The following is a 43,326-nucleotide window of genomic DNA, read 5'->3' as shown; positions in this document are numbered from 1 at the left end:
TCAAATTAGCTGTCGATGTTCCGGTATTCAAATTAGCTGTCGATGTTCCGGTATTCAAATTAGCTGTCGATGTTCCGGTATTCAAATTAGCTGTCGATGTTCCGTTACCGCCACTGTTCGACGATGATCCGGTGTCACCACTGCGGGGGGTCAAAGTGACAGTATTGCCAGAAGAAGTGCTGACCTGTAAGCTGTAATCAGCAGAGGAAGCTAATGCAGTTTTACTGCTGACACGGATTCTGTATTCAGTATTTGCTTGGTACGGGACAGAAAGCAGCGCATTCTTACCACCGCCACCGTCATCATTGAAGTCAACAACTTCCCCAGTATTAGCGTTGACAACTTCCACATAAGGGTCAAAGCCATTTGTCGTGCTGCTGAGGGAAATTTTGATCGGTTCGCCCACCGAGGATATTTTTACTTGAAATTCATCCGCAAGTGTGTTGCCAATACTGGGAGCCTTGACCGGAAAAGTAAAGTCTTTGGCGCTCTCCAATTTACCAGCGAAGGTAATAGAGTTGCCCGTTAGAGGGCTGCTGCTGAAGTTGCTACCTCTCGCAACTAAACTAACATTACCATTAGGAACGCTGGCCCGCAAACTGTAGGGATAAGTAGACGACGAGCTGGTAAATGAATTCACGCTGGTGACGCGGACTTTGTACTTGGCGCTGCCGTCAATTGTCAAAGAATTAGGAATTGTCGGATCGTCAACTAAATCAATATTTCCTGCAGGCTGACCGGCTTCAATCAATGAGTTTAGACTCTCTGAAGATCCATCGTCTGAATCAGCAACCACCCGACCCGTATTGACATCTATAACTTGCAGAAACGGATCATATTTGCTGTTTGGATCTGTAGTTGTAAGAGCAAGCTTGAGTGCTTCCCCGATCGCATCTGTATTCAAGTCATATTCATCAGCCCGCGTGAAGCCACTAAGCTCAGGGGGAACTGGAAAAATAATGTCATTGTTATCCAATTGACCAGATTTTATATCAGAAGTAGCCATGGTAGTTTACCTCAAGAATTAAAATTTGTTGAAATGAATGATGTTGGAATTTCTGTAACTCAACATCAATATCGACTAAAGAAACCGGGTTTTTTACTGAATCTGTGGCCTTCAACGAAGTATTTTCGTAAAAAACCAAGTTTCTAGGACTTTATGCGTAAGTCAGATCGAAATTAGTGGGCTAATTTCTCTCAGAGAAGGCCAGAAATCCTTGCAGGGGAATAAATTTTCTGATCTTGACTCAATAGTGATCTTACAATTGACTCAAATAAGGAATTACCTCCCGCATAGAATCCAATAAGGAATGATGCGATGTCAGAGATTTAACAAGCTTACTCATATCCTCCTTGCATTCCTTAGTTTTAAGGAATTCTTCTGCTATCTCAACCAATAAATAGAGATTATCTGGATCGGCACTAAAAGCCTTAACATTCTCTGTCAGAAGCGGTTGAAAGCGGAAGTATTCGCTCTCTCCGTCAAGTAATTCTTTGGCAACATAATCATTGGCATCATTTGAACCATCAAACAATACATCTAGCATCGGGATACCTTTGACTATGCTTACCCAATTCAAGCTACCCCACTCTTTCGCTTCTTCAACTGTAATCCGATTCAAAGCCATACCAGAACCAAAAGAAGCGACTACAGAAGGAAAATCTTTAAATTGTTTGCGTCCTTCGGCGATTGCACAAAGTACAGGGTTATTGGCAACAACACCGCCATCAATTAAAGGGATACCTTCATCCGGGATTTTTATAGTTGTCTCTTTCCCTGCTTTTGTAGCTGTTTTTGCCTTTACTTTAAGAGATTTAAGAAATTCCTTATTCTGGGTAACGTGAGCTGGAAAAGCCATAGGTGCAGCGCACGATGCTCTACAAACCTCCCACACTGGCATTGTTTTATACTCTTCTCGATAGTTCTTGAAGATTACAGCATCGTGATTATAGACATCGTAGCTTGGGATGACTACTAATTTTGGCAATTGACCAAATTCCTGACAGCCAAATACACTTTTGATTACCTCCTCCAGACCTTGGCCATCGGAGAAAGGTTGAAGCATAAATTTCTTGTCATTCTTATCGTCTTGACAAAATAGATGTAAAGGATCTAATTTGCTGAAGTCAATATTTTCCTGAATCACCTCACCCAACCAAACTTTCAAAGTCTCTTTGAAATTAGGAAAAATTTTCATGCCATTTTCTAGGTAAAATCCCTTCAGTTGTTTGGCGGAAAGTCCACTAGCTATTCCGCAAGCAATCAGGCTACCTGTGGAAGTTCCGGCAATGATATCAAAGTAATCTTTTAATTCCTTTTCGGGATTCTTTTCCTGTAGATCTTCTTCTAGCTTTTCTAGCAAAACCGCCGTTAAAAGACCACGAATTACGCCACCGTCAAAAGAAAGAATATTGTATGGAGATTTTGGATGTTTATGGGTGAACATTTCAGTTCCTCTCTGAATGATAGGTTGTTAATTTAGTGACTCGATACTAATTTCCAAAGTTTTCGTGATAAGAGAAGGTGTTACATCGTTGGCAATTTACAGATTTTTTTCATACTTACCTTATGCTCACGAGTCCTTTAGTTCGTAGTTACACAATAACCTTCTCACCTCAGCCCTCACAGTGGGAAAAAGTCAGAAAAGGCCAGAATTTTATATGAAGATTTAATAACTAAAGTAAAAAAAAGTAACAAGAGTCAGAAAAAGTGATAGTCTATAAGAGTAATTACTTAGTCACTGTTTTACAGTCACAGCTAATGACTCTCGAAGAAGCCTTAGCAATTTTAGACACCCTACTCAAACCAGGCCACTTAAACGACGTTCAAGACCTAGTATTCCGCCAATCTTGGCAAGGACAGTCTTATCAAAACATGGCGGATACATCAGGATACGATGCCGACTACTTAAAAGATATCGGTTCCCAATTATGGCGAACAATTTCTCTGGCATTGGGAACTCAAGTCACAAAACGCAATATTCACTCAATCCTTGAATCATGTACACGCCCGTCTCCAGATAAAACACCGAAAACCACATCACCAAATTTGCCCGATTGTTGGGCTAATTGTCACCTTTGGGAAGCTTTGGGCTTAAAACGTTATCCAGAGGAACAAGCGATCGCCTTCCCAAATCCTTCCCTAATAACAAAAACCCACCACAATTTATCAGAGGCGATCGACGTTTCTATTTTCTACGGGCGTACTCAAGAATTAGCTACCCTTAAACATTGGATTTTACAAGATCGTTGCCGCTTAATTACCCTGATCGGTATGGGCGGAATTGGCAAAACTGCTTTATCGGTAAAGTTAGCAGAAGAAATTCAAGGTGAATTTGAATTTGTCATCTGGAAAAGCCTGCAAGATAGTTCACCTTTACCCGAAGAATTAGCTAAAATTATCCAATTTTTATCACAGGATCAAACTACCGATTTACCCCAGGTTGTAGGCGAACGCATCTCTCTTCTTATCAAGTATTTACAGCAGCATCGGTGTCTGATTATCCTTGATGATTTAGACTTCCTTTGCCAGAGTGGTAGCTATGCAGGCACTTACCGCGACGGATTCTCTAACTACAGCCAACTTCTGAGACAAATTGCTGAAACCAATCACCAAAGTTGCGTGCTAATTGTCAGCAGAGAAAAAGCGAGAGAAATTGCATCTTTAACCGGAGCAACTTTACCCGTCCGATTCTTGCAACTGCAAGGTTTAGCACCAGTCGCAGCCAAGGAAATCCTCAAACTTAAGTCTTTAATAGGAACCCCTGCTGAAGAAGCGGAACTAATAAAATGCTACCAAGGTAATCCTATAGCTTTAAAAATAGCAGCGAGTTCCATCCAAGATTTATTTGCGGGGAATATTCGAGATTTCTTAGAACAAGAAGAAACTATTTTTAATGGGATTCGCCTTTGGTTAGATGAACTATTTAATCGCTTATCTCCGATAGAAAAACAAATTTTTTACTGGTTAGCGATTAACCGAGAACCAGTTTTGCCGACAGAACTTCTAAATGATATCGTCCCGCCAGTTTTCCAGGCAGAATTATTAGAAAGCTTAGAATCTCTCCAGTGGCGCTCTCTCATTGAACAAGCCGCAATTCAAGTCCCGGAAAAAAGTATTTTTGGCTTCACTCAGCAGCCATTAATCAGAGATTATATCACAGAAAAAATAATTGAGCAACTCTACCAAGAAATTACTAGAGAAGAGTGCAATAGTTCTACATCCTCTTGTTCCTTGTTTCCTTTTCTTCAAAACTATGCTCTGATTAAAGCTACAGCCGAAGAGTCGGTCAGAAAAAATCAAATTAGCGCCATTGTTACGCCTTTAATTTCCCGACTCCTAGTTACGTACAACACCACCGAAAAGTTAGCGGAAAAACTAAATTACATTTTAATCAAATTAGCAGAGCAGGGTGTAGCACCCGGATATGGGGCTGGTAATATCTTCAATTTATTATGTCAACTTCAACTAGATTTAACGGGCGCTGATTTTTCTGATATCACTATTTGGCAAGCAGATATGAGGGGTATTAATCTGTACCAAGTCAACTTTTCTGGATCTAATTTAGCCAAATCGGTTTTTAGTAGACCAAGAGAAAATAGTCATAATTTAGTTAGAGATGGCCGCGAACAAACGATTGAATGTTCAACGGTTGAAATGCAGAAGTATGGAAAAAATCTCTCCCCTTCAAGAATTTATGAAGGCATGAATATCAAGGGCGTTACAGGTTTAACTCAAGGGCAAAAATCCTTGCTAAAAGCTTTAGGTGCTGTCGAGTAAGCTGTCAAATTATTTAATTTGGCAACTAAAAAGTCCCGATGTTCCGATGTTTATCGTTTAGTTGGTGGGTGATGCTGTGGGGCTAGACCGCCCTAAAGCCCTTGTGACAGTTCCTAAGTCTTGCGGGTTCGTAACCGTTTGTGATAAACCTAGTTAAATCTATAGGATTTAACCTAAAATGATTACAGGTAAAGCCACCGCAAACGCCAAATCGTAAAACGCCCAATCGTAAGCAGTTCTTTACCGAATATGACAGCCAAGACAACATTTTTGTTGAATCATTGAGGCGGATTTTGATTGACCGAGAAAATGGGATGCAAGCCCCGTCCTTTTAGGACGGCTTTATGCTATAGTTTAATTGGTTGAAATCCCCACCTAAGATTGCAGCGATATATACTCATCTTGAGTTGAAACCGGGACTGATCCAGTAATAGGGAAAGACCCAAGGGCAATGGTTAAAATCCAACCTGGAAGCAAAACAAAGTATTGTTAATGTTTTTCAAACAAAACGATACATATAGTCGGGATAGGGCATTGCCACGACTTAAAATGAACATGGAGGCGCTCGTAAGACTACTTCGGTAGCATTGGTCGATGAAGTGTTAAGAATCCTCTCGCCTTTAGGCAGGGGAGTATGTCAAAAAAGTAATTCCCCACTAGGTTGAGGGAATAGGGGGCTTGCCGTTTAGCCTCTGGGTGCTAAATTCACTCAAAATGTCGATCGCTAGCAATCTCTAGTTTTTAACCAGCGGTTTCTCACTCATTTTCATGCTCAGCAATTGCCCTGAGCTCCGAAACCCGGATTCTCTCATACTTGATTGAGAGAGAAACCCGGTTGCTCAATCATTTTCCGGCTTTGAGCAATTGCCCTGAGCTCCGAAACCCGGATTCTCTCATACTTGATTGAGAGAGAAACCCGGTTGCTCAATCATTTTCCGGCTTTGAGCAATTGCCCTGAGCTCCGAAACCCAGTTTATCTATTGCCTTGCCCGTCAGAACTACCAACTTACTCAAAACTTAAAATTCGCTCTTGCTATTGTAAAGATTTCCCTTTATAATCATCATCAGCGGTAAAGAAACGTAAATTATACTCACAATCCACTCATTTTATGCTACAGCAGAGCTATGAGGTGGGAAGTTGTGACTAGAACAACGTCCGTTGTAATTATATCCATTTGGAGATTTCCGTAAATGACAATCGCAGTCGGACGCGCCCAGACCGAAAGAGGCATATTTGATGTACTCGACGACTGGCTCAAACGCGATCGCTTCGTCTTCGTAGGCTGGTCTGGCATCCTGCTATTCCCCTGCGCCTACCTAGCCATCGGTGGCTGGTTAACAGGCACCACCTTCGTCACATCCTGGTACACCCACGGTTTGGCAAGCTCCTACCTCGAAGGAGCCAACTTCCTTACCGTAGCAGTCTCCACCCCAGCCAACAGCCTCGGACACTCCCTGCTGTTCCTGTGGGGCCCCGAAGCACAGTGGGACTTCACCCGCTGGTTCCAACTCGGTGGGCTGTGGACATTCGTCGCCCTCCACGGCGCCTTCGCACTGATCGGCTTTTGCCTGCGTCAGATTGAAATCGCCCGTTTGGTCGGCATCCGTCCCTACAACGCCCTAGCATTCACCGGCCCCATCGCCGTGTTTGTTTCGGTGTTCCTGCTTTACCCATTGGGTCAATCAGGCTGGTTCTTCGCCCCCAGTTTCGGCGTCGCAGCAATTTTCCGCTTTTTGTTATTCCTGCAAGGCTTCCACAACTGGACGCTCAACCCCTTCCACATGATGGGCGTTGCAGGCATCTTGGGCGGTGCGCTGTTGTGCGCTATCCACGGTGCAACCGTAGAAAACACCTTGTTTGAAGACGGCGAAGGCTCAAACACCTTCCGCGCCTTCAACCCAACTCAGTCAGAAGAAACCTACTCGATGGTTACAGCTAACCGCTTTTGGTCGCAAATCTTCGGAATTGCCTTCTCCAACAAGCGCTGGTTGCACTTCTTCATGCTGTTCGTACCTGTCACAGGCTTGTGGATGAGTTCCATTGGCATTGTCGGTTTAGCATTAAACCTGCGCGCCTATGACTTCGTATCACAAGAATTACGCGCTGCTGAAGATCCTGAGTTTGAAACGTTCTACACTAAGAACATTCTGCTTAACGAAGGCATTCGTGCTTGGATGGCTCCGACAGACCAACCTCACGAAAACTTCATCTTCCCTGAAGAAGTTCTGCCTCGCGGTAACGCTCTGTAATCTGGGCGAAATATCAAAAATTCCAACATTTTAAAAGGGTAAGATAAAGCAGTTTAGGCTTTACCCTTAATGCTTAAAAAGCTCCTGCCTGGTGGCGGGAGCTTTTTGTTTCCAGGATTCGATCGAATTAGCGCCCTAAAAAAAGTTGATTTTGTACAAAAACAAACTCTGCCTGCAGCTAGAACAACTCGTGTCTCTATATCTGGTGAACTCTCCATCTGGCTAGAAATCGATCGGCCTTTCCCCGCAGCCTCAGTTGCCATGCACCTGATAGCCGCACAGCGCGGATTCTGAAGAACATATCCGCAAATGGCTGAAACAGCGATCGCCCGCTTGCTGTAGAGATCGATCAAAGAGCTTGCAGCAGCAGTAATTTCCGCCGATCTTGCAAAATTCTCAATTTGCCTCCCCCACTTCTAATTTCTTGTGTTATTCTGATAATTGTGACTACTGGAATGATACTCAGAACGCAAGTTCTTTCGGTAACGCTGGCAATGGCTAGCGCACAAATCATCACCTTAAATCTTGTATTTAGGTGATGTGCGTTCCAATATTAAGCCATTTAGCTAAACCTGGAGGTGATGCCCATGATAGAAAGTAGTAAACGCATGGGTCATCAGATTGGAAACTACCGGCTGTGCGCCGGGGCCGCTCACTAGCAGTCAGCCGTCGTCTCCAACGGGAAACGACTTCCACGGGGAACCAGGCTGAGCTAGGGATTCTCCCGGCAGTCAGGTTCTAATCTGAAGACCCGCTAGACCGCTCTCACCTCAAATAGTGTTAAATCTTGAGTAGGAAAACTTGAGACTAAACGCTATTGGTGAGAGCGGATAGTTTTTGGTCCGGGTTTCTACAGGTGGGCAGTTAATCTGCCATTGCTAATCCCAAAGAAAAAAATTATGGCTGAGCTACTTAACAATACTGAAATTCAAGAGCGCGCCAGTCAATTGTCAGGCTGGACGGTTGAAGGCAAACAACTGCGCTCTACCCGTGTATTTAAAGATTTTATAGAAGCGATCGCCTTTGTAAATAAGTTGGTCGCCCCCTCAGAAGCCGCAGCACATCACCCCGATATAGAAATTTCCTATAATAAAGTTACACTTAACTTGACAACTCACGATGCCGGAGGCTTAACTGAGAAAGACTTTGCGCTAGCCCAAGAGATTTCTACGCTAGATTAAAAGAGTGTCCGTTGGCGCAACAACAGGCCCCGCTCGCGGAAAGCTGGCCAATAAAAAATCGACTGGGGGTGAGAATCGGGTGCTAAAAAGTCGAGAGGCCAAACGTTCAATGTATAAAAGGCTATTCCCCATCATCCGACCATGATCGTATTTGAAAAGCCAGAGTTCAAGAACGAGTCTGCTGCGGCAGAAAAAACCCATCTGATAGAAAAGCTTTTAGATATTGGCGCGGCTCTGTCGAGCGCCCAAGATTTGGGCGACTTGTTAAACTTAATTTTATCCAAAAGTAGAGAAATCACCTACAGCGATGCTGGCAGTGTTTACTTAGTAGATCACAGCGACGAAACACCTAAGCTGCTGTTCAAGGTAGCGCAAAACGGTTCTAAACCAAGCCTGTCGTTTAAGGAGTTTGCTCTGCCACTGACAGACAAAAGCTTGGCGGGATACGTGGCAATTACAGGTCAAAGTTTGAACCTGTCTGATGCCTACGACTTACCCCCCGGCGTACCCTACCGGCTAGATACCAGTTTTGACAGGGATATTAATTACCGCACTTGCTCGGTAATGGTACTGCCGATGCAAAACCGACAGGGGGAGACAATAGGTGTACTGCAACTGATCAACCGCAAAACAAAGGCAGATACGGTGCTGACAGCAGACAATGCCTGGGAAGCGACGCAGCAGTATTCGGAGTGGGAAGAAAGGATAGTTCGATCGCTCGCTTCTCAAGCAGCCATCTCGATCGAGCGCAATCAACTTCAAGACAGCATAGAACATTTGTTCGAGGGCTTCGTCAAAGCCTCGGTGCAAGTCATAGAAGCCAGAGACCCCTGTACCTACGGCCATTCAGAACGAGTAGCAGCCCTGACAGTACGCCTTTCAGAAGAAGTAAACACCGTCAGCAGCGGAGGACTGCGCTCTATTTACTTTAACAACCGCCAAATTCAAGAACTTCGCTACGCCGCCCTGCTGCACGATTTTGGCAAAATTGGAGTGCCCGAAGCAGTTTTGACCAAACAGAAAAAGCTCTACCCCGCACAGCTAGAAATCATTCGCCACCGCTTTGGCTTAGCTCAACGGACGATGGAAATGGAATGCGTCCAGTCTAAATATAAATACTTGCTGGAGCATTCAGCCTACCGAAAACACCCAAGCCAGGAGCCAGAGTGCGCTCAATGCCAGGAAATCGAACAGCTAGACACTAAGCTAGCAGAGGCGAAAACCCGATTAGCAGAATACTGGGAAGTGCTGCTAGAGGCAAACGAGCCTCACATTTTGGCAGCAGAACCCCTAGCTCAACTGCGAGAGATTGCTCGACAAACTTACAGAGATATAGATGGGGCAAGGAAACCCCTGCTGAACCCAGACGAGATATTGCAATTGATGGTGTCAAGGGGCAACCTGACGCCGGAAGAACGATCGTCAATAGAATTTCACGTAACTCACACTTACGAGTTTCTGAAACAAATTCCTTGGACAAAGGATTTAAAAAATATTCCAGACATTGCCTACGGACATCACGAAAAACTCGATGGCACAGGCTATCCGCGAGGTTTAAACAAGTCAGAAATTCCAATTCAAGCGCAATTGATGACGATCGCCGATATTTACGATGCCCTGACAGCAGGCGATCGCCCCTACAAGCGAGCTCTGCGAACAGAGGCAGCGATGAAAATTTTGCGGCAAGAAGCAGCTCACAATAAAATCAACGCCGATTTGTTGGAACTATTCGATCACCGCCAAGTCTTTAGCGTTCTAGGACACAGCTTGGATGTTAAAGTCGAATCAGCCTAGACGAGTCGGGCGTGCTGTGCTAAAAAGTAAAGAGGCGATCGGGCGCTATCTAGTGTCAGCAGTCAAATCAATCCACAGCCCAAGCCTGGTATGGTTTTGACGCCGTTGAGTACAGGTAAAAAAACAGGCTCTGTGCAGCCGTCAGTCACATCTATATACTCGGTCAGCCCGAAAGAATCAAAAGAAAAAGTGAATTTTAGGTCTCTTTTTAGAGTATGCTAGTTGAGCAACGACTGACCACATAGAAGACTAAAAAAGTTTCTCTGTAATCGGTGTGAGGATGAGAGTGAATATGTCGAAATTTTTGTGGAGTTACTTACTAATCAGCCCAGCAGTCTTAGGAGCTACCCTAGTAGTTTCTTCGAGCGCGATGGCAGCAGACGCTCAGCAGGCTGCTGATGCGCTCAATCCCGCTGCCGCCAAAGCTGAAACCGCTGAAACCTCCGAAGCGAAACTAAATGCTTTAGCTGCTGTTTCCGAAACAACTGCAGCCTCCGAGCCAGTAGAAGAAATTTCCCAAGTCGCTGGCAGCGAAACCCAGGCAGCGATGGCAGATGTGGCCACGCCTGCAACTGAAAGTGCGCTCGTCGGATCCAACACAGCCCCTGCTGAGGAAGATCCCCAAGCGGCATCACAACCTACAAGTGAATCTTTAGCCGCAGTTGAGCCAGCAGTCGCTCAACCAGTAGAAAATTCGGCCCCGGCAGCCCAACTAGAAATTCCAGCCCCAGCAGCTACCGCTCTCCCAGAGCAAATCGGTGCAGTTCAATTAGAAACTCCAGCCCCGGCAGTGGCAGAGTCGGCAGAACCAAGTTTGCCAAAACCGGCTGAATCTTTAGCCCAAACTGCAGCACCACAAGAGCAAAACCCAGCCGCCACATTAGAACAGCTCAACCAGTACACCACCGAAGGTGCTGCCGGCAGCGAAACTGAAGGTCAAGTTACCTCAGTATCTCAACTTTCCGACGTGCGGCCCACAGACTGGGCTTTCCAAGCACTCCAATCCCTAGTCGAGCGCTACGGCTGTATTGCCGGTTATCCCGACGGCACATTCCGCGGCAACCGGGCAATGACCCGCTACGAATTCGCAGCCGGTTTAAATGCTTGCTTAGACAAGGTGAGCGAGCTCATTAGAGCAGGCAGTGGCAACTTCGCTACGAGAGATGACTTGGCAGCCCTCCAACGGCTCCAAGAAGAATTTGCAGCGGAACTGGCAACCCTGCGCGGCCGCGTCGATGCTTTGGAAGCTCGGACAGCCGAACTCGAAGCCAACCAATTCTCAACTACTACCAAGCTGACCGGGGAAGCAATTTTTGCCCTCACCGACGACTTTAGGGACTTTAGTGCCTTGACTGGCGGTGTTAACGTTCTGGGCTCAAAGCGCAGAAGAGGCAGCAACAACAACGAAGCTGTCTTCCAACAGCGGGTACGTCTGAATTTAAACACTAGCTTCACCGGCAGAGACTTGCTGCTGACGAGGCTTCAGGTAGGCAACGGTCAACCCTTGAACTTAGGGTTGACCAGCGAAGGCACTCAAACTTGGAATGTCGTCGGCAGAACCGACAACGTTGTTGCCCTCGACACCTTGCTATACAAGTTCCCCGTCGGTCAGCGACTGAACGTTAGCCTGATAGCCAACGCTGGCGTTTGGGACGACATTATGCCGACTGTCAACCCTTACTTTGAAGACTTTGACGGCGGTAACGGGTCATTGAGCGCCTTTGGACAGCGGAACCCGATTTATCGCTTGGGCGGTGGCTCAGGTATCGGCTTTGACTACGCCTTCGGCGGCAGGGGCTTGCTGGGTGGCGTGTTCGGCCCGACTTCTCTGTCCTTCGGTTATTTGGCGTCAAATGCAGCCAATCCTAGCAAGGGTGCAGGCTTGACGAATGGCGACTACGCGGCGATGGGTCAGTTGACTTTTACCCCCGGACGCAACTTGCAAGTTGCTTTCAACTACAACCACGGTTACTTTGGCAGGGGTAACTTTGGGTTTGACAACGGTTCCGGGGCCAGCGTCCCCGGCGGTTTCACCGGTACCAACGAGGCTAATTCTCTCGGCTTTTTGAGTGACGGCTTTACCTACGAGGATGGCACCTCCTTCCGCGCTCGCAAAGTGGTCAGCAACTCCTACGGTGCTCAGGCTTCGTTGCGGCTGAGCCCGAGGTTTATCATTGGCGGCTGGGCTGGTTTAACCCATGCTCGCATTCTCGGCATCGGCGATGCGAAAATTTGGAATTACGCTGTCACCTTGGCTTTGCCAGATTTCGGGAAAGAAGGCAACTTGCTAGGGTTCGTGGTAGGTCGCGAGCCTTACTTGGATAAACTTAAGGTTCCGAGCGATTTGCGGGGCTTCACAAATGACCAGTCGTGGCACTTTGAAGGGTTCTACAAATTCAAGCTCTCGGACAACATTTCTGTTACTCCGGGCGTGATTTGGGTGACGAATCCCGATCAAAATCGCCGTAATGATGACACCATCATTGGTACCCTGAGAACTACTTTCACGTTCTAAGAGCGGGTTAGAGGAGGCAGGGGGGTCATATCCTCTCTGTCTGCTAATAACTCTAAACTTTGAAATTAGCCCTGCCAAAGGCAGGGCTTTTCTGTGTGGCGGACAAATGCAGCTCATCTTATTTAAAATCCCTTTTCCCCACCTTCCTCTTCCACCAGCACCCCAAGCCAAAAGCTAAACCAACACCTGCGATCGTAGTAGGTTCCGGCACAGTTTCCGACTCAGACTCGTACTCATAGGCGAGAGTAAGTGTTGAATCAGCCGCGACTGTACCCGCATAAGTTCCAGTTGCAGGCGTTCCTAAAACTTTAACAGTACCCATTGCCGCAATGCTAGCAGCAATTAAATCCCCCGCACACCCACTAAACATATTTAGAGACTGCGGCGAACTGTAACTCCTTGAAACTCGTACCATCGCACTCCCACCTCTAGCCCCTGCAGCCCCCGATTCAATACTCATTTCCGGCGGATTTGCAAACAAACTCAGAACCAAATTGGGGTCAGCTTTTAAACTCGGTAAATTCACAGCAATCTGAGCACTCGTTACCGCCGTACCAGTAAAATTGCTAGCAGGAACAATACTGATATCGCTGTTAACCGTTGACTGAACTGTAACATAAGCCTTTAACAGCGTCCCCAACAGCGAATTAAACTTAGGAAACACCCCATTCAGCGTACTATTAACTGGCTGCTGCTTCAAATTTACCGTATAAGTTTGCGTGAGAACAGCAGCTTGTACAGGAATTGCCAACTCATTGAAAGCCAAGCTAAGAACCCCATAAACAACCGCTATTCCTAACTTTTGATATCCATTCATTGCGACACACTCCTAAATAATCACTCTTCTTTCCAATCGGGAAAAGTGTCTGCCGCTTTCCGCTTTTTTTAAAGGCCAGACTGCAGGTAAAACTTAGAAAAATCGATAAACCTCGGCATATTTTCCACCACCAAATGAACAACAGCAGAGAACAGATAACCTAAAACCCAGACCGTATAAGCTATGCTAAAAGGAGCATAAGCAGCCAAAGTCCAGCAGTCTGAAGGTTCTTCCCAAATGTGTTCTCGCCGCAGCCAACGAGCGTAAAATTGAAAAGACCTCGATCGCAAATTGTTAAGCCCAGTCAAAGCAACCAGCAAATAATAGCCATCAAACTTATTCAAAGGGTTGAGATTAAAAACTACAGTCACCAGCGTTGCTACCATCAGCAAATAGCTAGCAAAATGCCATCCAGAGTTAGACTTAGAAAAAACCCAAACCCAAACCGAAAAAGCCCAGATAGCCACCTGCACCAACACGCCTGCTGCTACTACAAAAACGCGCTGCTTCCGCCTCACTAAACTGTACTGATCTGTAGTATCTGTATAGCATCCCGGTATCAAGCACAAAAACAACAGCCCCATTTCTGGGACAACACCGCCGTAGTGCTTCAAAGTAAAAGCGTGACCTAATTCGTGCAGACCAACTACTACCATAATCAGTAGCACAAATGTTACCAGAGTTGTAATTTCCCCAGTTGCCCAAACCTGTTGATTGGAAGCAGAAACCTCGTCAGCCAAAGCCAGCCATATAGCCAGAGAAGCACCGATCAAAACACACAGAAAAAAGCTCAATTGCCACGTCCAAATCCAGCGGAGTTTACCTGTGTGTTTGGTTAGCCAAGCATCGGGATTGAACAGGGGAATTTGGAAAGACAATAATTGCTGAATGTTGAATTTGTTTGGGGGTGGTTTTTGAGGTTGGGTTCCCTCTAACATTCCCGTTTCTGCTAGCATCCGCAGCAAGTATTGCAAATCCTCCAAAGTAATGTCATATTCCGATGCGATATCGCTGATTGGCTTCAAGCCCAACTTTTCCATTACCTCTTTGTCAGAATTGTCAACTTGCAAGCAAGTAACGCCTTCTGAATTGCGGAGTATCCAATAGCCGTCTGGGTGCGGTATCCACTGTACCGTTGATTTGAGTTTTGGGCCATAAAGAATCGTTGGAGAATCTTCACTCGGATTTTGAGATATAGATTTCTCCTCTTCCTTAGTTAAGTCGGGGCACAATTTTTCTTGACCTTCGATGCGTGCAAATTTTTCACGACTTTGCATGATGTTGGGAGTTATAAATTGTAGGCTGCACAGAAAAACATTGGCAATGTCAGCAATTTGTATCTTGCTATACAGAAAGGTTGCAATTTCAGTCCTGGACGCATGGGGGTCGAGAAACCGGGTTTTTTACCGAATCTGCCGTCTACAATGCGTCTTTTCGTAAAAAACCCGGTTTCTCAACACTCGCGCAATTCCTGTATTAATTAATACAATAAATTCCCTAATGTTTACAAGTTGCGATCGCTGCATGATTTACATGGTAGTGTTTAATTAGCTAATTTGCAAATCTACGTAGTTAATTAATATACTCAATTAACTGCCTGGGTTTTCCAGGTCACTACTAAACGGGGGCTTAAGTGTATGGGTTGGCATTCAAAAGGCTTTCAAGTCCGCAAGAATAAAGGGGTTGAGAATTCTCCCCCAAAAACTCGCCGCCCGCGAAAGACATTCATCCTGGAACGAATTATCACCCCCAGCGCCCTAGTTCCCGGTGGTGTGGATGACCCTGACGCGCAGCACCAACTCCTCAACTCTCTATCGCTGCTCAGTTTTGACTTTTCCGACTGGGCCCAAAAATTTAATCACGCGACCAATTTACATTTATTTGCAGATAGCGGTGCGGGTACTTGCCCAACTTCCCCCACCCCCGATGGCGACTTGCCGCCGATTATTGACTTTGACCCATTGGGCTTGTACTCTCCACCAACACCGACACCAGGGCCTAACATTCAAGGGGCTTTTAATACGCTGCCACCCCCAATTATATTGCCCATAGATCCGCCTGGAAGCAATAATAAAGTACCTACTGATTTAGGTGGCGCTTACACATTTACAGCCAAAACAGCATCAGGTAATAACAATGCAGGTTCAGCGAACCAATACACCTTTAGCATTACTAATTCCGAACTCAATTCCACAGATTCAGACACCGTACTTGTGGGAGTTTCAGTAGCCTCAAAAGATAATCAAGGGTCACCTGAACTACCAGAAGTAGATAAACTCACACCAATTCTCACATCAACCGATACAAATAGTACCTATTCCCTATTTTCCATCAATCGTTCTGGCTTAAACCTGCTTAATATCAACAGCGCATCGAGTGGCGCGTACACTCTAAAACTGAACGTAGCAGGCGATATCAACAGCGACGGCCGAGTTGATACAACAGACAGACAACTCCTAAATAACGCTCTAGGCAGCACAGCAACAGACCCCAATTATACAATTAACCTAGACCTCAACCGCGATGGAATCATCAACTCAGTAGACCAAACTCTCCTCAACAACAACTTCGGCTTCATCACCAACAAACCACCAGTCACCTCCCCATTCTCAACCAACACCCATGCAGAATTGGAAACAATTATACCCTTAATCGGTAAAGCAACAGACCCCGAAAACGACCCCATCTCCTACAACACGCTCAACCCAATTAACGGTACTGTAAAATTCGATCCCATTACCAAAACAGCCACCTTCAAACCCACACCCGGATTCTCAGGCATCGCCAGCTTTGACTTCATAGCCAGCGACAGCTATAACAGTGGAATACCAGCAAAAGTAACAGTCAACGTCAGCGGATCCCCCCTACTTTCCTTAGACTTCGCCAATCGCAACCCTCAACTATATCCAGGAGACAACACAGAATTAGTTGTGCTCGGAGACTTCGCCGACCAAAAAGGCGTAGTGCTGCCAGATTCTTACTTAACATACACATCATTAAATCCCGGAGTAGCACCCATTGACCCCTTCGGAAAAGTCACAGGATTAGCCAACGGAACCTCAATTTTTACAGCCTCTCACAACAACATTCAAGCCGTGACTGCGGCACGAGTAGGCGAAATGCCAATTCCTGCCAACGATGACGAGTGGAATGCGCTACTAGCAGAGATTTACGGTTTGGATGTTTACCCGCAAGCGGTGACTTTAACAACAGGAGTAAAGCGCTCATTACTGGTAGGAATTTCCGGCCTTACTGACTCTCCAGACCTAAAATTTGGCTCTGTCGGCACTCGCTACTTCGTCAGCAACCCCAATGTATTGCAGGTGAATTCAGACGGCGTAATTACTGCTGTAGGTGAAGGAATTGCCAGCGTCACCGTCATTGACGGAGCAGCAGAAAAGGTGGTTCCAGTGCGGGTAAAAACGCCTTTGATGGACCCGGCGGTTTTGGGAGTTGATGGCGGAGTCGTGCAAGGCAGCGACGGCTCAGTAGTAATGGTAGCTCCTAGTGCCTTAACTCATGATACAACGGTTAACCTGACACCACTTAGCAGCGAGGGCTTGCCACTGCCATTCCCCGACAGCATGGAGTTTGCTGGGGGGTTCAATTTGGACTTGGGGAACACCCCCTTGAATATACCCGTCCAGTTGGCAATTCCCGCCCCAGTTGGCGTACCAGTCGGCACCGAAGTTTTATTTATGCGGAAGGGGTCGCTGCCAGGTGAAGCTGATAGCTGGAACCAAACTTGGCTGATACAGGAATCAGGGGTAGTGGGTGCAGACGGAATGATCCGCACCACTTCGCCACCTTTTCCAGGCGTGACACAAAGCGGTACTTATACTATTGGGTTATTGCCCGCAGGAATGCCATCAGTTAGTTCAATTGTGAACGCGAGTACAGAGGAAAATGCTGGACTCATCAACCTTTCGACTAACCTCTACTTTGAGAATAGCTATTTAGGAGCGCAAACGGGTGGAATTGGTGCAGTCTCTGCCACAGAGAATCAATTCGAGGCGACAACCTCACTATTAGCTTACTTGGCGCAATCTTCAAACAAGCCGCTGGAAATGATCGGAATTCCCAAAGTTGGGGAACCCGTTATTACAACAGCTCAGGTAGAACTGAATACAGAAGGAGTTCCTACAGTCTCGGCAGTTCTCTCTGGACCTGACACTGGGTTAGCAGTTCCCCTTGAACCGCCGTCGCTGGAGTCAGCCGAACTAGAGTTCTCGAACAGCGAACCTGTGGTGTTCTTGACAGGTAGCAATTTCCTAAATGGTCTCAACGGCAATCTGGGCGATAGTTTCGGGGATTTGAAGGTTGACTTCTCAGTGGGAGGTAAGAGTTACTCTGGCACTGTCATGCCAGAACTCAGCAGCTCACTCGGAGACAACCGCTATAAGGTGGCGGTCAAAGCTCCTATCAGCGTACCTCTGGGCGAGTCGGAAATTACACTGTCGCGGCCGCAGAATGAGCGTTTTGGCCCTGGGCAGCTTGATTCTGATGTGGTCAAGCGTTCGAGTTTTGAAGACCTCCAGTTAGAACCTGTATTTTCTGATTTGGTGTTGGTGGCACAGCGGTCTAGTGACAAAATTAGGGTAATTGACGCTCTCAGTTCAGTTTCGACTCCGCCGAGCCCGCAACAGCAGCCTCCCAAGGATTTGTCGGTGGGAATGCCAAGCGTGACAGACCGTCCCGGACAGCTAGCTGTCACCAGTAATGCGACTCGCGCCTATGTACCTTTGGAGAGGTCGGGGCGGGTGGCAATGGTTGATTTGCTGGCGCGGCGGGAGGTGGATGCTGATGCTTCTACGACGGCTGTCGATGATATTAATTTGCCAAATGGTGCATCCCCTGGGGCGATATCTATTGACCCTTGGGATAATTATGCCTACATCGCGGACTCGGGGCGGGGCAGCATCTATGTTCTGGATGTCAATCCAGACTCGGCAAGCTATAACCAGGTTGTCCAGACTCTCTCAGTTAATGCGAAGTCAGGACTGCGCCAGATTGCGATTAGCAGTGACGGGCGCAAGCTGTTTGCTACTGCGGCAGATGGTTATATTTACGCTGTGAATATCGACCCAGAAGACAAACCTAGCGAACCGAATTCTAACCCTCGTAAGTGGCGCGAACAGATTGGAAAAGTATTGACTCCTACAGGGGCTTGGGGGTTGGCTGCAACTCCTGACCCGCTCAAAATGGTTTTTACCAATGGTAACCCGAACACAGACGGAAGCGGTTTTGGGGTGCTGACGGTGAGTGATGACCCGATCAATTTGGCTCCTACAACTCGCTACACGAATTTAACGCTTTCGGCACAAACCAATGAGGGCAATGTCTTTGAGGTGAATGAGGGAGTGGCTGTAACGGTGACGAAGGACGGGCGGTATGCGTTTGTGGCGGGTCGTAACTTCAGGGGAAATACGGGAAGTTATCCGCTGGCGGGGGGGAATATTGGCATTATTAAAGATCCCCTGGGGCCTAATCCCAAATTAGTTGCCGCGACTCAACCGGTGCCGGGGAGTTTAACTAATAATGTGGCTCTTTCTAGTGATGGGAAGTATCTAATTGGTTCTTATCCTACTCTGGGTGGTGGTGGAAATGCTTACGTCTTTGATGTGGAGGAAATTATTAAGACTGTTGAAAATCCTGCTTATGCTTTGACAACGCAGGGTGTTGAGAAGTTTAATCCGAATATAATACCAAAAGGTGCTATTCCGGCTGTGATTGCGATCGGTGGTAATCCTTTGGGTGTGGCTGCTACTAAAATTGATATTGCCCCTGCGGCCATTCGCTACAATAACGATAAAGGTTACAGCGCGGCTGGTATTAAGTTGATTCAACAGGTAGTAGGTGCAGGTCAGACGGGAATTTTTGGAGCAGACACTGTGAAAAAGATCGTTGACTGGCAATCCACTCACGGTCTTAAGCGCGATGGTAAGGTAGACTCCAAAACCCTCTGGTCAATTATTACTGAACTACGCATGAGAAATCAGCTCTTGGATGCGTTGCTACTCACGGCGCTATTCACTGCGAAAGTAAAAACCCATCAATATCTCACAGATAGTGGAAAAACGATAACAATTGGATATGGATCTTCTGGATCTTCGCGTCGCATGTCTAGTGGTTTTAACGAAAAAACTTTTCTTGAAAGCGTTAAGATGTCTGACAAGGTGAAAAAACTTTCTGATATCACCACCGAATATGATTGCCACGGCTTTACATTTTTAGCAGGGGCAGAATGGATTAATAATGGTGAAGTAGAAAAAATCCTCAAAGACAATGGGTATTCCGTCGCGCAGAATCCATCTGTGGGTGATGTGGTAATTTATCGGGACAACCAAGGGCTAATTCAACACTCAGGAATTGTGGCAGCCGTTTCTGGGAATACAGTAACAAGGGTTATTAGTAAATGGTCAGTCTATGGGCTTTACGAGCATAACTTAAAGGATGTACCAGCCTCCTATGGGCAAAAAACTACGGTTTACAAAAGCAATCGAACTTCTGGTAATTTCCCCAAAGGTCTGGGTGCAGGGCGTCCCGGAAATCATCTCTTGCGCCTACGCTAATAGTATCTTGCTAGAATACCTCTTCTGAGTGAGAGGGAAAATACGTCTGACGCTCAAATAAAACTACTGATGAAAATTCATGAGCAGATGAAAAGATTACAGCAACTTCTCGATAGCTATCCTTTTCAATTTGCACTCACTTTTTGTGTATCTTTGACTCTTTTTTTGATAGGATGCAGTGTACTGAGTCCTCTTCAACAACAGACACAAGCACAGCGACAAGCACTACAAACAACGACTTATCTTACCTTTGCTGATGGGTGTGTAAATAAGACTAATTTGAGTTCGTCTACTAGGCATACTATTGAACTGTTGTTGCGGAAAGTTGAGACAACAGACTGCGCCCAAGCTAACAAGAAGCTTTCTAGTCGCACTGAACTTAGCATTGAGGGCGAGGGAATAACTGACATCAGTCCTCTTTCATCTTTAACGAACTTAAAAAATCTAAGTCTCAGTGTTAATGAGATTTCTGATATTAGCCCGCTCAGCTCACTGACCAATCTAACTATTCTTAATTTAGACCGGAACAACAAAATTTCTGATATCGCTCCGTTAAAACATCTGACTAATTTAAAAGAGTTAGCCCTTTTTGGCAATAAAATTTCAGACCTTGCACCCTTGAAGGATTTAACAAAGCTAACTGTATTGGCTCTCACCTCTAATCAAATTAAATCTCTCAATAATTTGAATAATTTGAATAATTTGACTAAACTGAGCCTAACCGATAATCAAATCTCGAACGTCAATCCCTTAAAATCTTTAACAAATCTAAAAGACCTCTCGCTAGGGATAAATAAAATTTCTGATGTTAGTCCCCTGAAATCTCTAACTAATCTAAATACCTTGTTTATTAATAGAAATCAAATCTCAGACATTAGTCCCCTGCAATTTCTGACTAACCTAACTACACTGTATATCTCCGAGAATCAAATATCAGACATTAGTTCGTTGAGATTTATGACCAAGTTAACTGAAGTCGATCTGGGTCATAATAAAATCTTTGATATTAGTATGTTATATGGGATTAATTTAACGTATCTCCAACTCACTAACAATCAAATTGAAGAGGTGAGTTCGTTAAAGTTTCTGACGACCTTAACGGTACTTTCCCTCGCTGATAATCAGATTTCCGACATTAGTCCGCTGAAATCTCTGACTAAACTGACTGAACTCTACCTTAGCGAAAATCAAATCTCTGACGTGAGCGCATTGAAATCTTTAACCAGCTTAACAATGCTCGACCTCGCTAACAATCGAATTTCGGACATTAGTATGTTGAAGCCTTTAACTAACGTCCGGCAACTATACCTTGAAGGAAATCCGCTGAGGAATAAAAAGTGCCCATTGCAGTTTTATAGGTGTGAATATTAATAAATCAAACGATTGTAACAACGATTTCACTTTTATTAAAAACTTAAATCACAGGAGCGAGAGCAAATGAAAAGAGTACAGAAACTTCTATGTATGTATTATTTTAAAGTCACATTCACCTTTTGTGTAGCTTTAATTATTATTGTAAGTGGATGCAATTCAATTATACATTTTAAACAGATACAATCACAGCTACAAACACAGCCCAAAGTACAAGCAAGCAGTTACCGCACTTTTGCTGATTGGTGTGTAAATAAAACCAATCTCACTCTCTCTACTAGGCATACTATTGAACTGTTGTTGCGGGATGTTGAGACAACCGACTGCGCCCAAGCTAACAAGAAGCTTTCTAGTCGCACTGAACTTAGCATCGAGGGTTCTCAACTGGTTGACCTCAGTCCATTTTCATCCTTTAAAATTTTGAGGAAGTTAACCCTTAGTGTTAATAATATTTCTGACATCAGTCCGCTAAGTTCTCTGACTAATCTTACTGTACTTAAGTTAGATAGGAATCATACAATTTCTGATATCACTCCGTTAAAACATCTAACTAATTTAACAGAGTTAGCCCTTTTTGGCAATCAAATTTCAGACATTGCACCCTTGAAGGATTTAACGAAGCTAACTGTATTGGAGCTCAGATATAATCAAATTAAATCTCTCAATAATTTGAATAATTTGAATAATTTGACTAAACTGAGCCTAACCGGTAATCAAGTCTCGAATGTTAATCCCTTAAAATCTTTAACACATCTAACATACCTCTCGCTAGATGCCAACAAAATCTTTGATATTAATCCTTTAAAATTTCTCAATAAATTAAGAAAATTATACTTGCAGAAAAATCAAATATCAGACATTAGTCCCCTGAAATCTCTAACTAATCTAAATACCTTGTTTATTAATACAAATCAAATATCAGACATTAGTCCCCTGCAATTTCTGACTAACCTAACTACACTGTATATCTTTGAAAATCAAATATCAGACATTAGTTCGTTGAGATTTATGACTAAGTTAAAAAAAGTCGATTTGGCTCATAATAAAATCTTTGATCTTAGTAGGTTATCTGGGATTAATTTAACGTCTCTAGAACTCACGAACAATCATATTTCCGATGTTAGATCGTTGAAATTTATGAAGAGTTTAACGGTACTTTCCCTCGCTGACAATCAGATTTCCGACATTAGTCCCCTGAAATCTCTGACTAAACTGACTGAACTCTACCTTAGCGAAAATCAAATCTCTGACGTGAGCGTATTAAAATCTTTAACCAGCTTAAGAAGGCTCGACCTTGCTAACAATCTAATTTCTGACATTAGTATGTTGAAAACTTTAATTTACATCTTGGAAGTCTACCTTGAAGGCAATCCGCTGACTAATAGAAATTGCCCCTGGGGATACGATTTTAGATGTCGATACGAATAATTAGAGGGCGGACTCCTTGGGATAATTATGCCTACATCGCAGACTCAGGGCGGAGGAGCATCAAAGCTCTGGATGTTAATCCTGACATAGCAACCGCGCCTAGCGCCGCCAAACGCCCAGCGCAACAAATTACAAGAATTTATGAAAGTCAGTAAACTCCAGTGGAGAACCGGGGTATAATCAAAGGTGAGGAGTGAGAATTTGGAACTCAAAATTGAGAATAATTCTAAAATCTGACTTCGGAGTTGATAATTCTGGAACTTTCAAGTGCAATTATGGTGGAACTATCGTGTAAAAGCGAATACGCAATCTTAGCTTTGCTGGAGCTTGCCGATTGCTACGAAGAAGGCGAGCCTCTGCAAATTCGCCAGATAGCGGCTCAGCAAAATATTCCCGATCGATATTTGGAACAGTTGCTGGCTACCATGAGACGCTGCGGGCTGATTCGCAGCCAGCGAGGAGCTAAGGGAGGTTATATCTTGGCCAGAGAACCCTGGAAAATTACACTCCTCGAAATTATCAACTGCCTCGAAGGCTCAGAGTTCGATCGCTCTGAAAAAGACTCGCCTGCTCAAACTGTAGAAAGTGCGGTGATTTGGGAAGTTTGGCAAGAAGCTCGATCGATTGCCAACTCAGTTTTGCAAAAATACACGCTACAGGATCTGTGCGAAAAGCGCAATGGCAGACGGCAGCTCGATATCATGTATTACATCTAGTTAGTATTGCCAACTAGGAATTAAGATTTACTTTCAACCACAAACTGACAAAGATTATGCGTATTGCTGGCGACATTACAGAATTGGTAGGGCGGACGCCCCTGGTGCAACTCAACCGCATTCCCCAAGCCGAAGGCTGCGTGGCTCGGATTGTGGTCAAACTCGAAGGCATGAATCCGGCAGCATCGGTGAAAGACCGCATCGGTGTCAATATGGTCAATCAAGCAGAGGCCGAAGGTCTGATTAGTCCTGGCAAAACGGTTTTAGTAGAACCGACTTCTGGGAATACCGGAATTGCTCTGGCAATGGTGGCCGCGGCTAAGGGCTACCAGTTGATTTTGACCATGCCGGATACGATGAGCACGGAACGCCGATCGATGCTGCGAGCTTACGGGGCCCAACTAGAACTGACTCCCGGAATTGAGGGCATGAGCGGCTGCATTCGCCGCGCTCAAGAGATTGTGGACAAAACTCCCAATGCGTATATGTTGCAGCAGTTTCGGAATCCCGCGAACCCGCAGGTTCACCGTTCGACAACGGCTGAGGAAATTTGGGAAGATACAGACGGCGAGGTGGATTTCCTGATTTCGGGAGTCGGCACGGGCGGTACGATTACGGGTGTCGCAGAGGTGATTAAGTCGCGGAAACCCGAATTTAAGGCGATCGCCGTTGAGCCGGCTAATAGTCAGATACTGTCGGGCGGAAAGCCAGGGCCTCACAAAATTCAAGGTATCGGCGCTGGTTTTGTGCCGCCGGTGCTGAATGTGGATTCGATCGACGAAATTATAGTTGTTACCGATGACGATGCGATCGCCTATGGCCGTCGCTTGGCCAGAGAAGAAGGACTTTTGTCCGGTATTTCCAGCGGCGCGGCACTATGTGCGGCGGTGAAAGTCGGCCAGCGTCCCGAAAATGCAGGGAAATTGATTGTAATGATTCAGCCTAGCTTCGGCGAACGCTATCTCAGCACTCCCTTGTTCCAAGATCCAGAACTCAATCTGGCGATGGCCCTCAACTAGGTCAGCCTCCGACCCAAGCTGCAGAAACTGACAGCAGGGCGTACAGTGTACGCCCTGCTTGGCTTGGCTTTTTAGCTTAAAGAATTGCGATAGATTGTAGCTGCCTCGATCGCGAGCGATGCTGAATTTGTCAAGGGGCTTTTTTTTGAACGAACCGCTTTCGGCGCGTTAGCTTCGTGGCCGGTAAGCGCTCTTGTCGGGAAGGAAAGAGCTAACAATTGCTGGGAGGAGGGCTATAGCGGTTCTCAAGCGTGGTGAGGTATGGGGGCTTTGTCCTATGCCCTATGCCCTATGCCCTATGCCCTATGCCCGCGAGAGCACCTCATGTTACCGAGAAAGGCTATATATGAGCCCCCAATGTCGATCGGCTTGCCACTTCAAAAGCATCAATCTTTTTCTAAAATAGATTGATGATAAGTTTAAAACTGACGTTTTCAACTTACACTTTTTGGCATTTATATCAGATAAATACCTAATAAATTAGCAAATAATGATATTTTTGTCAAGCTTTTTTTCACAAATTATCCAGATTTCAAGGAAATAACAGCGTGTCTTCCGTTATCAATCACTACAAAACCCTAAAGATTAGCCCAACCGCAACACAAGCCGAGATTAAACAAGCATACCGCCGTTTAGTCAAATTATTTCATCCAGACAGCCGCAGCGACACAGCGGGTCACGAAGAGATTGTCCGCCTCAATGCAGCCTATGAAATATTAGGAGACGCCCAGCACAGACAATCTTACGATCGCCAACTTTCCGAGCAAACCGAACAGCAATCACCAGTCGCACCAAACGTCAGCCGCCAGCAACAACAAACAGCACGGGACGCTGACGAACTAATGGAACAGTGGCTGATTAAAGTATACAAACCAGTCAATAGAATGCTCAACAGCATCTTGAAGCCACTTAAAAAAGAAATAGACGAATTGTCAGCAGATCCGTTTGATGACGAACTGATAGAAAAGTTTCAACTTTATATCGAAACCAGCCGCGAGTATCTCAAAAAAGCTCATAACTTTTTTACATCCATGCCCAATCCATCTAATGTAGCCGGAGTTGCGGCCCATCTCTACTACAGCATCAATCAAGTCGGAGACGGAATAGAAGAATTGCAGCTATTTACCCTCAATTATGACGATCGCCACTTGCACACCGGTCAAGAACTGTTTAGAATTGCCGCTAGACTGCGGCGGGAAGCACAGGATGAATTAAAAATTAAAAGTTAAAAAAGCAGATTGTTCCGGGAGCCTCTCAATGAAAGCAGGCAAGCTAGAAATTGGAGTTAGGAGCCAGGAGCCAGGAGCCAGGAGGAAAGAGCAAGAAGGAAGAAGGAAGGAGCCAGAATAAGTGTTTTTACAAATATGAGATGCTCCCATTGTTCCCTCTTCCCTCTTCCCTCTTCCCTCTTCCTTATTCCTTCTTCCCTCTTCCTTCTTCCTCCTTCCCTCTTCCCTCTTCCCTCTTCCCTCTTCCTTCTTCCTTCTTCCTTCTTCCTTCTTCCTTCTTCCTTCTTCCTTCTTCCCTCTTCCTTCTTTCAAATTCCAAAAAGAACTTGAATTCGCTTGCGAATTTTAATAAAAGGAGTTTGTCCCAGAGAGTCGCCATCTAACAATCCTAAATCTCTCAAAGCTTGCTGGCGTTCCGACAATTTTTGAGCAATCTGATCTGCTAAATTCGGCTGTTCTATTAAAAGTTTTTGCAAGTCGTGGCGTTCCACCACAAACAAAATTGCATCTTCGCTAGTTTTAACCGTCGCGGTTCTCGGAGTTCCCAACAGCAAAGATATTTCCCCAAAAAACTCGCCCTCGTGAAGCGTAGCAATATACTGATCGGCTTTTTGAGAAAGAACTTCTACAGTACCCGAAAGAATAATATAAAAAGAATCGCCAGGGTCATTTTCTTTACATACAACCTGTCCCGCTGGAAACAGTTGTCGGTAGCCGTATTCAATTAACTGTCGCAGTTCTAAATCCGTACACTGTTCAAAATAAGTTACTCGCCGCAACAAATCTCGCAGCGTCCAATTATTAGGGGATTTAGACCCTGAATTTTTATGATCGGAAACCGTGGAATTAGATTTGACTTCTGTAGAATGTGTGGCATTCTGCGGAAAAAGTTTGCCGTTGGAATTATCGTCTTTGTTATTGTGAAAAAGTTGAGTTAACTCTTGGGGGTTTCGCAGCCACAAATCCCGCTGTGGAAAGGGAATTTCGATATTTCGGTGGCGAAATTCGTAATCTATTAAAAAATAAACTGCACTTTTAATAGCATCGCTTTCCTGTGGCTGGTCAATCCAAACTAAAAGTTCAAAATTTAAAGCGTGATCTCCAAAACCGCAAAACCATACTTTAGGAGAAGGATGGGATAAGACATTCGATTCCATCCGCGCCGCAATTAATAGCGCTTCCGTAACTATTACTGGGTCAGAGCCGTAAGCAACGCCGACGGGGATGTGGATGCGGCATCTGGGGTCTTTGTAACTCCAGTTAATAATGTTAGTTTCGACAAACTTAATGTTGGGTATGATTACAAAGAGACCGTCAATTGTTTTTATAATCGTAGAGCGGATCGAAATGGTTTCTACCGTTCCTAATAACTTGTCTATTTCAATAAAGTCTCCGACTCTAATTTGGTGCTCGAATAGCAGGGTGAGACCGCTGATAAAGTTGCTGGCGAGATTTTGCAAGCCGAAGCCGAAACCAATGCCGACAACGCCAGCTAAGACGGTGAGAGAAGTGAGGTTGATGCCGGCACTTTGCAGGACGAATATACAGCCAAGCGTTGCTAAAATATAGCTAATGATGGTGGAAATTGCTTCTCGACTGCCACGATCCAATCCCATCCGAACTAGCAGGCTGCGCTTGATTCCTTCACTGATAATCTTAGCTAGAATGAAGGCAAATATAGCTAAAACTATCAGTTGGACGATCGCACTGATGGACAGATGAGCGTCCCCGATATAAAAGAGGGGGGTTGTCATCGCACCCGACCAATCTTCAAAAAAGCGATCGGCTCGTGAAGTAATCCAATTCATTAATATTTGGTAAGGGGTAATGGGTGATTAGTTTTGAGCGCAACTGAACCGCCAACTGCTAACTATTGCAGAGCTTAGGCGAAAAACTCGAACTGTGGAGTGCCCTGTGTTGCAAAAAAGGTCGATTCCTTACCGCAACGGGCCCGCTTCGCGAACGGGATAAATCCGCACGCGCGTACTTTCTCAAAGGCTCGTAACTGATGGGTTAGCAATTGATGGCGAGAAACTGTTTTGTAGCGGTATTTTCTGCCGGATATCTGTGTTGTGGCGTAAAATGGGCCCGGCGGCTTGATCGATCGGCGACTTGTTGCCAATATTTGGAAAATTGGTAGAAATTCATTTACAGCACCCTCAAATAATCGAAAAATTCCAGCAAAAATTAGTTTATCCTTAAGAAGCGAGTCCTTTACAGAACTTAACAAGCTTACCCTACTTGACTTTTATGCAGTGCATCATCAATCGTCGGGCACAGTTTTCGGCGAGTCACCGGTACTGGCTGCCGGAGTTGAGCGAAGCCGAGAACTTTGAGCGGTTTGGCCCAACTGCCCGCGCACCGGGACACGGACACAATTACGTCCTTTACGTTTCCATGATAGGAGAACTCGACGAGTACGGGATGGTGCTCAACCTGTCTGATGTCAAGCACGTCATCAAACGGGAAGTTACCAAGGATCTCGATTTTTCCTTTCTCAACGAAACGTGGCCGGAATTTGAGCAGACTCTGCCAACTACCGAAAACATAGCACGGCAAATTTGGCTGCGCCTAGCCCCTCATTTACCTGTGAGCAAAATTCAATTGTTTGAACATCCCGAACTTTGGGCTGAATATTTAGGAAACGGAATGGAAGCTTATTTAACTTTGTCTACTCATTTTAGCGCGGCCCATCGGTTGGCTCGTCCCGATTTGAGCTTTGAAGAAAACTCGGAAATTTACGGCAAATGTGCTCGTCCCAACGGTCACGGTCACAACTATCATTTAGAGGTGACTGTTAAAGGGGAAATTGATGCGCGGACTGGCATGATTGCTGATTTGGGAGCTTTACAAAAAGCCGTTGACGATTATGTTGTTGAACCCTTCGATCACACTTTTTTAAATAAGGATATTGCTTATTTTGAGAACGTTGTGCCGACTGCGGAGAATATTGCTGTTCGGATCGGGCAATTATTGCGATCGCCCGTTCGGGAATTGGGGGCAGAGTTGCACAAGATTAAGCTGATTGAAAGTCCGAATAATAGCTGTGAAATTTTCGGTGCTGATTTAGAGGAAGTGGTGGCCCAAAGTCAGCAGCCGGAAGCGATTTTAGCTGGGGTTTAGAGCTGAATATCTGCTGGTAGATTCACCAGTCTTCTCTGTATATCCGAGAGTCCGGCAGTCCGACAGTCCGACAGGGGTTGAAAACCCCTGTCTCATAGCTAAAGTCCTCTGAAAGAAAACTACAATTAATCATATTTTCCTTGAGAAGTTGGCTCATTTTTAGCTTCTTCCAGACCCTTATACTTTTGTGAGAACTTCAGAGCGATCGCCTGGAGAATCCTCAAAGATTGCGCCTTGTTTAATCAGGTCTTGCTTCATCGATTCAGAAATGCCTGAGTTCGAGCTGAATCGGGCTTTCTCAACCTTAGTCTTACTCAGGTTGGCATCACTGAGGTCGGCATCAATCAGGTCGGCACCACTGAGGTTGGCACCACTGAGGTTGGCACCACTGAGGTTGGCACCACTGAGGTCGGGACTTCTGAGGTCGGCACCACTGAGGTTGGCACCACTGAGGTCGGCACCACTGAGGTCGGCAACTCTGAGGTCGGCACCACTGAGGTCGGCATCACTGAGGTCGGCACCACTGAGGTCGGCACCACTGAGGTCGGTACCACTGAGGTCGGCACCTCTCAGGGTGGCACTTCTCAGGTCAGCACCGCTGAGGTCAGCACCACTCAGTTTGGCAAAATTCAGGTTGGCACGACTCAGGTCGGCATCACTTAAGTCAACCCCACTAAAGTTTCGATCTCTAATTCCCTGAGTAACAATCTCTCGTACTAGATGCCACTTATTATTGAGTTCGTTACTTTCGTCATCCTCTGAGCTTTCACTCAAAATTTGAACATCTGCAACAGGAAAACCGCTTACTTCCTTTAATTCTCCTGATTTGATGAGAGATACAAGCCGATCGATATCCTCTTGAGCACCCTCTACAGTTAATCGGATGCTGCCCTCTTTAATATCAGTAATTTTTATAGTGTCTCCTGCATATTTTCGTAAAATAAATTCAACCCAACTTGAATTTCCAAAGGAATTTATATCACCTATCAATTTAATTTCAGCTTTAATTGTATGATTTTTTTTATCTATTACAGTCACTTGAAGGTCAAAGGTTGGTGTTAGCATGGTCTCCCCTCCTTCATTAATATCAGGGTTTATGCAATCAGTTATTACTGGTATTTGAGATGGATCTTCTTCTGATAGTTCCGCTATTTCCCTCCAATCTAATTTCAGTTTTTGACATATCCTTTGAAAGGAATCAAGCTGAAGGGGCTGGCACTGAAAAAACTTGGTAACTGTACTGCGGCCTAAAAGCTGAGATTTGGCAAAGCTACTTTTTGACTCAAATCCTAGCCTGATCAGAGCGTTTATTGCTATCTTTACACCTTCTGAAGATGCGGTGATAGTTATCTTCTTCTTTTTTCTGATGCTTAGGTCAGTCATAATGTGGAGAGTCTTTTGACACGATCGCTGACAAAAGCGAAACTAGAGCATAGGACAATCATAGAGCAATCACAAGAGAGCGACAAGTAAATCATTGTGTAGTCAGGGTTTCAAGCATTTTGCTTCACACTAGAAGTATAAAGTTTAGGCTCAACGAAACCCATGAATAACCAGCCAATCACCCACTCTGACTCCACAATAGAAATGATTATTGCCAAAGAACGATTGCGCCAAGCCCACCATAGTTTTAACTTGGCCCTTGTAACGACCGCAGCCTGTGTCCTCATCAGTTTTGCGGGAGTTGGGCTTGTACTTCTGGGCAAAGCCTCAGAGGGCACTATCACGGCAACAGGAGGTCTGGCATCGACTGCTTATTGTCTCAAGCTGTCCAAAGAGGCCAATGACAGACTTGATAAGGTTGCGGAGGATCTCAACGACGATCGATAGCGGGTCGATGGCAGATAATTAAAGCAATACGACTGAGGCAACAATCATCAGGATCGATCGGGGCAACCACGGCGGGATTGCCCCTACAAAACGCGCTTATTCAGAGAAAAATACCCTCGATCGCACTTTTTTAAATAAGGAGATTTCCTCTTTTGAGAAGGTTGTGCCGACTGCGGAGAATATTGCAGTTCGGATCGGGCAATTGTTGCGATCGCCCGTTCGGGAATTGGGCGCAGAGTTGCACAAGATTAAGCTGATTGAAAGTCCGAATAATAGCTGTGAAATTTTCGGCGCTGATTTAGAGGAAGTGATGGCTGAACGTCAGCAGCCAGAAGCAATTGTAGCTAGGGTTTAAAGCTAAAAATTGGGTCTGTTGGGGCGGGTTCACCCGGATATTGGGCTAATTGTGCAGATTGGTAAACCCGCCCCGATGATTTCGAGGGTTATTCAACCGGATTAGGCGCGAGAATATATTTTTGCACAAAAGTTCCACAGCCAGAATTATTGGCACTTTTCCTGAAAAGTCAGGCTGCGCGCGTATTTTGGAGATAGTAAGTCAGCATTCCTCATGTCAGCTATTCTAACTGCTGAGAGTATGAGGTCGATCGCCCGATCGCTGACAACCAAGCACCAATTTCTCCTAAATGAGTTGACGTTTATGCGCGTCTCTAATCTAGCTCTCCTGACTCTGGCTGCCCTCGCATCCCACAATTTAACTGCTAATACTAGCGCCAATCCTGCTGCACCTCCTATTTCTCCTGAGACACCGCAAGCTAGCAACTTTGTTGATGCCGTAAATAATACTGAATCGCGTCCGGCTGAGTCAATTAGCGAGCCTGAGACGATCGCCCACGAACAATTTTCCCCAAATATTACCGTATCCCGTCGGGCTGAGTCAATTAGCGAGCCTGAGACGATCGCCCACGAACAATTTTCCCCGCGAATTGCTGTAAAATCGCCGACAGGTTTACTGGTAGCGGCCGCTCAACCCGATGTATCTGCTAGTGCCAAAACCAAGGCGAATACTCCTGCTGCATCCGGCGATGAACTAACAAAATCTTTACAAGAAACCTGGCTGGCTAAATTAATCGAAACCGGGGCTGAAAGCAATCCTCAAGTTCGCGAGGTTTTAGCTTTTATCTCCCCGTCTAGTGGCAGTGCGGAATCTGGATATGGTTTTAATAGTACCATAACTCTGCTCAATATTTTGCTAATTCTTGGTACTGTATTTCCACCTGTGACAATTGCATTTTTTTGGATGATGCGACGGCTGATAATCAAACAGTTGGTGGCTGATGCCAATAAACGATTGCAGGGCATTGGTGTATTGGAATCCGAACTCAGAAATTCTAGCCAACTGACTCAAAAGTTAAAGGATGAATTAGAAGCGCAAATGGGTGCAGCTAAACAATCCCTTGATTTTTTAACTAGAGAAACTGAAGTTTCCAAATCTTCTGTCGAGCAAATTGAGACTCTCAAATCTCAATTTATCATGCACCTGCAAGTTTTGCGGAAAGAAGTTGACGAGAAAAAATATCAAATTGTTCAAGAGATTTCCCAAGTTCCCGCAGTTGTTGCCAAAGAAGCTCTCAAAATCGCACCTCAACCGGCCTTAAACAATTCCCAAAAATCGCAAACTGCACCTGCTAACGACGAAAAATTGATTGCTGACGATTATATCAAGCAAGCCGAAGGGCTTTATTTTCAAGGCAATTATGATGAAGCATTAGTCTGTTTGGAAAAAGCTGTTTTAGCGAATAAATTTTTGAATGAGGCTTGGTATTGGCGCGGAAATGTGTTAGTAAAATTGCAGCGTATGGAAGAAGCACTCGCCTGTTACGACCAAGCAATATTAATTAAACCGGATAACTACGAAGCATGGTATAATAAAGCGAGTTTGCTGGGCAAATTGCAGAAGTACGAAGAGGCGATCGCCTGTTACGAGCGAGCAAGTTCGAGCGAATCCCGAAAATACGGGTGTTGGCACAGTATAGCGGCTTTGTTGGGTCAATTGCAGCATTACGAAGAAGCGATCGCCAGTTACGATCGCGCCCTGGCTATCAAAGCAACCGACAGCGAACTTTGGCACAACCGAGGCGCGATGCTGGGCAAAATACAGCAGTACGCAGCAGCAGTTGATTCTTACGATCGCGCTATTGAGCTCAATCCCAACAGATACGAAACTTGGTACAATCGAGGCAATATGCTGTGGAGACTGCTCCGCTACAGTGATGCTATTGATTCTTACGATCGGGCGATCGGCATCCGGCCCGATAAATACGAAGTTTGGTACAATAGAGCTGCGGTGCTCGGAAAATTGCAGCGATATCAAGAATCGATCGAATCCTACGACAAAGCAATAGCCCTTAAACCGCAGGATTTTGAAGTGTGGCACAACCGAGGCGTAGCTTTCGAGAAACTATCGCAGCACGAAGCAGCAATTGCCTCTTACGAATCCGCAATTACTCTTAATTCGGAGTGTTACGAAGCTTGGTTTGCCAAAGGGGAATCTTTAGCAAAATTGCAGCGCAATGAAGAAGCGATCGCAGCTTATGAGAAAGCGATTGCTATTAAGCCCGACTCCTACGATGCTTGGCACCACTTGGGTACAGCTTTGTCAGAATTAAAGCGGTATGAGGAAGCAATGGCAGCTTACGATCGAGCTATTGCCATCAAACCAGACAATGCGGAAGCTTGGCGCGATCGAGGCGCACTTGTATCAGAATTAAAGCAGGATACAGAAGGATTTATTGCCGGGGAAAAAGATACTCAGAAACAGCCACAATCCGATGAATCTTCGGACAGTTAGTTATATCAAATCCGTTAGCATCGGAATAGTAAATTCTAGTTCACTGTTGACGGTTGACGGTTGACTGTTGAGAGTGAACAGTCAACCGTCAACAGTCAACATCATGTATGAGTGTTACCGGAAATGATATTAGCTGTAGCCTACACCGCTACGTGGACACCCGAATTTTCTTGTTGGTAATTGTGCGCTGTGATGGGCAATCGCACAAACCCCGCGATGGCGCATCATATCAAATCTGTTAGCATCGGAATAGTAAATTCCAGTTCACTGTTCACCGTCAACAGTGAACAGTGAACAGTGAACAGTCAACCGTCAACCGTGAACCGTCAACCGTCAACAGTGAACAGTGAACAGTGAACAGTGAACAGTGAACAGTGAACCGTCAACATCATTCCGGTGTTACCGGAAATGATATCACAGCGCACAATGATAGATGAAGATACCCGACATTATATCAAGCTGACAGCGACAAGACAGGAGACTCCTGCTGAAGCGGAATCTCAATAGTAAACTCTGTTCCCCCGCCTGGTGCAGAAATACACCCCAAGCTTCCCCGGTGTTTTTCCACTACAATTTGCCAGCTAATCGACAACCCAATCCCTGTGCCCTTACCGGGGGGTTTTGTCGTAAAAAACGGGTTAAATACGTGGCGACGAACCTCTTCCGAGATCCCTGGCCCATTGTCCACAATTCGGACAGCTACGCAATTGCTGCTTGTTACTTCTGTGCTAATCCGAATCACGCTAGGATTCGCTTTAATTTCTTCTAGCGATCTCTGCGTGTTCCACTCGTCAATAGCATCGATCGCATTGGCAAGTATATTCATAAATACCTGATTCATTTCTCCCCCATAACAGTCCACTTCGGGCAGGTTTGGGCAATAGTCCCGCACCACTTCAATCGAGGGGCGGTCTGAGTTAAATTTTAGCCGGCTCTGTAAAATCATCAGCGTGCTGTCCATGCCTTCGTGAAGGTTGACCGATCTCATTTCATATCCTTCTTGCCGTGCGAAGAGGCGCAAAGATAAAACGATTTCGCGGATGCGATCGGCTCCTAAGTACATCGATTTGAACAATTTAGGCAAGTCGTCTTTGAGATAATCTAGCTCGCTGGCTGCGATTTCTGCTTGTATATCTGGAGCCGGATTAGGATAGTGCTTTTCGTAGAGGTCAAGGATAGTGACCAAAGCTTTTGAATATTCCAGAGCATAGGAAAGATTTCCATAAATAAAATTAATTGGATTATTGATTTCATGAGCTACGCCAGCCACGAGTTGGCCTAGCCCGGACATTTTTTCGCTCTGAATGAGCTGGCTTTGCACGTGCTTGAGTTCGTGCAGGGAATTTTCGAGCTGTAGGGCTTTGTGCCGCTCTCGCGCTTCCGATGCTTGCAAAGCTGCTTCTGCAAGCTTGCGTTCAGCAGCCTCCTGCTTGAGGCGTTCATTCGTTTGGGAAAGTTCAGCGGTGCGCTGTTCTACTCGCGTCTCTAGCTCTTGTGCCAAAACTTGTAGGTCGGCTTGCGCTCGCTCGCGCTCGACAATTTGCGCCTGAAGCTTTTTAGTTAGATTTCGCAGATTCAGGTGCGTGATAGCGCGAGCTAAAACTTCTTCGTGTTGAAGGGGCTTAGTGATATAATCAACTCCCCCCACATTAAAGCCTTGGACTTTGCTTTCTGTATCGTCCAGCGCGGTCATAAAAATGACTGGGATATCTTTAGTTAAGTCATTCGCTTTCAGATTTTGACAGGTTTTAAATCCGTCCATTTCTGGCATCAGCACATCCAACAAAATTAAATCCGGCTGGCAATATTGCACTTTTTTGAGAGCGCTCGACCCACTGCGAGCTACCCAAACAGTAAAGCCAGATGCGGTCAAAAAATCCAATACTGAACCCAGATTAGTGGGCGTATCATCCACAATTAAAATGGTGCCTCTGTCTAAAGATTCCCTAGTCATTTTTATTCCTCATCTAAACTGTTGAACAAATTCTACTAATTTGTCTTCTTCAAAGTTTTTGCTTAATTCAAGCAACTGATTGGCAAAAGGTGCATAACGGATATCTATTGCCTTCAGCTTGCTGGCTCGCTGCTCAATACTGAGGAGTTCACCTTTCATGGCTAAATCGAACAGGACTGCAACTTCTTCCGAAGGGGGAGCAATCAGTGGTTGGTCTTGGATTTGGGAAGGGGGATCGGTGAAGATACCTTCTGAACTGAAAGTTGTTCGCTCCTCATAAATCCATTCTAAACCTAAATGGTTTCCCAAGCATTCTAATAACTTTTCTGCCCGAATAGGTTTGAGGAGAAAAGCGTTGCAACCAGCCTGGAAAATGCTTTGGGGATCGCCAGATAAAATGCTAGCAGAAGTTCCGATCGCGATTACATCCTTCAAGGCAGAGATTTTTCTGATCCGCCTCACCGCTTCAAAGCCGTCCATGACTGGCATTACTAAGTCAATTATAATACAGTGCGGTTGAAATAACAGCGCTTTATTCACGCAGTCTTGACCGTCCGTTGCCTCCATTAATTCAAACCCAATGGGAGCTAAAAGATTAACTAGGACAGAGCGATTTTGCCAGCGATCGTCCACGACTAAAATTTTCCGCCGATCGCCTGAGTAACCCCTGATAATTTTTTCAGGTTCTTTTTGATACCCTCCCCAGCTTTCGGTAATAGGCAACTCTAACTCAAACCAGAAAATACTGCCTTTGCCTAAAGAGCTTTGTACTTTCAGTTCGCCGCCCATCATCTCCACTAATTGGCGACTAATTGGCAGCCCTAATCCTGTTCCCTCTATCTGGCGATCTGAACCGCTGGCTTGCTCGAAGGGCAAAAATATTTTTGAGAGTTCGTCCGGCCCGATGCCAATGCCTGTATCTTCTACTTGGAAAATAAATTTCGCTGTTGGGGATTGGGGATTGGGGATTGGTGATGACAAAGATTGCTGAGTCTTCACTCTGTCTACTTTAAAACTAACGCCTCCTTTTTCGGTGAACTTTATGGCATTACCGAGTAAGTTGATGAGAATTTGCCGCAATCTTTTTTCATCGGCTTGGACGCAAGTGGGAAGTCGAGTTAGCGGTTCGTAAATCAAAGAGATTCCCTTCTGTTGGGCGCGAATCTGGCAGATTTCAGTAATGCCTTGGAGAAAGTCTGACAGGTGAAACTCGGTGAGGTAGAGTTCCATTTTTCCGGCTTCGATTTTGGAGAGGTCTAGAACGTCATTGATCAGAGTTAGGAGATGTTCGCCACACTGATGAATGATGTTAATACCAGAATTTTGTTGACTGGTTAAACCTGTGTCTCGTTTGAGGATTTGGGTATAACCTAAAATGCCATTGAGCGGTGTGCGAAGTTCGTGGCTCATGTTGGCGAGAAATTGGCTTTTGGCGCGGTTTGCGGCTTCGGCCGCTTGTTCGGCTCGCTGTCTCTCTTGAATTTCTACTTCTAGGCGCGTATTTTTGGCTTTTAATTCCTCGGTTCGCTCTTCTACTTTGACTTCTAAAGTGTGATAGAGGTTGGCATTTTCTAAGGCGATCGCAACTTGTCCCGATAGCATCCGCAACACTTCTACCCGCTTCGGCGTGAAAGCGCCAGCAATCACGTTGTTTTCTAGGTACAGGATGGCACTTAACTTACCTTGAGATAGGATAGGCGCACACAAAATAGATTTTGGTTTGTGTTGGGCAATGTAGGGGTCGGCGTTAAAGATTTCCTCGCGGCCCGAATCATTTAAAACGACATCTTTCTGAGTTCTGGTGACGTAATTAAGTACCGAGATAGGCACTTGCCCAGAAGTTGATACTGGTAAAGATTCTAGCACTCGGACTTGATCGTTAGTCCCCGCCGCTTCTATAACAAGTTGACCCTCTTTTGAGAGAATAAGCGATCCAGTTTCAGCGCCTGCGTTTTCTATCAAAATTTTCATTAACTTGGTGAGCAAGTTAGGTAGAACAATTTCGCTAGAAATGGCACTAGATGCTTTCATTACAGTTGCCAAGTCTAGCAACTCTGTTTGACCGCCTGTAATGGTCAAAGGAGGAATTGTCATCGTAGGGTTGAAAGCGGTTTCGGTGACTGCAGGCGATCGCGCTATTAATTGCGGGTATTTTTCTTCGAGATGTTTAACTTTAGCTAAAGCTCCCCAGCGCATATAGGCATAATAAGCATCGGTCATGTAAGTTCTGGCAATCTTTTCTTTACCCCAGGAAAAATAGAATTTAGCAGCGAGTTCGTGAGCTAGTGCTTCTTCGTTGATGTACTCGTTTTCTTTAGCCAGAGCGATCGCTTTGTCGTACATCTCCATTGCTTCTACTTTTTCGCCTAAAACCCGATGCTTTTCTGCCTCGACCAAATAGAATTTATGCAGATGATTCATTGGGGCATAATCCGCCCAGTTTTGCATTTTTTCTTGATTACTTTGTACGCGATCGCAAATTTTATGTTGCCCAGGCGCGGAGCTAGGGGCATACACCGCTAACCGTACTAAAGAATCGTAAAAATGGAATAGAGGAAGATGAGGTGTTGCGACTACTGCGTCCAAATAGTTCTCTTCTCTCTCTGTATTTTCAATCGCTTCTGAGTAATTTTCAAATAAATAACAAAGTATAATTTTATTTAAATATATGTAGGCAACTGCCGCTTTGTCGTTTGCTTGCTGGTGCAGGGGCAATCTTATCTCCTCATCGCAGGCTTCACCCTGGAGACGGCAGGTGTTTTCACTTTTTCCGAGCAGATTTAAGGTAGCCTGCCAATAAATTTCGTGATAATAAAGCGCTGTTTTCTGCTTAATTTTATGAATAGCATTTCTGTTGATGGCCATTTCTCTTTCAAGGGAAGTCAGTTCTTGGCCGGTATAGTAAGAGAAATAAGAGTACACCAATAGACCAAAAGCACCAAATTCTAAATCTCCCATTTCCAATCCGCTAGAGTAAGCTGATAGCAAAGGCTCTAATGTTTGTCTCAGATGCTCTTTCCAAGGTCGGATAAATATATTTACTATGACGACTGTTTTGGCTTTGATTTCTTGAGCATTTAACTTTGACAGCAGACTTAAAGCTAATTGACCAAACTGATAACCCGAATCAATATCTCCCACAACCCCGCAAAGCAGAAGACCATAATTGGCATAAGCAATGGGAGAAACAGAAGCATTACCATATTGGACGGATAAATCTACTTGTTTGCACACAGTCAACGGCAACAGTGTAGGAGCAGCAATATATGCAGGAGCAAAGATACTTGATAAAAGTTTGATGGCTGCTAGTTTATAGCGATCGCTCATTCGAGGCAGGTCAATTAAATCCTCAATTCGCGTTCCACTCAACATTGCCGCAGTTTCGCCTAGTGCCTGCCCAATATCGGACGGTTTCGGCTCAGAGGGAAACTCGACCCCTAATAGCTTTAAAACTTGTAGCGCTGTATTAACCGCTTCTAGCAGCCTGTTCTGCCCTATGTAAGCCTGCATCTGGACTTCGTACACTTTCACTTTGTCCAGCAGCGTTTTGGCGCAGTTTTGTACTATCTCAACGAATCTCTGCATTCCGTCAAAATCACCACTCAAATATGCTGATTCTGCTGCTTCCTCATGCAGCCTTAATGTCAGTTCATACCGATTCTCCCAGCTATCTACCGCTAACAGAGATAAACCCACTTGCAAATATTTGACGGCGGAATCGTGGGCTGTAGCAGCTTTGGCTTTCTGACCTGCAATCAGATTCAATTGGGCTAGTTCATATTTTTGGGATTCAGTGGTAAGTAAGTCAGTACCATAATTGAGTTGGTTAACTAAAGCGAAAATATTTTCTTTTCGGTCTTCTGGTGTTGTACTTTGCAGCAGCAGTTGACCGATTTTTAAGTGAGTTTCTTTTTTCTGCTCATCTGGAATCAAAGAATAGGCTGCTTGCTGCACTCGGTCATGTAAAAACTTGTAGTCAACCTTCACATCAGTTAAGGTAAAACCGCCCGATTCTTCCTGACTAAATACGAGGGGAATTTTGTATTCATTGCTCAAAGGTAAAATCAAGCCAGCTTGAAGTGCTTCCCACAATTGCGCCGCCGTGACTAAGGATAATTCCTGATTGACAATCGCCAAAACTTCTAAGTTAAAAGTGTTGCCAATACAAGCAGCAAATTTTAATACTTTTTGTGTATACTCTGGTAATTTGCGTATGTTTCTAGCAATCAGTTCTACAACATTGTAATCGGTGATGCCGATCGCTTGAATTTGCTCGATATTCCATTGCCAACCCCCCTTTGTCCCCCCTTGGTAAGGGGGGGTTAGGGGGGTGAAGTTATAAGTCAACAAATCTTCTTGATAGAGAGTTTTGAGGAGTTGACTTAAGAAGAAAGGATTGCCCTGCGTTTTATTAAAAAGTAGAGACGCGAAATTTCGGGTCTTTACAGACAGGGATTCCGAACCGCCAGATTCATTTAAAGTATCCGCAATTAATTCTTCGACATGAACCAGGTGTAATGGTTGAAGGACAATATTATTCACCGTCGCACCAGTTTGGCGAATCTTGTCAATCGTTTGCATCGTCGGATGAGTTGGATAAACTTCGTTATCTCGATATGCCCCAATCACCAATAAATACTCGCTATCAGAATCAGTTATTAGCAATTCAATTAATTTCAACGATGCCGAATCCGCCCACTGCAAGTCATCGAGGAAGATAACTAAGGGATGGTCAATAGTCGTAAATACGCCAATGAATTGTTTAAAGACGCGACTGAAACGGTTTTGAGCTTCAGTTGCCCCTAGCTCAGGTACGGGTGGCTGTTTGCCAATAATTAATTCGATTTGAGGGATAACATCAATGATGACTTGTCCGTTATCGCCTAAAGCGGATAACAGTTTTTCTTTCCAAGTTTGGATTTCTACTTCGCCTTCGGTTAGAAGTTGCTGAGTTAAGGATTGGAATGCTTGAATCAGGGAAGTATAAGGAATATTGCGCTTGAACTGGTCAAATTTCCCCGCAATAAAATAGCCTCGTTGCCGCACAATGGGTTTGTGAACTTCATTGACCAAAACTGTTTTGCCTATCCCGGAATAACCGGAAACCAGCATTAATTCGGTGGAACCACTGGCAACGCGATCGAAAGTTTCTAGAATTTTTTCAATTTCTTGGTCGCGACCGTAGAGCTTTTGCGGTATATTTAATTGCCCTGCTTTATCTGCACTTCCAACAACAAAGTTGGAAATATATCCGCTAGCCTGTAGTTTTACCAAGCAAGTTTCTAAGTCAAATTTTAGTCCCTCAGTGCTTTGGTAGCGGTCTTCAGCATTTTTAGCTAATAACTTCATCGCAATCGCTGAAATTTGTGGTGGGATTTCAGGATTTAGCTGGTGAGGGGGAATGGGAGTTTTGGCAATATGGCTGTGTACCAATTCCAGCGGGTCTGTGGAATTAAAGGGCAACTCGCCTGTGAGCATTTCATAGAAGGTAACGCCTAGTGAATAAAAATCAGTGCGGTAGTCAATAGACCGGTTCATCCGACCAGTTTGTTCTGGCGACATATAGGCGAGTGTGCCTTCGAGCAAATCTGGATGGCTGAGGGTCGAATTTTCTCGCTCCAGGCGCGAAGCGATGCTGAAATCAATAATTTGAACTTTTTCAGTGGCTGGGTTGATGATAATATTTTGTGGTTTTACATCTTTATGAATAATGTTATGTTTATGGATTTCTGCTAAGGCAGAGACAAGCTGGAGACCCAAAGAAAGAAATTGAATGATTGTGAGTTTTTTACGCTTCATCCAATCGTTGAGAGACTCGGAGCCTGAATCTTCTAATATTAGTGCTAAACCGTTTTTATAGCTTTCTAAACTAATGGCTTTGACGATCGCTTCTACGTTCAAGCTGTGCAGAATTTGATATTCGTGCCGCAACCGGGTGATGTCAGAAAGAGTGGGATACTCAGCCTTTAGCGTTTTGACGATCGCGCTGGACAAGTCCGAATCCTTGCGAGCGCGATCGACTGAAGTTCTTATCCCGCTGTGGAGGGTTTCAACGAATTGATAGCCAGCTAAGTTGAGAGTCATTGTTATTCTAGCGATCGCAAGGGAATTGAGCGTGAGGTTCAGGCCGGTTTTAAAACTTAATTATTGTTAGAGCTGATTGTAACATAGCAATTTACTCAACAAAAGTTAGCCCAGTTTTTGCCGGGACTTTTCTACAAAGCGTAGACGAGCCAAGGGCAGCGAGTCAGAAGGGCTTTTCTACAGCCAAAAGTTCACTATCTTAGAAAGGCTATGCTTGCTTTTAGCGAACTATGCTGATCTATCTAGGATGCCCTAAAAATCTTAAAACATATTAAAAGTTAATAAAGTGTAATTTATTTATTTATTTATTGGCTTTTACTCTCATTGGCTCCATCGGATTGCGCTCAAAACAATATCATTTAATTATATTTTTGTATCAATCACTAAAGAAAATTTAACAATTTTAATAAAAATAAAAAAATAAATTCACGAAGCTTCAAATGAGTTTCAGGAATTATACCAATTTTCTAAAAGAGTGCTACAGTTAGTAGATGTCTTTTGTGTGAGTTACTACCCAAATATAAAGAGCGAAAATGTCAGGAGTTGTCAAGATTCAAATGGGGGAAACAGAAGCAGAACTGAAAGCTCTTCTCGCTCAGAGTTAAAGATGCTCACGGACAAGAACAACAGCAATCTCTGTATTTGCCCAAAACCCAAACGGTACAAACTGTATCGTCTTCTTCTGTGCGCGTCGGGAAACATCGTACCTAGCCTGCAATGAAAGATGATTGTTTAGCTATCGTCCAGGGGGAATGGAATAATTATTATCCCAAAAACCCGGATCGGGAAGACCAAGAATAATCGTGAAACTGTAGAGAAATTAGAGAAGTAATTGCCAGAACCAGCAGGATTCAGTAGCTACAAGGAAGTAGATCATCTGTTTGGGGCGGTTTTTTTATGGTAAATTTAGGTAAGCTGCAAACAAGGAGAATAGTTATATGTCTGTTCAGCTTCAAAAACGGTTATTTACAGTAAAAGAATATCATTTGATGACTGAGGCTGGTATTCTCTCCGAGGGCGATCGGGTAGAACTTATAGAAGGAGAGATTGTTAAAATGGCTGCAATTGGTACTCGTCACGCAAGTTCCGTTAAGCGTCTGATCGCTGTGTTCTCGGATTTGGAGAGAAGACGTGCGATTATAGGTGCCCAAGACCCTATCCAGTTGACGGAGCGCACTGAACCTCAACCGGATGTTGTATTGCTGCAACCTCGCGCTGATTACTACGCCACAGCCCATCCAGTACCGTCTGAAGTTTTGCTGCTAGTGGAGGTTTCAGATAGTACGGTTGATTATGACAGAGATGTGAAAGTATCCATTTACGCGCGATCGCTCATTCAGGAAGTTTGGCTAGTAGATTTAGTTGAAAATTGTTTGGAAGTCTACCGTCAGCCAGGCCCGAACGGTTATAGTTTAATGCTCAAGTTTTGGCGCGGTCAACAAGTTGCGCCACTGGCTTTTCCCGATTTAGAAGTGAGCGTTGATTTTATATTGGGTTAGTATCAATAAGTAATGGCAGCTTACGATCGAGCGATCGCCATTAAGCCTGAGAATGCGGAAGCTTGGCGCGATCGCGGCGCAGTTGTATCCGAATTAAAACAGGATACAGACAAAATTTAATCGGGTGAAAAAGAGACTTAAATTCCGCTATACTGACTTAGGGGCAAATAAGGTGAGCGCGATCGCGATTAGTACGGTTGACCTGGCGAGACTAACTGGTGGTTAGATAGGCCAGGGGGGCCTGAGTTGCTAATGGAGTCCGGCTCTTCTGATAATTGTCTGAAAATTAGAGTGCTTTTTCCACATGACCCAAAAACCACATCAATGTGAAAATTTAGAAGCCGATGTAAATCGT

The 43,326-nt window shown here is 44.9% G+C and carries 26 protein-coding genes and 1 pseudogene (1 of these 27 cut by a window edge); 18 read left to right on the top strand and 9 right to left on the bottom strand.

The genetic code is table 11. From position 1 onward, the window contains the following. Both QT990_RS08795 and QT990_RS08790 read right to left on the bottom strand, forming a co-directional pair. Window positions 1-1,006, bottom strand: a pseudogene (locus QT990_RS08795) (hypothetical protein); the annotation flags it as partial. Window positions 1,007-1,259: 253 nt separating this feature from the next. Next, the gene (locus QT990_RS08790) at window positions 1,260-2,447 is read right to left on the bottom strand and encodes a patatin-like phospholipase family protein (RefSeq protein WP_333139022.1); all 1,188 of its coding nucleotides are present in this window, start codon (window positions 2,445-2,447) and stop codon (window positions 1,260-1,262) included. Between the two features lie 314 nt (window positions 2,448-2,761). Between QT990_RS08790 and QT990_RS08785 the strand changes: the two genes are divergently transcribed. From QT990_RS08785 to QT990_RS08760, 6 genes are all read left to right on the top strand, one after another. After that, window positions 2,762-4,780: an NB-ARC domain-containing protein gene (locus tag QT990_RS08785; protein WP_333139024.1), complete on the top strand. Its 2,019-nt coding sequence runs from the start codon at window positions 2,762-2,764 to the stop codon at window positions 4,778-4,780. A 1,191-nt stretch (window positions 4,781-5,971) separates the two neighbouring features. Beyond that, window positions 5,972-7,030 (top strand): photosystem II D2 protein (photosystem q(a) protein), encoded by a 1,059-nt coding sequence (psbD, locus tag QT990_RS08780; RefSeq protein ID WP_333055206.1) that lies wholly within the window; start codon window positions 5,972-5,974, stop codon window positions 7,028-7,030. Between the two features lie 69 nt (window positions 7,031-7,099). After that, window positions 7,100-7,324 (top strand): hypothetical protein, encoded by a 225-nt coding sequence (locus tag QT990_RS08775; RefSeq protein WP_333139026.1) that lies wholly within the window; start codon window positions 7,100-7,102, stop codon window positions 7,322-7,324. Window positions 7,325-7,929: 605 nt separating this feature from the next. After that, window positions 7,930-8,211 (top strand): 4a-hydroxytetrahydrobiopterin dehydratase, encoded by a 282-nt coding sequence (locus QT990_RS08770; RefSeq protein ID WP_333139028.1) that lies wholly within the window; start codon window positions 7,930-7,932, stop codon window positions 8,209-8,211. Window positions 8,212-8,352: 141 nt separating this feature from the next. Further along, window positions 8,353-10,005, top strand: a complete 1,653-nt coding sequence (locus tag QT990_RS08765; RefSeq protein WP_333139030.1) for an HD domain-containing phosphohydrolase — start codon at window positions 8,353-8,355, stop codon at window positions 10,003-10,005. 292 nt (window positions 10,006-10,297) lie between these two features. After that, window positions 10,298-12,520: an iron uptake porin gene (locus tag QT990_RS08760; RefSeq protein WP_333139032.1), complete on the top strand. Its 2,223-nt coding sequence runs from the start codon at window positions 10,298-10,300 to the stop codon at window positions 12,518-12,520. A 118-nt stretch (window positions 12,521-12,638) separates the two neighbouring features. Here QT990_RS08760 and QT990_RS08755 read toward each other — a convergent pair whose 3' ends face one another. Together QT990_RS08755 and QT990_RS08750 are read right to left on the bottom strand one after the other, a co-directional pair. Then, window positions 12,639-13,337: a PEP-CTERM sorting domain-containing protein gene (locus QT990_RS08755; RefSeq protein ID WP_333139034.1), complete on the bottom strand. Its 699-nt coding sequence runs from the start codon at window positions 13,335-13,337 to the stop codon at window positions 12,639-12,641. 68 nt (window positions 13,338-13,405) lie between these two features. Beyond that, the gene (locus QT990_RS08750; protein WP_333139036.1) at window positions 13,406-14,614 is read right to left on the bottom strand and encodes a M50 family metallopeptidase; all 1,209 of its coding nucleotides are present in this window, start codon (window positions 14,612-14,614) and stop codon (window positions 13,406-13,408) included. 360 nt (window positions 14,615-14,974) lie between these two features. Here QT990_RS08750 and QT990_RS08745 point away from each other — a divergent pair, with 360 nt between their 5' ends. From QT990_RS08745 to QT990_RS08720, 6 genes are all read left to right on the top strand, one after another. Further along, window positions 14,975-19,909 (top strand): dockerin type I domain-containing protein, encoded by a 4,935-nt coding sequence (locus QT990_RS08745; RefSeq protein ID WP_333309203.1) that lies wholly within the window; start codon window positions 14,975-14,977, stop codon window positions 19,907-19,909. A gap of 69 nt (window positions 19,910-19,978) precedes the next feature. Continuing rightward, the gene (locus QT990_RS08740) at window positions 19,979-21,280 is read left to right on the top strand and encodes a leucine-rich repeat domain-containing protein (RefSeq protein WP_333139042.1); all 1,302 of its coding nucleotides are present in this window, start codon (window positions 19,979-19,981) and stop codon (window positions 21,278-21,280) included. A gap of 93 nt (window positions 21,281-21,373) precedes the next feature. Beyond that, entirely contained in the window at window positions 21,374-22,708 is a 1,335-nt protein-coding gene (locus QT990_RS08735; RefSeq protein WP_333300461.1) for a leucine-rich repeat domain-containing protein, read from the top strand. Between the two features lie 275 nt (window positions 22,709-22,983). Continuing rightward, complete coding sequence (locus tag QT990_RS08730) at window positions 22,984-23,424, top strand: Rrf2 family transcriptional regulator (RefSeq protein WP_242716025.1); 441 nt, start codon at window positions 22,984-22,986, stop codon at window positions 23,422-23,424. Between the two features lie 56 nt (window positions 23,425-23,480). Further along, window positions 23,481-24,443 carry a cysteine synthase A gene (gene cysK / locus QT990_RS08725; protein WP_333102231.1) on the top strand — a complete coding sequence of 321 codons (963 nt, stop codon included), beginning with the start codon at window positions 23,481-23,483 and terminating at the stop codon, window positions 24,441-24,443. 548 nt (window positions 24,444-24,991) lie between these two features. Further along, complete coding sequence (locus tag QT990_RS08720) at window positions 24,992-25,672, top strand: J domain-containing protein (protein WP_333139047.1); 681 nt, start codon at window positions 24,992-24,994, stop codon at window positions 25,670-25,672. Here QT990_RS08720 and QT990_RS08715 read toward each other — a convergent pair. Then, window positions 25,655-25,984, bottom strand: coding sequence for a hypothetical protein (locus tag QT990_RS08715; protein ID WP_333139049.1), 330 nt, complete (start codon window positions 25,982-25,984; stop codon window positions 25,655-25,657). The genes QT990_RS08720 and QT990_RS08715 overlap by 18 nt on opposite strands. Further along, on the bottom strand, window positions 25,981-27,480 hold the full coding sequence (locus QT990_RS08710; protein ID WP_333465143.1) for a cyclic nucleotide-binding domain-containing protein: 1,500 nt from the start codon (window positions 27,478-27,480) through the stop codon (window positions 25,981-25,983). Before QT990_RS08710 ends, QT990_RS08715 begins: the two co-directional genes overlap by 4 nt. 442 nt (window positions 27,481-27,922) lie before the next feature. Between QT990_RS08710 and QT990_RS08705 the strand changes: the two genes are divergently transcribed. Then, window positions 27,923-28,795 carry a 6-carboxytetrahydropterin synthase gene (locus tag QT990_RS08705; RefSeq protein WP_333465142.1) on the top strand — a complete coding sequence of 291 codons (873 nt, stop codon included), beginning with the start codon at window positions 27,923-27,925 and terminating at the stop codon, window positions 28,793-28,795. 177 nt (window positions 28,796-28,972) lie between these two features. Here QT990_RS08705 and QT990_RS08700 read toward each other — a convergent pair whose 3' ends face one another. Continuing rightward, window positions 28,973-29,860 carry a pentapeptide repeat-containing protein gene (locus tag QT990_RS08700; RefSeq protein ID WP_333465141.1) on the bottom strand — a complete coding sequence of 296 codons (888 nt, stop codon included), beginning with the start codon at window positions 29,858-29,860 and terminating at the stop codon, window positions 28,973-28,975. A gap of 480 nt (window positions 29,861-30,340) precedes the next feature. Here QT990_RS08700 and QT990_RS08695 point away from each other — a divergent pair, with 480 nt between their 5' ends. From QT990_RS08695 to QT990_RS08685, 3 genes are all read left to right on the top strand, one after another. Then, window positions 30,341-30,625 carry a TRADD-N-associated membrane domain-containing protein gene (locus QT990_RS08695; protein ID WP_333139058.1) on the top strand — a complete coding sequence of 95 codons (285 nt, stop codon included), beginning with the start codon at window positions 30,341-30,343 and terminating at the stop codon, window positions 30,623-30,625. Window positions 30,626-30,788: 163 nt separating this feature from the next. Further along, window positions 30,789-30,980: a 6-carboxytetrahydropterin synthase gene (locus tag QT990_RS08690; RefSeq protein ID WP_333139060.1), complete on the top strand. Its 192-nt coding sequence runs from the start codon at window positions 30,789-30,791 to the stop codon at window positions 30,978-30,980. Window positions 30,981-31,193: 213 nt separating this feature from the next. Then, the gene (locus QT990_RS08685) at window positions 31,194-33,434 is read left to right on the top strand and encodes a tetratricopeptide repeat protein (RefSeq protein WP_333465140.1); all 2,241 of its coding nucleotides are present in this window, start codon (window positions 31,194-31,196) and stop codon (window positions 33,432-33,434) included. 454 nt (window positions 33,435-33,888) lie between these two features. Here the strand turns inward: QT990_RS08685 and QT990_RS08680 are convergent, their stop codons facing one another. Next, window positions 33,889-35,388, bottom strand: a complete 1,500-nt coding sequence (locus QT990_RS08680) for a response regulator (protein ID WP_333465139.1) — start codon at window positions 35,386-35,388, stop codon at window positions 33,889-33,891. A 9-nt stretch (window positions 35,389-35,397) separates the two neighbouring features. After that, complete coding sequence (locus tag QT990_RS08675; RefSeq protein ID WP_333465138.1) at window positions 35,398-41,472, bottom strand: AAA family ATPase; 6,075 nt, start codon at window positions 41,470-41,472, stop codon at window positions 35,398-35,400. A gap of 938 nt (window positions 41,473-42,410) precedes the next feature. Here QT990_RS08675 and QT990_RS08670 point away from each other — a divergent pair. Beyond that, the gene (locus QT990_RS08670) at window positions 42,411-42,971 is read left to right on the top strand and encodes a Uma2 family endonuclease (RefSeq protein ID WP_333286246.1); all 561 of its coding nucleotides are present in this window, start codon (window positions 42,411-42,413) and stop codon (window positions 42,969-42,971) included. Window positions 42,972-43,275: 304 nt separating this feature from the next. Further along, window positions 43,276-43,326, top strand: the 5' portion of a protein-coding gene (locus QT990_RS08665; protein WP_333465137.1) for a dynamin family protein. Its footprint extends 2,883 nt past the window's final position; only the first 51 of its 2,934 coding nucleotides appear in the window; the start codon lies at window positions 43,276-43,278; its stop codon lies off the right edge, out of view.

Origin of the sequence: Microcoleus sp. T3_B1, from assembly GCF_036700445.1 — a bacterium.
In the GTDB taxonomy this organism is placed as follows: Bacteria; Cyanobacteriota; Cyanobacteriia; order Cyanobacteriales; family Microcoleaceae; genus Microcoleus.
This window is presented reverse-complemented; position numbering and strand designations above follow the sequence as displayed.

Coding starts and splice junctions, on each gene's coding strand:
- QT990_RS08790 (WP_333139022.1), bottom strand. CDS start 2,447: ATGTTCACCCATAAACATCCAAAATCTCCATACAATATTCTTTCTTTT.
- QT990_RS08785 (WP_333139024.1), top strand. CDS start 2,762: ATGACTCTCGAAGAAGCCTTAGCAATTTTAGACACCCTACTCAAACCA.
- psbD (WP_333055206.1), top strand. CDS start 5,972: ATGACAATCGCAGTCGGACGCGCCCAGACCGAAAGAGGCATATTTGAT.
- QT990_RS08775 (WP_333139026.1), top strand. CDS start 7,100: ATGCTTAAAAAGCTCCTGCCTGGTGGCGGGAGCTTTTTGTTTCCAGGA.
- QT990_RS08770 (WP_333139028.1), top strand. CDS start 7,930: ATGGCTGAGCTACTTAACAATACTGAAATTCAAGAGCGCGCCAGTCAA.
- QT990_RS08765 (WP_333139030.1), top strand. CDS start 8,353: ATGATCGTATTTGAAAAGCCAGAGTTCAAGAACGAGTCTGCTGCGGCA.
- QT990_RS08760 (WP_333139032.1), top strand. CDS start 10,298: ATGTCGAAATTTTTGTGGAGTTACTTACTAATCAGCCCAGCAGTCTTA.
- QT990_RS08755 (WP_333139034.1), bottom strand. CDS start 13,337: ATGAATGGATATCAAAAGTTAGGAATAGCGGTTGTTTATGGGGTTCTT.
- QT990_RS08750 (WP_333139036.1), bottom strand. CDS start 14,614: ATGCAAAGTCGTGAAAAATTTGCACGCATCGAAGGTCAAGAAAAATTG.
- QT990_RS08745 (WP_333309203.1), top strand. CDS start 14,975: ATGGGTTGGCATTCAAAAGGCTTTCAAGTCCGCAAGAATAAAGGGGTT.
- QT990_RS08740 (WP_333139042.1), top strand. CDS start 19,979: ATGAAAATTCATGAGCAGATGAAAAGATTACAGCAACTTCTCGATAGC.
- QT990_RS08735 (WP_333300461.1), top strand. CDS start 21,374: ATGTATTATTTTAAAGTCACATTCACCTTTTGTGTAGCTTTAATTATT.
- QT990_RS08730 (WP_242716025.1), top strand. CDS start 22,984: ATGGTGGAACTATCGTGTAAAAGCGAATACGCAATCTTAGCTTTGCTG.
- cysK (WP_333102231.1), top strand. CDS start 23,481: ATGCGTATTGCTGGCGACATTACAGAATTGGTAGGGCGGACGCCCCTG.
- QT990_RS08710 (WP_333465143.1), bottom strand. CDS start 27,480: ATGAATTGGATTACTTCACGAGCCGATCGCTTTTTTGAAGATTGGTCG.
- QT990_RS08705 (WP_333465142.1), top strand. CDS start 27,923: ATGCAGTGCATCATCAATCGTCGGGCACAGTTTTCGGCGAGTCACCGG.
- QT990_RS08700 (WP_333465141.1), bottom strand. CDS start 29,860: ATGCTAACACCAACCTTTGACCTTCAAGTGACTGTAATAGATAAAAAA.
- QT990_RS08695 (WP_333139058.1), top strand. CDS start 30,341: ATGAATAACCAGCCAATCACCCACTCTGACTCCACAATAGAAATGATT.
- QT990_RS08685 (WP_333465140.1), top strand. CDS start 31,194: ATGTCAGCTATTCTAACTGCTGAGAGTATGAGGTCGATCGCCCGATCG.
- QT990_RS08680 (WP_333465139.1), bottom strand. CDS start 35,388: ATGACTAGGGAATCTTTAGACAGAGGCACCATTTTAATTGTGGATGAT.
- QT990_RS08675 (WP_333465138.1), bottom strand. CDS start 41,472: ATGACTCTCAACTTAGCTGGCTATCAATTCGTTGAAACCCTCCACAGC.
- QT990_RS08670 (WP_333286246.1), top strand. CDS start 42,411: ATGTCTGTTCAGCTTCAAAAACGGTTATTTACAGTAAAAGAATATCAT.